Annotated in this window: 48 protein-coding genes, 1 tRNA gene and 2 pseudogenes (2 of these 51 running past the window's edge); 14 read left to right on the top strand and 37 right to left on the bottom strand. The window is 71.1% G+C overall.

What is annotated here, in order from left to right:
* A protein-coding gene (locus ACFW22_RS16280; protein WP_386404074.1) for a dioxygenase crosses the window boundary here: on the bottom strand, positions 1-627 show its 5' portion. It extends 180 nt beyond the left edge of the window; 627 of the gene's 807 nt are visible here — the first part of the coding sequence; its start codon is at positions 625-627; its stop codon lies beyond the left edge, outside the window.
* A 95-nt stretch (positions 628-722) separates the two neighbouring features.
* Here ACFW22_RS16280 and ACFW22_RS16275 point away from each other — a divergent pair, with 95 nt between their 5' ends.
* Positions 723-1220 carry a MarR family winged helix-turn-helix transcriptional regulator gene (locus tag ACFW22_RS16275; protein WP_386404072.1) on the top strand — a complete coding sequence of 166 codons (498 nt, stop codon included), beginning with the start codon at positions 723-725 and terminating at the stop codon, positions 1218-1220.
* Between the two features lie 37 nt (positions 1221-1257).
* Here the strand turns inward: ACFW22_RS16275 and ACFW22_RS16270 are convergent, their stop codons facing one another.
* Both ACFW22_RS16270 and ACFW22_RS16265 read right to left on the bottom strand, forming a co-directional pair.
* Positions 1258-2787, bottom strand: a complete 1530-nt coding sequence (locus ACFW22_RS16270) for an MFS transporter (protein WP_386404069.1) — start codon at positions 2785-2787, stop codon at positions 1258-1260.
* Positions 2788-2884: 97 nt separating this feature from the next.
* Positions 2885-3550, bottom strand: coding sequence for a TetR/AcrR family transcriptional regulator (locus ACFW22_RS16265; protein WP_386404066.1), 666 nt, complete (start codon positions 3548-3550; stop codon positions 2885-2887).
* Positions 3551-3831: 281 nt separating this feature from the next.
* Here ACFW22_RS16265 and ACFW22_RS16260 point away from each other — a divergent pair, with 281 nt between their 5' ends.
* Positions 3832-5103, top strand: a complete 1272-nt coding sequence (locus tag ACFW22_RS16260) for a M6 family metalloprotease domain-containing protein (RefSeq protein ID WP_386404063.1) — start codon at positions 3832-3834, stop codon at positions 5101-5103.
* A gap of 120 nt (positions 5104-5223) precedes the next feature.
* Here the strand turns inward: ACFW22_RS16260 and ACFW22_RS16255 are convergent, their stop codons facing one another.
* The 7 genes from ACFW22_RS16255 to ACFW22_RS16225 all read right to left on the bottom strand — a co-directional run bounded on the left by ACFW22_RS16255 (position 5224) and on the right by ACFW22_RS16225 (position 16009).
* Complete coding sequence (locus ACFW22_RS16255) at positions 5224-6852, bottom strand: class I adenylate-forming enzyme family protein (protein WP_386404094.1); 1629 nt, start codon at positions 6850-6852, stop codon at positions 5224-5226.
* Positions 6853-7027: 175 nt separating this feature from the next.
* Positions 7028-7681 carry a hypothetical protein gene (locus tag ACFW22_RS16250; protein ID WP_386404060.1) on the bottom strand — a complete coding sequence of 218 codons (654 nt, stop codon included), beginning with the start codon at positions 7679-7681 and terminating at the stop codon, positions 7028-7030.
* A gap of 11 nt (positions 7682-7692) precedes the next feature.
* Entirely contained in the window at positions 7693-8712 is a 1020-nt protein-coding gene (locus ACFW22_RS16245) for a hypothetical protein (protein WP_386404057.1), read from the bottom strand.
* Position 8713: 1 nt separating this feature from the next.
* Positions 8714-10978 (bottom strand): hypothetical protein, encoded by a 2265-nt coding sequence (locus ACFW22_RS16240; protein ID WP_386404054.1) that lies wholly within the window; start codon positions 10976-10978, stop codon positions 8714-8716.
* A 12-nt stretch (positions 10979-10990) separates the two neighbouring features.
* Positions 10991-11437, bottom strand: a complete 447-nt coding sequence (locus tag ACFW22_RS16235) for a hypothetical protein (RefSeq protein WP_386404051.1) — start codon at positions 11435-11437, stop codon at positions 10991-10993.
* Positions 11438-11661: 224 nt separating this feature from the next.
* Positions 11662-15111 carry an ATP-binding domain-containing protein gene (locus ACFW22_RS16230; protein WP_386404048.1) on the bottom strand — a complete coding sequence of 1150 codons (3450 nt, stop codon included), beginning with the start codon at positions 15109-15111 and terminating at the stop codon, positions 11662-11664.
* Between the two features lie 571 nt (positions 15112-15682).
* A complete protein-coding gene (locus ACFW22_RS16225; protein WP_386404046.1) occupies positions 15683-16009 on the bottom strand; it encodes a hypothetical protein in 327 nt (108 codons plus the stop codon).
* A 775-nt stretch (positions 16010-16784) separates the two neighbouring features.
* On the opposite strand from ACFW22_RS16225, the gene ACFW22_RS16220 reads away from it, so the two are divergent.
* A tRNA-Arg gene (locus ACFW22_RS16220) sits at positions 16785-16860 on the top strand.
* A 64-nt stretch (positions 16861-16924) separates the two neighbouring features.
* On the opposite strand, the pseudogene ACFW22_RS16215 reads toward ACFW22_RS16220, so the two are convergent.
* The 6 genes and pseudogenes from ACFW22_RS16215 to ACFW22_RS16190 all read right to left on the bottom strand — a co-directional run.
* A pseudogene (locus ACFW22_RS16215) lies at positions 16925-17653 on the bottom strand (tyrosine-type recombinase/integrase); the annotation flags it as partial.
* A 170-nt stretch (positions 17654-17823) separates the two neighbouring features.
* Complete coding sequence (locus ACFW22_RS16210) at positions 17824-18957, bottom strand: FG-GAP-like repeat-containing protein (RefSeq protein ID WP_386404043.1); 1134 nt, start codon at positions 18955-18957, stop codon at positions 17824-17826.
* Positions 18958-19088: 131 nt separating this feature from the next.
* Positions 19089-20432 carry an FG-GAP-like repeat-containing protein gene (locus tag ACFW22_RS16205; protein ID WP_386404040.1) on the bottom strand — a complete coding sequence of 448 codons (1344 nt, stop codon included), beginning with the start codon at positions 20430-20432 and terminating at the stop codon, positions 19089-19091.
* A 217-nt stretch (positions 20433-20649) separates the two neighbouring features.
* A complete protein-coding gene (locus tag ACFW22_RS16200) occupies positions 20650-20967 on the bottom strand; it encodes a hypothetical protein (RefSeq protein ID WP_386404037.1) in 318 nt (105 codons plus the stop codon).
* A gap of 10 nt (positions 20968-20977) precedes the next feature.
* Positions 20978-21160 (bottom strand): hypothetical protein, encoded by a 183-nt coding sequence (locus ACFW22_RS16195; RefSeq protein ID WP_386404034.1) that lies wholly within the window; start codon positions 21158-21160, stop codon positions 20978-20980.
* 1125 nt (positions 21161-22285) lie between these two features.
* Entirely contained in the window at positions 22286-23302 is a 1017-nt protein-coding gene (locus tag ACFW22_RS16190) for a LuxR C-terminal-related transcriptional regulator (protein ID WP_386404032.1), read from the bottom strand.
* Positions 23303-23587: 285 nt separating this feature from the next.
* Between ACFW22_RS16190 and ACFW22_RS16185 the strand changes: the two genes are divergently transcribed.
* The gene (locus ACFW22_RS16185) at positions 23588-24436 is read left to right on the top strand and encodes a helix-turn-helix domain-containing protein (RefSeq protein WP_386404029.1); all 849 of its coding nucleotides are present in this window, start codon (positions 23588-23590) and stop codon (positions 24434-24436) included.
* Here ACFW22_RS16185 and ACFW22_RS16180 read toward each other — a convergent pair.
* On the bottom strand, positions 24419-24607 hold the full coding sequence (locus ACFW22_RS16180; RefSeq protein WP_386404026.1) for a hypothetical protein: 189 nt from the start codon (positions 24605-24607) through the stop codon (positions 24419-24421). The genes ACFW22_RS16185 and ACFW22_RS16180 overlap by 18 nt on opposite strands.
* A gap of 145 nt (positions 24608-24752) precedes the next feature.
* Positions 24753-25682, bottom strand: coding sequence for a helix-turn-helix transcriptional regulator (locus ACFW22_RS16175; protein WP_386404023.1), 930 nt, complete (start codon positions 25680-25682; stop codon positions 24753-24755).
* Positions 25683-25791: 109 nt separating this feature from the next.
* Here ACFW22_RS16175 and ACFW22_RS16170 point away from each other — a divergent pair, with 109 nt between their 5' ends.
* Positions 25792-26340: an NIPSNAP family protein gene (locus tag ACFW22_RS16170; RefSeq protein WP_386404020.1), complete on the top strand. Its 549-nt coding sequence runs from the start codon at positions 25792-25794 to the stop codon at positions 26338-26340.
* 89 nt (positions 26341-26429) lie between these two features.
* Here the strand turns inward: ACFW22_RS16170 and ACFW22_RS16165 are convergent, their stop codons facing one another.
* Positions 26430-28301: an MFS transporter gene (locus ACFW22_RS16165; protein WP_386404017.1), complete on the bottom strand. Its 1872-nt coding sequence runs from the start codon at positions 28299-28301 to the stop codon at positions 26430-26432.
* 138 nt (positions 28302-28439) lie between these two features.
* The gene (locus ACFW22_RS16160; RefSeq protein WP_386404014.1) at positions 28440-31007 is read right to left on the bottom strand and encodes a serine hydrolase; all 2568 of its coding nucleotides are present in this window, start codon (positions 31005-31007) and stop codon (positions 28440-28442) included.
* A 162-nt stretch (positions 31008-31169) separates the two neighbouring features.
* Between ACFW22_RS16160 and ACFW22_RS16155 the strand changes: the two genes are divergently transcribed.
* From ACFW22_RS16155 to ACFW22_RS16145, 3 genes are all read left to right on the top strand, one after another.
* Positions 31170-31865: a GPP34 family phosphoprotein gene (locus ACFW22_RS16155; protein WP_386404011.1), complete on the top strand. Its 696-nt coding sequence runs from the start codon at positions 31170-31172 to the stop codon at positions 31863-31865.
* A gap of 220 nt (positions 31866-32085) precedes the next feature.
* On the top strand, positions 32086-32946 hold the full coding sequence (locus ACFW22_RS16150; protein ID WP_386404008.1) for a helix-turn-helix domain-containing protein: 861 nt from the start codon (positions 32086-32088) through the stop codon (positions 32944-32946).
* Positions 32947-33125: 179 nt separating this feature from the next.
* The gene (locus ACFW22_RS16145; protein ID WP_386404005.1) at positions 33126-33326 is read left to right on the top strand and encodes a DUF397 domain-containing protein; all 201 of its coding nucleotides are present in this window, start codon (positions 33126-33128) and stop codon (positions 33324-33326) included.
* A gap of 232 nt (positions 33327-33558) precedes the next feature.
* Here ACFW22_RS16145 and ACFW22_RS16140 read toward each other — a convergent pair whose 3' ends face one another.
* Entirely contained in the window at positions 33559-33759 is a 201-nt protein-coding gene (locus ACFW22_RS16140) for a hypothetical protein (RefSeq protein WP_386404002.1), read from the bottom strand.
* Complete coding sequence (locus ACFW22_RS16135) at positions 33756-34148, bottom strand: hypothetical protein (RefSeq protein ID WP_386403999.1); 393 nt, start codon at positions 34146-34148, stop codon at positions 33756-33758. Before ACFW22_RS16135 ends, ACFW22_RS16140 begins: the two co-directional genes overlap by 4 nt.
* 137 nt (positions 34149-34285) lie before the next feature.
* Between ACFW22_RS16135 and ACFW22_RS16130 the strand changes: the two genes are divergently transcribed.
* On the top strand, positions 34286-34615 hold the full coding sequence (locus ACFW22_RS16130; RefSeq protein WP_386403996.1) for a GntR family transcriptional regulator: 330 nt from the start codon (positions 34286-34288) through the stop codon (positions 34613-34615).
* A gap of 75 nt (positions 34616-34690) precedes the next feature.
* Here the strand turns inward: ACFW22_RS16130 and ACFW22_RS16125 are convergent, their stop codons facing one another.
* From ACFW22_RS16125 to ACFW22_RS16115, 3 genes are all read right to left on the bottom strand, one after another.
* A complete protein-coding gene (locus ACFW22_RS16125; RefSeq protein ID WP_386403993.1) occupies positions 34691-35524 on the bottom strand; it encodes a protein kinase in 834 nt (277 codons plus the stop codon).
* Between the two features lie 79 nt (positions 35525-35603).
* On the bottom strand, positions 35604-36047 hold the full coding sequence (locus ACFW22_RS16120) for a hypothetical protein (protein ID WP_386403990.1): 444 nt from the start codon (positions 36045-36047) through the stop codon (positions 35604-35606).
* A gap of 289 nt (positions 36048-36336) precedes the next feature.
* Complete coding sequence (locus ACFW22_RS16115; protein ID WP_386403987.1) at positions 36337-36618, bottom strand: hypothetical protein; 282 nt, start codon at positions 36616-36618, stop codon at positions 36337-36339.
* Positions 36619-36940: 322 nt separating this feature from the next.
* Between ACFW22_RS16115 and ACFW22_RS16110 the strand changes: the two genes are divergently transcribed.
* Positions 36941-38047 (top strand): helix-turn-helix domain-containing protein, encoded by a 1107-nt coding sequence (locus ACFW22_RS16110; protein ID WP_386403984.1) that lies wholly within the window; start codon positions 36941-36943, stop codon positions 38045-38047.
* Between the two features lie 160 nt (positions 38048-38207).
* Here ACFW22_RS16110 and ACFW22_RS16105 read toward each other — a convergent pair.
* Together ACFW22_RS16105 and ACFW22_RS16100 are read right to left on the bottom strand one after the other, a co-directional pair.
* Positions 38208-38345 (bottom strand): annotated as a pseudogene (locus ACFW22_RS16105) (IS1380 family transposase); the annotation flags it as partial.
* Positions 38346-38896: 551 nt separating this feature from the next.
* Positions 38897-39802 (bottom strand): NADP-dependent oxidoreductase, encoded by a 906-nt coding sequence (locus ACFW22_RS16100; RefSeq protein WP_386403981.1) that lies wholly within the window; start codon positions 39800-39802, stop codon positions 38897-38899.
* A gap of 196 nt (positions 39803-39998) precedes the next feature.
* On the opposite strand from ACFW22_RS16100, the gene ACFW22_RS16095 reads away from it, so the two are divergent.
* A complete protein-coding gene (locus tag ACFW22_RS16095) occupies positions 39999-40889 on the top strand; it encodes a helix-turn-helix transcriptional regulator (protein ID WP_386403978.1) in 891 nt (296 codons plus the stop codon).
* A gap of 186 nt (positions 40890-41075) precedes the next feature.
* Here ACFW22_RS16095 and ACFW22_RS16090 read toward each other — a convergent pair whose 3' ends face one another.
* On the bottom strand, positions 41076-41912 hold the full coding sequence (locus ACFW22_RS16090; protein ID WP_386403975.1) for a hypothetical protein: 837 nt from the start codon (positions 41910-41912) through the stop codon (positions 41076-41078).
* A gap of 82 nt (positions 41913-41994) precedes the next feature.
* Between ACFW22_RS16090 and ACFW22_RS16085 the strand changes: the two genes are divergently transcribed.
* Positions 41995-42777 carry an SDR family oxidoreductase gene (locus ACFW22_RS16085; RefSeq protein WP_386403972.1) on the top strand — a complete coding sequence of 261 codons (783 nt, stop codon included), beginning with the start codon at positions 41995-41997 and terminating at the stop codon, positions 42775-42777.
* 29 nt (positions 42778-42806) lie between these two features.
* Here ACFW22_RS16085 and ACFW22_RS16080 read toward each other — a convergent pair whose 3' ends face one another.
* The 3 genes from ACFW22_RS16080 to ACFW22_RS16070 form a co-directional block, all read right to left on the bottom strand.
* The gene (locus ACFW22_RS16080; protein WP_386403969.1) at positions 42807-43925 is read right to left on the bottom strand and encodes an ADP-ribosylglycohydrolase family protein; all 1119 of its coding nucleotides are present in this window, start codon (positions 43923-43925) and stop codon (positions 42807-42809) included.
* Positions 43926-44252: 327 nt separating this feature from the next.
* The gene (locus ACFW22_RS16075) at positions 44253-46835 is read right to left on the bottom strand and encodes a bifunctional FO biosynthesis protein CofGH (RefSeq protein WP_386403966.1); all 2583 of its coding nucleotides are present in this window, start codon (positions 46833-46835) and stop codon (positions 44253-44255) included.
* Positions 46836-46924: 89 nt separating this feature from the next.
* Positions 46925-47758 (bottom strand): LLM class F420-dependent oxidoreductase, encoded by an 834-nt coding sequence (locus tag ACFW22_RS16070; RefSeq protein ID WP_386403963.1) that lies wholly within the window; start codon positions 47756-47758, stop codon positions 46925-46927.
* A 170-nt stretch (positions 47759-47928) separates the two neighbouring features.
* Between ACFW22_RS16070 and ACFW22_RS16065 the strand changes: the two genes are divergently transcribed.
* Positions 47929-48396 (top strand): carboxymuconolactone decarboxylase family protein, encoded by a 468-nt coding sequence (locus ACFW22_RS16065; protein WP_386403960.1) that lies wholly within the window; start codon positions 47929-47931, stop codon positions 48394-48396.
* A gap of 59 nt (positions 48397-48455) precedes the next feature.
* Complete coding sequence (locus ACFW22_RS16060) at positions 48456-48674, top strand: hypothetical protein (RefSeq protein WP_386403957.1); 219 nt, start codon at positions 48456-48458, stop codon at positions 48672-48674.
* Between the two features lie 81 nt (positions 48675-48755).
* Here the strand turns inward: ACFW22_RS16060 and ACFW22_RS16055 are convergent, their stop codons facing one another.
* The 6 genes from ACFW22_RS16055 to ACFW22_RS16030 form a co-directional block, all read right to left on the bottom strand.
* Entirely contained in the window at positions 48756-50321 is a 1566-nt protein-coding gene (locus tag ACFW22_RS16055; RefSeq protein ID WP_386403954.1) for an APC family permease, read from the bottom strand.
* A 305-nt stretch (positions 50322-50626) separates the two neighbouring features.
* A complete protein-coding gene (locus ACFW22_RS16050) occupies positions 50627-52081 on the bottom strand; it encodes an aldehyde dehydrogenase family protein (RefSeq protein WP_386403951.1) in 1455 nt (484 codons plus the stop codon).
* Positions 52078-53805 (bottom strand): amidohydrolase family protein, encoded by a 1728-nt coding sequence (locus ACFW22_RS16045; protein WP_386403948.1) that lies wholly within the window; start codon positions 53803-53805, stop codon positions 52078-52080. The genes ACFW22_RS16050 and ACFW22_RS16045 overlap by 4 nt, the downstream gene beginning before the upstream one ends.
* A gap of 230 nt (positions 53806-54035) precedes the next feature.
* The gene (locus ACFW22_RS16040; protein ID WP_386403945.1) at positions 54036-55160 is read right to left on the bottom strand and encodes an LLM class flavin-dependent oxidoreductase; all 1125 of its coding nucleotides are present in this window, start codon (positions 55158-55160) and stop codon (positions 54036-54038) included.
* Between the two features lie 111 nt (positions 55161-55271).
* Entirely contained in the window at positions 55272-56033 is a 762-nt protein-coding gene (locus ACFW22_RS16035) for an SDR family NAD(P)-dependent oxidoreductase (RefSeq protein ID WP_386403942.1), read from the bottom strand.
* Between the two features lie 14 nt (positions 56034-56047).
* Positions 56048-56341 carry the 3' end of an LLM class F420-dependent oxidoreductase gene (locus ACFW22_RS16030; RefSeq protein WP_386403939.1) on the bottom strand. The gene runs 627 nt beyond the window's last position, so 294 of the gene's 921 nt are visible here — the last part of the coding sequence; its start codon lies off the right edge, out of view; its stop codon occupies positions 56048-56050.

Here is a 56341-nt window from a genome sequence, read left to right as displayed (position 1 = left end):
GGCGTCGACGTCGCGGGCGGCGAGCGCCTCGCTCCCCCAGGCGTCGAACTCCGCGGACCAGCCGGGGACGCCGGGGCCGGTGTGCCGGAGGGCCGCGAGGTTGTGGGTGAAGAAGCCGCTGCCGACGATCAGGACGCCCTCGTCGCGCAGCGGGGCGAGCGTGCGCCCGATGTCCATGAGGCGGCGGGGGTCGAGGGTGGGGAGGGAGATCTGGAGCACGGGGACGTCGGCGGCGGGGTACATCTCGACGAGCGGCACGTAGGCGCCGTGGTCGAGCCCCCGGTCCGGGACGTCCTGCACGGGGGTGCCGGGTGCGCGGAGCAGTTTGCGGACGGCCTCGGCGAGCCGCGGGGCGCCGGGGGCCGCGTACCGGACGCGGTAGTAGTGCTCGGGGAAGCCCCAGAAGTCGTGGACGAGCGGGAGGGTCTCGGTGGCCCCGAGCGCGAGCGGGGCCTCCTCCCAGTGGGCCGAGACCATGAGGATGGCGGTGGGGCGGGGCAGGTCCGCGGACCAGGCGGCGAGCTGACCGGGCCAGATCGGGTCGTCGGCGAGCGGCGGGGCGCCGTGGGAGAGGTAGAGCGCGGGCATGCGTGCCCGCGTGGCGTCCTTTTCCGGCGTGGCGTTCATGGTGACCGCCCTCCCCATACTTGAAGCTTCAAGCTAACGGGTCCACCGTAGCGCGACATAGTTCAACTTTCAAGCACGAGTCGTACGATGGGGCCATGGGAGACACCACCGAACCCCGCTGGCTCACCGACGAGGAGCAGCACGTCTGGCGCGCGTACCTGCACGCCACCACGCTCCTGGAGGACCACCTCGACCGCCAGCTGCAGCGCGACGCCGGGATGCCGCACGTCTACTACGGGCTGCTCGTCCAGCTCTCCCAGGCGCCGCGCCGCCGGCTCCGGATGACGGAACTGGCCAGGAGCGCCAAGATCACCCGCTCCCGCCTCTCCCATGCGATCGCCCGGCTGGAGAAGAACGGCTGGGTGCGGCGCGAGGAGTGCCCCTCCGACAAGCGCGGCCAGTTCGCCCGGCTGACCGACGAAGGGGTGGAAGTCCTCCGGCAGAACGCCCCCGGTCACGTGGCGGCCGTGCGCCAAGCCCTCTTCGACCGGCTCTCCCGCGAACAGGTGGAGCAGCTCGGCGAGATCATGCGCCTGATGGCCGCGGGACTCGAACCCGCGGACGCGGACGCGGACCTGCCCTGGCTCCGCTGAACGCGCGGAACCAGGGCAGGTCGTCCGTGGACCCGGGTCAGTGGGCGACGACCGGCACCCTCACCTCGTCCTCCGCGCCCGCACCGGACCCGGCCACCGGGCCGCCCCCGGGCCGGCCGGTGTTGACGAGCACGAAGGCGATCGTGGCCGAGAGGGCCAGGATGCCGACCGCCCACCAGATGGCCGCGGCATAACCCTCGACCATGCCCTGGAGCTGGAGCAGTTGCTGCGCCGCCGGGGTGGTCGCACCGGCGGCGTGGTCGGTCAGGTACGCGGTGGTGGCCGAGGCGGCGATCGTGTTCAGCAGGGCCGTGCCGATGGCACCGCCGACCTGCTGCGAGGTGTTGACCATCGCGGAGGCCACACCGGCGTCGCGCGGGTCCACGCCGAGCGTCGCCAGCGACATGGCCGGCATGAACGCGGTGCCCATGCCCAGGCCGAGCAGCAGCTGTGCCGGCAGGATCAGACCGGCGTACGAGGTGCCGATCTCCAGCTGGGTGAGGAGCAGCATGCCGATGCCGGCCGTCAGGAAGCCGGGGGCCATCAGGAACCGGGGCGGCACACGGGTCATCAGCCGGGTGCCGATCTGGGTGGAGCCCACGATCATGCCCGCGATCATCGGCAGGAAGGCGAAGCCCGTCTTGAGCGGCGAGTACCCCTTCACGACCTGGAGGTAGTACGTCAGGAAGAGGAACAGGCCGAACATCGCGATGACGGCGAGACCGAGCGACAGGTAGACGCCGCCACGGTTGCGGTCGGTCAGGACCCGCAGCGGCAGCAGCGGGGACTTCACCCGCGCCTCGGTGAACACGAAGGCGATGAGCAGGACCACGGAGCCGACGAAGAGGCCGACGGTGCCGGCGTCGGTCCAGCCGTCCGACTCGGCACGGGTGAAGCCGTAGACGAGCGCGACCAGGCCCAGGGTCGACAGGACCACGCCGGGGATGTCGAGCGCGGAGCGGTTGCGGCCCCCCGCCGGCTCGCGGACGACGAGGTACGCGCCGACGGCGGCGACCACGGCGAACGGGATGTTGACGAAGAAGGTCCAGCGCCAGTTCAGGTACTGGGTCAGGAAACCGCCGAGGATCAGGCCCACGGCGCCGCCGCCGCCGGCGATCGCGCCGTAGATGCCGAAGGCCTTCGCACGCTCCTTGGCGTCGGTGAAGGTCACGGCGAGCAGCGAGAGCGCGGCGGGCGCGAGGAGCGCGCCGAAGGCGCCCTGGAGCGCGCGGGCGCCGAGCATCGTCGCCTCGCCGGTGGCGGCCCCGCCGAGGGCGGAGGCGGCGGCGAAGCCGATCAGGCCGGTGACGAAGGTCCGCTTGCGGCCCCACAGGTCGGCGATGCGACCGCCGAAGAGGAGCAGGCCGCCGAAGGCGAGGGCGTAGGCGGTGATGACCCACTGCCGGTTGCCGTCCGAGATCCCGAGGTCCTGCTGGGCGGAGGGCAGGGCGATGTTCACGATCGTCGCGTCGAGCACGACCATCAACTGGGCGAGGGCGATGAAGACCAGCGCTTTCCAGCGGCCGGGATCCGGCACGGTCAGGGTGTTGTCGGGAACTTTCGGCATGGGTGGAGCCACCTCTTGGCGCGTACGGGCGGAAGGCTGTGCGGGGAAGTGCGGGTGGTGCACATCGGGTCGGGGGCCGGACGCCCCCGGGCGGTGTTCAGGAGGAGGAGCAGGAGTCTCGCCTCAGGTCCTCCAGGGTCGCGGCCGCTCCCGGCAGTTCGGAGCGGGCGGGTGCTTCCAGGCCGTCGAGGAACAGCTGGAGGTGACGGCGGACGAACGGGGCGAAGGTCCCGCAGCCCGATCCGGGCAGCGGCCGGGTCAGCTGGGAGACCGCGACCATCAGGTCGCCGGCTCCGACGTCGGCACGGAGCCGGCCGGCCCGCTGCGCGCGCCCGACGAGGCCCTGGACGGCCTCCTCCAGGCGCTCGCGTTCGGCGATCAGGTCGGGGTGGTCCTTGTCGAAGGCCCCGTCGAGCATCGGACACAGGGCTCCGACGCGCTCGTCGGCGGCCCCGAAGGCGAAGCGGCGGAGGGCGGCGAAGGGGTCGTCCTCCTCCTCGACGACCCGCTCGGCGAGTTCGACGAGACGGGCCATGAGCGAGAGGACGACCTCGTGGACGAGGCCGTCCCGCTCGGGGAAGTTCCGGTAGAGGGTGGCGTTCCCGACGCCGGCCCGGCGCGCGATCTCGTCGTACGGCACCTGGGAGCCGAACTCGACGAACATCTCGCGGGCCGCCGTCACGATCCGCTCGCGGTTGCGCAGGGCGTCGGCCCGCGGTCGGGGTACGCGGCGGGCGGGCGCGGTGTCTGCGGTGCTGGTCACGCCACGGCCTCCTCAACACTCACTCGGACGGGTCATCCGGGGAAGGAATCCCCACTTCGTTGAACACAGGCGTAAACGGGGACCGAGTCCCCGGTTATTTCCCGCCCTTCTTGTGAGCCGCATCACAAGGCCCGGGGTCCGCCGGATGCCCACGATCGGGCCACCCGGCGCGCGCACCCGCCCCCCTCGTCACAGGCTGATCGCACGGCGCGGACCGCCGCACGGCGCGGACCCGCCGCAGAGGTCGCGCCGCCGACCTTCCCCCACCGGAGAGGCGACGCATGCAGCACCCCCGCCGACGGATACGCAGACCCGTCGCCCTGGCGGCGACCACGGCGCTCTCCCTCGCCCTGCTCGCCTCCGCGAGCACCACCCTCCCCGGGCCGGCCCCCGCCTCGGCGGGCCCGGTGGCCGCCGCGCCGAGCAGCGCCCAGCTGGGGCCGTGCCGCATCGCCACCACGATGGGGGTGCAGATGTCGGAGGGCCTGCCCACGGCCCCCGGATACGTGCGCTCCACGGGCCTCGTCCGGGCCCTCAACCTGATGGTCGACTTCCCGGACGCCCCCGGCGAGGGCACCGCGATGGGCCGCTTCCGCGAGTTCTTCCCGCAGACCGCCGACTGGTTCCGCGTCAGCTCGTACGGACGCCTGCACTACCAGGCCGAGGCCCCGGTGCCCGATTGGCTGCGGATGCCCCAGGCGTTCTCCGCGTACGGCATCGAGCGCGGATCCCCGTACGAGCCGGGCTACCGCGCCCTCGTCGAGGACATCGTGAAGACCGCCGACCCGCGCGTCGACTTCAGCGCCTACGACCTGGTCAACGTCCTGGTCACGCCCAACGCGGGGCCCTCCGCCCTCGACACCGTCCTGTCGGTGACCTTCTCCGGCAACGACGACGCCCCCTACGCCGACGGCGTGCCGCTCGCCAACACGTCCTTCGTCTACAGCCGCCAGGACGACGGCTCCGGCAGCTTCGCCGAAACCGGCTACCGCGTCCTGCCGCACGAGAACGGCCACGTCTTCGGCCTGCCCGACCTCTACACCGCGGACGGCGGCGGCACGGTCGGCCACTGGGACATCATGTCCGAGGACTGGGGCGCCAACAACGACCTTCTCGGCTGGCACAAGTGGAAGCTGGGCTGGCTCGACAACGACCAGGTCAGCTGCGCCTCCGACCCCGGCACGGGCGACTACAGCCTGACCCCGCTCGCGGTCCCCGGCGGCCCCAAGCTCGCCTTCGTCCCGCTCTCCGAGACCTCCGGATACGCGGTGGAGGTCCGCAGCAAGGACGGAAACGACGAGGCCGTCTGCGAGCAGGGCGTCCTCGTCTACCGGGTGGACTCCGACGTGGACACCGGCCACGGCCCGGTGACCGTCGCCGACAGCGAGCGGGCCAGCGGCGGCTGCACCCGCCGGGCCAATGTGCACGCGGAGCTGTCGGACGCCCCCTACGGTCCCGGCGAGACCTTCACCGACCGCACCAACGGCATCCGGATCACGGTGGTCGACGAGGACCCGTCGGGGACCTACCGGGTCCGCATCACCCGACGCTGAGGCCGGCGCGGGGCCGGCACGTCCCCGGAGGCCCGGACCCGCGGGTCCGGCCAGGAGCGTCGCGGCCCGGCGGTCCGCACCGGATCGACGGTCCGCACCGGCCCGGCGGTCCCGACCGGATCAGCCGCCGAACAGCTTCCTGAGCTCCCGCTTGAGGAGCTTTCCCGTCGGGTTCCGGGGCAGCTCCGCCTCCCGCAGCAGGATCCGGACCGGCACCTTGAAGGCGGCGAGCCGCGCACCCGCGTGGGCCCGCAGCTCCTCGCCCCCGACCGCCGCCCCGGGCCGCAGCCGCACGACGGCCACGACCTCCTCCCCGAGCAACGGATGCGGAACGCCCAGCACGGCGGCGTCCAGGACGGCCGGGTGCCGGTGCAGCACGCCCTCGACCTCGACGCAGTACACGTTCTCCCCGCCACGGATCACCATGTCCGTGAGCCGGTCGACGATGCTGACCCGCCCGGCCCCGTCGACCCGGGCGAGGTCACCGGTCCGGAACCAGCCGTCCTCGGTGAAGGCGGCACGGGTCGCCCCCGGGTCCCCCCAGTACCCGCGGACCAACGACTGCCCGCGCAAGCACAGCTCCCCCACGCCCTCCGCGTCGGGCCGCTCGATCCGCACCTCGGTCACCGGCGAGGGCCGCCCGACGCTCTCGGGGTGCGCCCGGTACTCGGCCCCCACGTTCGACAGCACCCCGCCGCACGTCTCGGTCAGCCCGTAGCCGTTCCGCGGCTCGATCCGCTCCCCGTAGCCGTCGACCAGCCCCCCGACGATCCCCGGCGGGGCGGCGGCGCCACCGGTGCTGAGGAGCGTGAGGCTCTGCAGCGGATCACCGGTGCTCCGGGCCAGGTCGAGGAGGTGGAGCGCCGTGGTCGGCACCCCGGCGAAGTGGGTGACCGACTCCTCGCGGATCAGTTCGAGGGCCCGCCCCGCATCCCACTTGCGCATCATCACCAGGGTCCCGCCGGCCGCCATGACGGCGTAGAAGGACGTGAAGGCGGCGACGTGGAAGAACGGGAAGGTGGTCAGCGAGACCGGCGCCGGCCCCGTCCCGGGCACCTCCCCGCGCGCCAGGGCCGCCGCAGCGGCGAAGTACCGCGGGTTCATGGCGGCGCCGACCTGCGCACGGTGGGTGGCGACGGCCCCCTTGGGACGCCCGGTGGTGCCGGAGGTGTACATGATGGTGGCGTCCTGCTCGGGCAGGACGTCGACGGCGGGCGGCCCCGGCAGCGGATCGGTGTCCGGCACGTACGCGACGAACCCGGCGGTCCCCTCCACCCGGGCGGCCCCGTCCCCGAAGACGATCCCGGGCACGGCGTTCCGCACGGCCCACTCCCGGACCCGACCGTGCCGCTCCCCGTCGACCAACAGCACCCCGGGCGCGCAGTCGTCGAGCGCGTACGCGAGCTCCTCCTCGGTCCACCAGGCGTTGAGCGGCACCGCGACGAGCCCGGCGAGCTGCGCGGCCCAGAACGCGACCTGCCACTCGGGCAGGTTGCGCATGGCCACGACCGCCCGGTCCCCGGGCCGCAAGCCGTACTCCCCGACGAGCCGGCGCGCGAGCCCGCAGGAAGCGTCGAAGAACTCCCGATAGCTCATCCGCACGCCCTCGGACACGAGGAACGGCCGGTCCCCGTAGGCCCAGGTCACCTCGACGAACTCCCGCAGGGTCTGCGGCCCGCCGACGAAGACGCCGTCCTCGACGGCGAAGGGCGCCCCGACGGCCGTCAGCCGCTCGACCCCACCAACCATCTCCACACCCTCCCCTTGGAGCTCCGCCCGGCCACCCTAGGCCAGCGGTCCGCGTCCGTCGTGGTGACGACGACCACCCGGCCCGGCGGGTGGTTCCGCCCACTCCGACCGGGACGCCCCCGAAGGCCGCAGCCGGGCGGGGAAACCCGGAGGACGGTGCGGGAGCGGACCCCGCTCAGCCCAGTTGGTCCGCGAGCGCTCGGGCGAGGTCGCCGAGCCGCCGCTCGCCGTCCGGGGAACCGTCCCCCTCCGCCCCGAGGCCGACCAGGAGGAAGGCGTCTCCCTCGCCGTCGAGCTTCAACCGCACGGCGGCGACGTTGCCGCTGTCGCTGACGACCACTTCCCCGGTCCCGGCGGCACCGGCCTCCTCCACGTAGTCGGTCAGCCCGTCGAGCGACGATCCGGACAGCCGCTGGATCACCGGAGCCAACGGAACGATCGCCTGCGGCTTGCTGGTGGCGATCGTGTGCACCCGCACGTCGTCCCCGCCGATGTGGAACGTGCAACTCACCAGGGCCCCCGGGTTCTCGGCCAGTGCCTCCCCGGGCTCGACCCGCTTGCCGCCGCCGGCCGTGGCGACGGGATCGCCGTCGTCCTGCACCGGGCCGGCCCCGACCGCCCCGCTCAGCCCGGCGGCCTTCGCCGCCGCGGTCAGGTCGTAGGGCAGCGGACAGGTGTCGGCCCCGTCCTCGGGCATCCCGTCGGCGGTCCGGGTCAAACCGCTCAGGCTGAGCTGCGGCGCGCCCCCTCCGGGGCCGCTCTGGCAACCGGTCACCAGGACCGCCACCAGGGCAGGTGCGATCAGCAGTCGGCGTCGTCCGTGTGTCACGTGTGAGGTCCTCAGGAGGTCGGGGTGGTGCAGCCGAGCCGCTCGCCGGCGACTCCGACGAAGTCGTCGAACAGGTCCTGTACTCGGGGAGTGCCGGGCGCGTCGACGGCATCCAGATAGCTCTGGCCGAACTCCATCGAGAAGTAGGTCGGAACGCCCGCACAGTCGACGACCACGTGCTGGGGATCGAAGCCGGACGATCGCCGGCCGGCCGTCCGGGGCTGCTCCTCGAACCCCGGCGAGGAGCGGATGCCGGCGATGACGCGCGGCTCCTGCGTCACGGCGTAGGTCGCGTACCCGGCCACGTCGCAGGCCCAGGTGGGACGGACGTCCTGCTGCACCGTCTCCTCCGCCCCGCCCCGTCCGTCCGGGCCGGGGAACGCGAGCCCCTTGAGACCGCACACCGCCGCCGCGTCCACCGGCCGCGGCTCCGGGGCCTCCGGGAGGGCTGCGGGAGCGGTGAGGAGCCCCTGGGAGAGGCAGCCGGCCCGCTCTCCGGCCTTGTTGGCCACGTCGGTCAGGAGTCGGGCGAGCTCCAGCGGGTCGGACCCCTCGGGCGCGTATCCCTCGACGATCGCGGGCCCGTTCGCCATCGCGCAGGCGTCCGGCAGCAGGACCCAACCGTGGTCATCGGCGACCGCTCCGGTGGCGCCGCCGGAGAAGAACGACGCGGTGGCCGGGTTGGGCCAGCGCCCGTCGTCGGTGAAGGGGAAGTCACCGCGCTCGCGGCTCCCCGAGACCCGCACGTGCCCGGTGTCCGAGCCGGGGAGGAACGACGAGCTCTCGACGGTGCAGGTGAAGGCGAGCCGGTCGGCGGGCCGCACGTCCAGACCGGCGCGGTCGGAGACGCGGCCGGACGAGGGGAAGACGGCTGCGGCCGCATCGACGGACACCAGCCCCCCGCACACCTCGTCGGGTCCGAAGAGGTTGGTGTTCAGCCAGAGGTGGGCACCCACCGCCAGGACACCGACCGCCAGGACGGGGGCGAGCGCCTTCCGCCCGAGAGAGGTCCTTCCGTTGCCTGCCGCCATCTCACTTCCTCGTTCGCAGGGCCGAGTAGGCGTCCTCACGCCCGGTGATGAAACTCTGCTGCGCCTCGCCCTTGGCGTGCTCGTGCGCCTCGCTGCCCTGAATGCCGCGCGTGCCGCCCCACGCGTCCATCAGCGCGTTCGTGCCGCCGACGCCGGCGGAGGTGGCGGTGCTGTCCTTGGACCTGGCCACGTCCTCCGCCGCCGACGCCACGTCCTTGGAGTACTCGTAGGTGGCCGCGTCGACCATGCGCTGGATCGGGTCACCCACCACCGGGATCTGGGTGAACAGACCGCCGACCCCGTGGTAGGCGTAGCGCATCTCGTCGTTCAGCTTGCCGATCTTGGTGTCGCGGTCGTCGAGGATCATGTCGGATCCGATGGCGGTCATCGCCCCGTACACCTCGCCGACGTCACGGGCCTTGTTGTCCCAGTCGCCGACGACGTTGTTCTGCTGGCCGTCCTCGGCGGGCCGCGCCGTGGCCAGGTACTCGGCCGAGTAGCGCTTCTCGTTCTCGTACAGCAGGTCGTAGACGAGGACGGGCTCGCCTCCCGACGTCGTCCCGTACGCCGCGTCGGACACGCCCCGCATCACGCGCAGCAAGCTGTGCTTGCTGTTGGTGATGCTGGAGTCCTCGCCGTTCGCGTTGATGCCGGAGCCGCCCTCCGGACTGGTCTTCTCGGTCCCGCTGAGGATCGCATGGGTGTCCACGGTGTAGTCGGCGAGAGCACGCCCCAGCGGCACCTTCAGGTTCTGTTCGATGGAGTCGCCCTTGCCGCCCTCGTCCAGGATCGTGATGGTCTCCTGCATCACCCTGGCCTGGGCCTCCGAGTGCTGGTCGAAGGCCGCCCCGGGGGAATTGGGTTCCCGCCCCGTGGTGGCCGCCTCCAGGGCGGCCCCGAGGCCGATCCGGCTCGTGTAGTCGTCGTAGGTGGTGACTCCGTACCCGGTGATGACGTTCTTCGGCCACTCCCGGGAGTCGTCGCCGCTGCCGAGAAGGTACTTCAGGTGGTCGTTGTCGACGTGGTCACCGGCCGGACCGTTGCCCTGCGGGTCGAGGAACGCGGTGGCCGCATCCGGGTTCTTGCCCATCACGCCGAGGAGGCCGTCGACGGGGTCGCTCTCGATCCCCTTCTCCTCCCAGCCCCCACCCCACTTGGTGAAGATGCCCTCGTGCTCCTTCTCCGCAGCGATCAGGTCGTCGCCGAGCTGGTAGAGGAACTGGTCGTCGTAGTCGACGTCCGCGTGTTGCATCATGCTGACGAACGACTGGTACCCGTAGAGGGGTTGGGTGTGGGAACCGAAGTTCTTGGTGCCGGACCCGTCGAGGCTTTCGGTCCACTCCTTGTAGAACCTGCCGTCGGGCCCGTTCAGCCACTCGTTGAACTTCTTCGAGCCCGGAGGCATCTCGGAAGCCTTCCCCGGCACCTGGGTCGCTCCGGCGACCGTGTTGGCCAACCCCCGCTCCAGGTCCTGGTGTTCCTTGTCGTTCAGCTTGTTGGAGAGCTTGATGGTCCCGTCCGTCCCCAGTCCGGCGAGGAAGGTCTGGCTGAACGCCTTGTTGCCGGCGTTATCGCGGAAGGAACGGTTCAACTCGGCGTAGTCGGCCGCGGACACCTTCTCGCCGTTGTTGATGCGGGTGGCGATGTCCTGGGCCTTTTGCGCCTCGTAGAGCTCGATGTCACCGACTGCAGCGCCGTTGAAGCCGTACTGCTGGTTGGGCAGCCCCGGGATGACGCCCTCGTTGCCGCCGGCCGCTTGGGTCAGAGCCAGCTTCGCGCCCTGGTCGGCGTCGTCCACGGCCCCCACTGCGTCACCGATCCGCCTCGTCCATTCGTCGGCGGCCCCGTGCCGCTTGCGCTGGAAGTCCTGAAAGTCCGGATCGTTGCGGGAGGTTCGGTACGCGGAAGAGTCCCAGGTCGCCTTGCCGTGACCATCAATGATCATCTCGTCCGCTTGGGCCTGGGAGACGAGGTCCTTGACCGCCTTGACCAGAGTGACGAACTGGGTGTGCGCGTCCCGGAGGAGCGAGGCGATCGCCTTGGCCTCCACCTGCGCCGCCGCATACTGCTTGCGGGTTCCGGCGAACTGGCCGGAAGCGGAATTGGCGCTCAACCCGAGCCAGACCCCGTCGTCGGCCACGGACTGCACCGAGTCCTTGTAGTCGGTCTCCAGCGCATGGAAGCTCGTCGCCATCTCGTCCCACTTGCCGGCGGCCGTGGTCAGCGGTGTGAGATCGATCGTGACGACGTCCTGGTACGTCAGCATCAGTTCCCCCGGTTACTTGGCGTACGGTCCCTGCGCGCCACCGATCGGCGGCTGCTGGAGGAGCCACTGGTGCTGCAGGCCGGTTTCGAATCCCGTGAATCCCGTCCGCGTGCCCTGCAGTGCGGACTTGTCCGCGTCCAGCCGGGCCTGGAGCGACTTGACCTGCCTGGCCCACTGCTCGTGCGCGCTCTTGAGACCGGCACTCGTCGCCCAGGCCGTGAAAGCCGTCTGCGCCGCACCGGTGGACTCGTCCGCGACGATTCCCGCCTTCTGCGTGTCCGGCTGGAGGCGCGTCTCCAGGGCCTTCACCGCGGCGGCCTTACCCGGATCGTTCGTCCGGAGGTTCGGTTGCCCCGGACCGCCCCCGGGGGAAGCCGGGGTGGAGTTCAAGCGCATCGCAGGGTCCTGACGGGCTGCTGCCCCCTCGCGGACCTGGGCCCATTCCTCGTCGAACGACACGGTTTCCCCCTTCGCCTCCGCTCGTTTCCCCGAACACCCTACTCACGGCTGCTCGAACGCAGGGACGAGGGCGCCGGCCGGTGGATGCGGAGGGGCCTCCGGGGACCCCGCCGCTCCTCCCCCAGCCACAGCGACGACACCGGAGGACCGCCCCGTCCGGTTCCCTTCGGGCGTACGGGCGGGGCGTGTTGCGGGGGCCGGGGCGCCCGGTTCCCCGGCGGGGGCTACGCCCCGGCGGATCCCACCGCCGCCTCCGCGTTCTCGCCGCCCCAGCCGGCCGGGTCCCGCCAGATCACATGGACGTGGAAGACGTCGCGGATCATGTCGGCGGACCACTCCTCGACGGGCGGTTCGGGAAGCACCAGGTAGAGGCCGTCGGCCCGGTCGGGCAACGTGTGGTTGATCTCCAGGAGTCGGGTCGCCCCCTCCCGGAGCCCCGCGTAGGTGGAGCGGCCGGCGCCCAGGACCTCGTAGAGGAAGAGCCCCCGTGCGGTGGCGCAACTGACGTCCACGACGGGCGAGTCGGTCGGCTGGAGATCGCCCCAGAGAAGGGACGCCTTCAGCGCGTGGCGGACCGCCTCGTGCTTCTTGCACGTCCGGTCGGCCCCGGCAGCCGCCTCCAGCGTGCGCAGCAGGTCGTCCCGTCCGGTCGCCGGCCGGACCGAGATCTCGTCCACAGTGGTCATCTGGGCGTCTTCCTTCTGTTCGAGTGTCTGGGGGGCGGCGGGAGCCGTGGTGGGGGAGTCCGGCTCCTCGGTGGTGGGGGCGAATCGCTCCCGGAGCCGTCGCCGTGCCTCGGCGAGCGGACCCGCCCAAGCGGAAGCCGTCAGTTCTTCCGCGAGCCGACCGGCGTCGAAGGTGCCCTCCTTGAGGGCGCGGTGGGTGGTCGTCGCGAGGTCGCGCAGGACCCCCAGCCGTTCCCGGTCGGGTTCGCCGAAGAGGCGGAGCACGTCGACCCAGTCGGCCTGGTCCCGCCGGAGGACCCGGTGGGCCATGCCCTGGAGCTCGGAGAGGCGACCACGGGCGTCGGGCACCTCCTCCTCGCCGCCGACCAGTTCGGCGAGGACGTCCAGTGCCGTGAGGTAGCGTCCCGCCATCCGTTCCGAGATCGGCGACCGGCCGCGCTGGTCGGCGGTGAGCACCGTCTGGCCGGTCTCGTTGCCGAACACCCAGCAGTCCAGTTCTTCGCCGCGGCGCGGGGGGACCGAGCCGTGCCGGACGGTGAGGACGAGCGGTCGGTCGATCACCGGGGACAGCGGCCTGACCTTGTAGCGGCCCCCCGGGGTCCGGTCCATGACCTCGACCCTGATGTCGGTGCCGACCCGGGGCGGCCTTCCGGCCCCGCCGCCCTCCGGTCGGACGTCCGCTGCCGTGGGTCCCGCGTCGTCCGCGGAGGCGGTGAGCGCCTCCGGCAGGGGGGTGGTGTGCAGGACGGTGAGGCTCTGGGTGCTACGGGTGAGGGCCACGTACAACTGCCGCAGTCCCGCGGGGCCGCGGTCGGCGATGGTGGCGGGTTCGACGACCAGGACGTGGTCGTACTCCATGCCCTTGGCCTGGTTGGCGGCCAGCACGGACACGGTCTCGCGGTCCTGCGCGGCGATGTCGTCGCCCTCGTCGATGCGGCGGCCGATCGCGTCCAGCCAGTCCGAGTCGTCGGGGACGATGACGGCCACGGAGCGGGGGGTACTGCCGTCGCTGGTGCGGACGAGCCGGGCCACCTGGTCGACCGTGTCGTCGAGCAGCTTCCACGGCTCGGTCGCCACGGTCCGCACGGCGTCCGCCCCGACCTCGCGGATGGCCTGCGGGTACGGCAGGTCCGGGGCGATCACTCGGGCGAGCGGAGCGACGAACTCCATGATCTCGGAAGGGACGCGGTAGCTCGTGGTGAGCCGGGCCACGCTCCAGTCGCCGTGGTCGGAGAGGAGCGCGCCGAGCAGGTCCCAGCTGGTCGGGAGGTGGGCGCCCGTCGCCTGCGCGAGGTCGCCCAGGACGGTCATCGAGCCGCCCGCGGCGCAGCGCCGCCGCAGGGAGCGGGCCTGCATGGGCGTGAGGTCCTGGGCCTCGTCGACGACGATGTGGCCGTACCGGGGTGGGGTGTCGCCGCTGATCAGCACCTGGAGCTCCTCCAGGCAGACGCGGTCGTCGAGGGTCCACGGATCGGCGTCGGCGCTGGCGGCGCGGGCCCGCAGCAGGGCCGCCTGCTCGTCCCCGTCGAGGAGGTCGGCGGCGCAGTCCCGCAGCAGGTCGGCCGAGTCGTAGAGGCTGCGCAGGGCTTCGCGGGGGCCGGGGGACGGCCAGACCCGTTCGAGGAGGCGCTCGACCCGGCGGTTGCGCTCCAGGTCCCGGCGGATGGTGCCGACCTGCCCGCGGCGCGGTGCGATGTCGGCGAGCTCCTGGAGGAGCCGGTCGACGAAGAGGCCGCGGAAGCGGTCGCGCCGCTCCCGGAAGGGTCCGTCGCCGGCATGGGCGCGGTCGAGGAGGGCGAGCACCTCGGACTTCGGCACCCGGAGGGTCGTGCTGCCGGCGGTGACGACGATCGCGGGCTCGTCGCCCTCGAAGGAGGGCTCGACGGTGAGGGCGTCGAGGGCCTCGGGGCGGTAGTCGCTCTCGACGCGGCGGCGCAGCACGGCCGCCATGCGCTCGTCCGACTTCACCAGGCGCGCCTGCGGCGCGTCGGTGCCGAGGATCTCGCCCTCCCACAGGCGGTCCAGCTGGACGGCGTTGACGTCCCGGGTGCCGAGGGTGGGCAGGACCTGCCCGACGTAGTCGAGGAACCTCTGATGGGGGCCGATGACCAGGATGTCCTGGGCCTTGAAGTGCTCGTTGTTGACGAGCCAGGTCACCCGGTGGAGACCGACCGCCGACTTGCCGGTGCCGGGGCCGCCCTGCACGACGAGGATGTCCGAGGGGGAACCGGTGACCAGCTCCATCTGGTCGCGGCGGATGGTCTCGACGATGTCCCGCATCCGGCCGCGGCGGGACCGCTGGAGCTCCCGCAGCAGGAAGTCATCCGGTTGGAGCGGCTTGCGCCGCTGCCACCGCACGACGTCGCCGGGGGTGGGCACCGGCGTGCGCTCCGGGGCGGGGGGAGCCTCCGTTTCCCCTTCTCCCGGCGCGCCGTCGTCGACGGGCCGCCGGGGCCGCGGTACGGCGGCGGGCTCGGGTCCGACCGGGGACGCGAGAGCGGGAGCGGGCTCCGTCTGGGCCGTCGGGGACATCCGGGGCATCGGGGACACCGGGGATATCTCGTCGAAGTAGCCCTCGACGATCCGCTGTACGCAACGGAGTTGGCGGCGCAGGACCACCCCGTCCGGGCCCTCGGGCCGGGCCTCGATCCATTTCTTCGCCAGGGGGCTGGTCCACAGCAGGACGACCGGATCGTTCGCGTCGTCCTTGACCCCACGACGTCCGATGTACCAGGGCCGGGGCTCTCCGCCCGGTTCCTCCGGGGCGTCGACGCGGGCGAAGACCAGCGCTTCGTCGCCGAGTCCGCCGTAGGCCTCCGCACGGGCCTCCGCCTCGATCCGGTTGGCGATCCCGTCCTTGCCGCTCGCCGAGGCGGTGGCGGCCGACGTGCCGCTCAGTTCGGCGAGCTTCGCGGTGTAGCAGTCGTACGCGTGGTCCACCGCCCGCTGTTCGCCGGCGAGGACCTCGTCCCGAGTGGTGGTGCTCATCTGCGTCCTCCCTGCGGTGCCGGGGAACACCGCCACGAGCGCATGCCCGTACCCCGCTCAAACAACTATCAGAGAGCGGATGGTGACGAACAGTCAGGATGCTGCCCCCGGACCAAATGATCGAATTCGATCCATCGAGCACACATACGACGACCACCGGGTCGGACTTCGTGCACCGGAGGGTCGGGGGTGAAGCCGGGACGCCGGGTGTCCCCGAGGGACGGAAGGCACCCCTGCGGACGGCGGAGCCGCCGAGCCGGGACCATCGAGCCGGGACCATCGAGATGGGGTCACCGAGACGGAGTCACCGAGGTCGGGTCATCAAGGTCGGGTCATCAAGGTGGGGCAGCGACACGGCCTCGGGTTGGCGCACGGGCACCGATCCCCGAGCGCTCGTGCCGCCGGTCCGGCTGCCGAAGGGCTCGGACGGTCCCGGGGCGGGCCGACCTGCACGACCCACCGTGCCGGGGAAGGGGGGCTGCCGCCCGACGGCCCTCCTGTCTTCCACGGCACCGTCACCGCAGCAGCGGTCCGCCTCCGGCCCAAGCCGTGAACCACCGGGGCCGCCCCCTCAGAACCCCGGGGCGGGGATGGAGCTCGGCCACCACGGGGGCACGCCGCCGGGGCACGGAGGAGTGGCGGCACCCTCCCAGAAGACCGAGGTGACGCACCAGACAACGCCGAGGAGCGTCACCGCGAGGGCAGAGGCACGGAGGAGGGGACGGTTCCCGAGGAGGGCGCCCACCGCGACCCAGACCAGCAGCAGGACCGTCCAGAGGCACGGGATGAACAGCCACAGCAGGAAACCGCTGTTGGCCGCGTTGCTCACTCCCACGTCGCAGGCGGTCCACGACCTGCCCAGGAGCACGGCAGTGGATACCGCCAGAAGCAGCGCCACCACCGCCCCGAGACGCCCGTGCAGCCGTCGACCCCCCACAGCTCCCCCGTTCGCGGTCCGCTGCGGGACGCACCGGACCCGCACCGCCCATCGCTGCCGCATCCCCCCGTCCCCCGTCGCTGACCGACGGGGAACGGACACTCCTGGATCCTAGTGATCACGTGATCTGTCGAGCAGTGCCCAACCCGCCCGCAGCAGCCCCGAAGGAAGCCCCTCCGGCCCTCTCGGAACGCGCTGCGCCTCACCCCGGGGCAAAGGCACGGCACACGTGCTCGCCCTCGCAGGGCCGGCCTTCCTCGTACCGGGTTCGCCAGGGACTTCCCGTGCGCCATGGGACAACCCCTCTTGAAGCGGTTCCCGTCGTCTGTTCCACGTCGCGGTCGTCGGTCGCCCCGTACGGCTCCAGCAGGGCGCGCAGATATCCGGCACTGCTACCCGGGCACCGACTTCATCCGCTCCGAGCTGCCGGACGCCCTCGCCCGCGCACTGCCCGCAGCTGGATCCCAGAGACTCCGTCGCCCCCTCCCCCGCCTGAAATTCCCAGGTCAGAAGGCATGACATGAGCTGACGGCGGCGCTTGGCCGCAATGGGGGCGACCTCGGTAACCCCTATCCGCTAGGCTGTCAGCGGTCAGTCCGCCTTCGAGGCACCTGCCCGGGAAAGGTTCCTCCGGAACCCACCCCCAGCAGCCCCGGAGAAAGCCTGACCAGGGCGTCTGCCTCATCCCGCCCGGCATCCCCCACGGGGGGTTCCGGCACGGTTTTCGGCAAGCCCCGCCTTCGTAGCTCAGGGGATAGAGCACCGCTCTCCTAAAGCGGGTGTCGCAGGTTCGAATCCTGCCGGGGGCACCAGGCGAAACGGCCCGGACCGATCACGGTCCGGGCCGTTTGACTGCACCATCTGGCGGCAACCGCGTCACGCACCCGGCCGCTGGCGCCTCCGCATCCGATCCATGTGACTGATCGCCTCCCGCTTCGTGTCGTGGGCAACGTGTGTGTAGACCTCGATCGTGATGCTGATCTGACTATGGCCGAGGATCTCCATGATGATCCGGGGAGCGACACCGGCAGCGGTGAGCAGGGTGGCGCACCCGTGCCGGGTATCGTGCAGCCGGACCACACGGAGTCCGGCGTCGGCCGCAACGCGGGTGAACGCTCGGTAGACGTTCCGCAGCTCCACCGTCCGACCGTTCCTGGTGGCGAAGACGGGACCGTCCTCGGACCACGGAACTCCGGTCGCAGCGAACATCTCGCGCTGCTTGAGCCGGTGCCACCGGAGCGGGGCAATGCGCAGTGCGGGCAGCGGAACGACTCGCCGACGTCGGTTCTTCGGATCGTCCTGGTAGAGCTTCCCGCGACGGCGCTGCGTCTGCTGCCGGACGTGCAGCACGCGATTTTCAAGGTCGAGATCCCACCACCTCAGCCCGACCAGCTCTCCCCGGCGGAGCCCCATCGCGATGGCCAGGACGAAGGCTGCATGGAGCGACTCGCCTCGCGCGGCCTCCAGGAACCTCAGCGTCTCCGCCAGCGTCCACGGGCGGATCTCCCGCTGTTTGGCCCTCGGCGGCTCGACCAGCGATGCGACGTTCCGCGTGATCAACTCGTCCCTCACCGCTCCCGAAAGCGCGGTTCGCAGTACGCGATGTACGGCATCTCTGATGGGCGGTCGAAGTGCGGACGACCCGACGGACTGAACCTCTGGGCGGGAGTCGTCTACCGGGATGGTTCGTGTGCGGCCATCGGCGCCTGGAACGTCGAGAAGCCGCAAGGCCTGTGCGACCGGGCGGCTTCTCGCGTGTTGGCGCGCGTGCCTGCTCAGATGAGGTGGCTCATGCCGCCCCACCCCTGGCCGACCTTGACGCCTGCCTTGAGGCTGTTGCTCTGGCTCTTGTAGAGGTACAGGTCGCCGGTGCTCGCGACGGTGGCAACCACGTCGGCGCGGCCGTCGCTGTCGATGTCGGCGAGGGTGATCTTGTCGATGCCGGACCAGTTCTGGCCGATCTGGATCGCGGGGGCGACGCCCGTGCTGGTGCCGACGTAGAGCTTCAGGTCAGCGGTGGAGTCGGCCTGCGCCACCAGGTCGGCGCGGCCGTCACCGTTGAAGTCACCCGCCGCGAGCTTCGACATGCCGGACCAGCCGGAGCCGATCTGCTTGGTGTACGTCACGCCCGTGCCCGTGCCCGAGTAGAGCCGCAGGGTCGCGTCGTCCTTGCGGACCGCTGCGATGTCGGCCTTGCCGTCACCCGTGAAGTCACCCGCCACGAAGTCCGATATCGCGTTCCAGCCCGTACCGATCACGGTGTGGGACTTGAAGCCGCCGTTGCCGTTGCCGAGGTAGAGGTGCAGCTCGCCGGTCGAGGCCTCGCGGGCCACCAGGTCGCCGTCACCGTCGTTGTTGAAGTCGGCGGCCTTGACCTTGTCCATGCCACCCCAGCCGGGGCCGACCTCGTGCGAGGCGAACTGGCCTTCGCCGTTGCCGACGTACATGCGCAGCTTGTTGTCGCTCGCACTCACGCCCAGCAGGTCGTCGTTGAGGTCACCGGTGAAGTCGCGGTCGCGCTGGACGGCCGGCTGCGTCGGGTACGGGTCCTGGTTGTCGGAGCCGAGGCCGGCGGCCGGGCCGCAGTTGGGCCAGGCGCCCTCTCCCCGGTCAGCGAGGACCTTCTCGCCGATGAGGATCTGCTCCATCTTGGAGGCCTGGTGGGGGTACGCGGCGTACACGCCGCCGCCGTAGGCGTCCCAGGTGGACTTCAGGAACTGCAGTCCACCGTAGTAACCGTTCCCGGTATTGATGGACCAGTTGCCGCTGCTCTCGCACTGGGCGACCTTGTCCCAGGTGGCGACGGACGCGGCGGAGGCGGGGGCCGCGGCGGCGAGGGGGATCAGGGTGCCGAGGGCGGAGGCGGCGAGGAGCGTCAGGGCAGAACGGCGCAGGGTGTGCGAGGACATGGCTGGTGACCTTCATCTCGGACGGCACGGAAGCGGGGAAGGAGCGGGAGGGGCAAGGAAGCGGTGGGGGAGGCGGGGGGGCCGGGCCCGTTCCGGAAAGGACGGGCTCCGGGCCCCCTGCCTGATGCCGCCTAGATGAGGTGGCTCATGCCGCCCCAGCCATGGCCGACCTTGACGCCTGCCTTGAGGCTGTTGCTCTGGCTCTTGTAGAGGTACAGGTCGCCGGTGCTCGCGACGGTGGCAACCACGTCGGCGCGGCCGTCGCTGTCGATGTCGGCGAGGGTGATCTTGTCGATGCCGGACCAGTTCTGGCCGATCTGGATCGCGGGGGCGACGCCCGTGCTGGTGCCGACGTAGAGCTTCAGGTCAGCGGTGGAGTCGGCCTGCGCCACCAGGTCGGCGCGGCCGTCACCGTTGAAGTCACCCGCCGCGAGCTTCGACATGCCGGACCAGCCGGAGCCGATCTGCTTGGTGTACGTCACGCCCGTGCCCGTGCCCGAGTAGAGCCGCAGGGTCGCGTCGTCCTTGCGGACCGCTGCGATGTCGGCCTTGCCGTCACCCGTGAAGTCACCCGCCACGAAGTCCGATATCGCGTTCCAGCCCGTACCGATCACGGTGTGGGACTTGAAGCCGCCGTTGCCGTTGCCGAGGTAGAGGTGCAGCTCGCCGGTCGAGGCCTCGCGGGCCACCAGGTCGCCGTCACCGTCGTTGTTGAAGTCGGCGGCCTTGACCTTGTCCATGCCACCCCAGCCGGGGCCGACCTCGTGCGAGGCGAACTGGCCTTCGCCGTTGCCGACGTACATGCGCAGCTTGTTGTCGCTCGCACTCACGCCCAGCAGGTCGTCGTTGAGGTCACCGGTGAAGTCGCGGTCGCCCTTGCTGTACGAGGACGGGGTCGCGCCGAGTGGCGAGACATAGGCGCTGATGGTCAGGCCGCTCAGTGAGTCGCCCACCTGCTTCCCCGAGGCACTCACCGCGACGTCGGCGACCTTGTCGTTCCAGTTGCCGTGGGTGGTCATGATGGATCCGTCCGCGTAGACGGCGGTGACCATGCCGACGTGCTGGGCCCAGCCGCCCGAGTACCCGAAGACCACGGCGTCTCCGACCTGGGGCTGGTACGAGGACGAGGTGTGCAGGGTGCCGTTCGTCTGGCCGTAGGAGTAGAACGAAGCGGCCCGCGCGTCCGTCCCGTTGACGTTGAAGTTCGAGTTCTTCCAGACCCACTTCACGAAGTCCGCGCACCAGGGCTCCGCCTCGTCACCGGTGGCAGTGTTGCAGCTCGTCAGGAAGCCTCTGCCGCCCAGGCTGTTGATCGAGCAGGCGTTGTCGCCGACCTGGGCCCGGGCCAGGGCGGCGGCCTCCGCGGTGGTGTCGGCGAAGGCGGGGGCGGTGGCCAGGTTCAGGGTGCAGGCCATGGCGGCGAGGGTGACACCGGAGGCGAAGAGGGTACGGCGGGCACGGAAAGACATGGACATGACAGTTCCTTTGGAAGTGGCGTACGGAAGGAGTGCGCAGGGCGCGCAAGGCCTGATCCGTCGACAGCTGCCCTGCAGGCACAGCAGTCGCCGGATCCCGGCGGTGCCAGGACGGAAGTCCGCAGTGGTTGCCGCGGTTTCGTCCGCGAGTGACGGGGTGGCAGTCACCGCTCGCGTCGCTACGGTCAGCGGGCGGCGCGGTCGGATGGCGCTGCGGTCACCGGGTGGAGCGGGTGGTGGGCTCCGCGAGCGGCTTTGGGGGCAGGTAGCGCCGGTTGAGCAGGGGCGAGCTCTGCTGGCTGCGCGCGAGGAGGGTGTGGGCACGACTGAGGGCGCTGGGCGCACTCGGGGAACCGGGGCTCAGGAGGTAGAGCAGGAAGTCGAGACGGCCGGATTCGGGGCGCGCGCTGACGTGCTGGAGTCCGACCGAGGGCAGAGCGTGGGCCCACATGGCGTCCACGGCCTCGGCCGCTTCGCTCGCCTCGGGGGCCTCGCCAGCCTGCCTGCACATCAGGCTGGCATAGACGATTTCCATCGCCGGCTCATCAGCCCCAGCCAAGGCTGTTGGAGGAGGGCTGCACACCCCAGCCGAGGCTGTCGGAGGTCTCGGCGGTGGCCAGTACCGGCGTCTTCTCGGCGGCGGCCGAGGCGGCGCAGGGGATGAGGATGATCGCGGAGAGGGAGACAGTGGCGACCGCGGCGGCCTGGGCGATACGAGTGCGAATCACGACGAAAGTCCTTAGCTGCTGAGGGGATGGCTGTCCTGCGCCGTTCGGGCGTCCCGCGGGTGACGCTCCGTCCGGTCACCGCCCGGGGCGTTTCCCTGGCGGCAATGACCAGCTTCGTCGCTCGCCGACGGCACCGGAAGGCCTTCGGGGTGTCGCCTACCGGCCTGTCGGGATCCGGACTTTAAGTCATGGACATGACAATCTCTTGGTCGCTCGCACCCCCTGGAGAAAGGACGCACTCGACCCTGCAGTGAAAGCGAAGGGTTCCTGTTCGCCCTCACACGAGCACCCCGAGATCACGCGTCGTCGCGACCGCCTGGCCCCCTTGGCCATCAGAACGTAGCGGGCTGCTCAGCAACTCTCGCGCCGCGGCGCCGGCAGCCTCCGCTACCCCTCGGACAGATCGCCCAGGAGTTCGCGCCCCCTCTCAACAGCGCGGCAGGCGCGACGGCCGACAGGACGCCGCTGGCACCGACCAATACCGCGAGTAGCTTGTGACGGGGCTTCCGGGCCACGGACCAAGGCACCCCAGCCCTTGTTCCGGCGTACGGGGGCCACGTGTCCGCCCGCACCCATGCCGATCGCGGTGAGCCGTGCGGCCGTGGCTGTGCACGACCGGAGTACTTGCCCAAGCAGCCTTTCCGGCTGAGAAGAGCACAGTCCGAGGGCCCGGACAGTCACCGTCGGCGATGGTGAGGGTCCAGCCGGCGGCGGCTTCGGCTCCGGATCTCTCCCCTGCCATGCAGCCGCCGCGGATTGCGGCGCGAAGCCGGCCGTGACGACCAGGCGGGCTCTGCTCTCGGGCAAGAGCACGAGGTACCCGATGGGGCGGTTGGCCGGCGACTCGGGCACTCCGAACAGCGGCCCGAGCCGCGGCACCGTCAAGCCATCCGCCCGTAAGCCGCTACCGGCATCCCGGTCCGCCATCGGCAGGCTCCATGGCCGACGACACGGCCTGCCCGCGAGGAAGGGCCATGGCCTGGGGCAGCTGGCCTGCGCAAGCGCCGACTGCATCACCTGCCCATGAGCAGCAGGCGCGGGACAGCCCCTGACCGTCCCGCTGCTCCCGGCCCGGGCCTGCCGGCCTGGCCGATGCCACTGCTCTTGCGCGGCGGTCCCCCGTGATCAGAGCCAGCCTTTCTGGGCGGCTTTGATTCCGGCTTCGAAGCGGCTTCCGGCGCCCAGGCGTTCCATGATGGAGGACATGTGGCGACCGATGGTGCGCGAGGAAATTCCCAGGCGCTGCCCCACGGCGTCATCGGTGAACCCGGCGCCAAGCAGGCGCAGGATCTCTCGTTCGGTGGGGGTGAGGCTGGTTCGGGGGTCCTCGGGGCGGGTGGCGCCGAGGGGAACGGCCGTGTTCCAGGACAGCTCGAAAAAGTCGAGCAGCGCGGCGAGGATGCCTGGTTCGGTGACGTGCAGGGCTCCCTTGCGGGTGTCGGTCGGGTCGATGGGGACCAGAGCCTGGGCGCGGTCCACGACGACCATGCGCTGGGGAATCGTGGGGGCGGTACGGACCTCGCTGCCCTGACCGAGCAGCCATTGGGCGTAGGCCGTGATGTGGGGCTGGTTGCGAGTGGCGTCCTGGTAGAGGGTTCGCATCGTGATGCCGCGGCCCAGGGCCTCGGTGTCCGCGGAGCGGCTGGCTGCAAGGTCCTCGGGGCGTTGGCTGCCTGGCTGGCTGCTGAGGACCTCGGAGATCGCAGAACGGCCCATGTGTTCAAGGCGACTGTGGATGGCGTCCAAACCGTGCAGGCGTTCGCCATGGTTCGTACGGAGCTCGGCGCGTTCGGCGACCATACGCGAGACAGCTGCACGTGAGGCGGCGAGCCGGGCCTGGCGTGAGGCGAGTTCGGCTTCCTGGCCGGCAAGCAGGTCGGCCAGGCCGATCTCCGGACTGACGGCGCGCATCTGACCTGGTCGCTCGGCGGATACCCGTACCAGGGTGAGCCGGCTCAACTCATCCAGGTGATCATGTACCTGAACGGGCGTCAGAGCGCAATGCGCAGCGATCTCCTCCAGGCTGGAGCCGGGATGATCCAGCATGGCCTGGTACACCGCCACGGCCGCAGCAGTCAGCCCCAATACCTCCAACATCGGATCCCCCCGGATCATCGGCCGCACCCCGCACTCGTCGAACACACAGCAAGGTCGGCAGTTCAGCGATCGGTCTAGCCCTGCCTCCTGGACCTCAGGACTTGTTCCACAGCCGAAGGCAGGCCCTCCAGGCGCAACCCGTCCACAGCAAGAGCGGTCACCACGCCACGGCCGGGAAACCACACGGCAGAGGACAGGTAAATCTCCCGATGCCGTTGGTCAGACGAAGACAGTCTCGCTCTGCGTGATCACCGTTTCCAGGGTGCAGGAGTGCAGATAATTGGGCCACCCCGGCTGCTGCCCGGGCGCATCCCGAGTGGAAGGTTTCGGATGAACCTGTCGGCCAGTGACCGAGGCCGCCTCAAGAAGATCCTTCAGGCGCGCCGAGCCGCGATCGACCCGGTGACCATGGGGTTCCCCAAGCGCATGCCCGGTCCTGGCAGGCGGGCTGCCGGTCTGAGTCAGGAGCAGATGGACGTGCTGCTCACGCGCACCCCGGGCACGTACAACCGGTTCGAGAACGGTCAACTCTTCAACCCCGGCGTCGATCTCCTCACGGCAGTCGCGAGGACGCTGCGGCTGGACGAACAGGAATGGGCGTTCCTGTGGCTGATCACCCGCAAGGAGAACCCGCCACACGCTTTGCACGGCAGTTCGGCGATGTCCGTAACCGTGGGGTCGTGGCAGCGGGTCGTCGACCAGATCAGCGGCGCGCTGGCGTACGTCAGCGATGCCGAGTTCAACGTCATCGTGCACAACGAGGACTTCCGACGCCTTTTCCCGCGCGGGCAGGCCCCGGGAAACATCATGCGCTGGATGCTCCTGTCCTTCGAGGCCCGCACCGACGTCCTGATGCACTGGGAGACCCACTGGGCGCCGGCCATCATGCCCCACCTGAAGCGCAGCGTGGAGCTACGCCCGGAGAATCCGGCCCTCGGTCGTCTCGCGTACGACGTCCTCAACGACCCCGTGGCCGGCCCGCTCTACCGAGACCATGCGGCGGTCCCCATCCCCCACTTCGACGGCTCCGAACTCCCCATCTGCCACGCCGTTCACGGACCGGGCCGGCTCACGACCTACCTCGCCGAACCCGTCACGGCCCCCGGCGCCCGCGTCAACCTCAGCCTCTACACACCCGAAGACCCTCTTCTCCCGAAGCCACTACCAAGTGACAAATAGGGCGCCCCCGGTCCCGGCCAACGTCAGGTAGGCGACCGTCGGCCGCATCGGTACTTCGATCTTGTCGGCCAGCAGCCAGGCCACCACGGCGCGGCCGTCGAACTGCGGGTGCACCTCCGTGCCAGCCACCGGGGCGGGGAAGTCGTCGTAGCGGCGGCGCCCATTCACCACTGCGGCCCGGCCCACCCCGGCCATCCGTTCCTGCCGGGGGCACCAGGGGCAAAGGCCACCCGGGAACGTTCCCGGGTGGCCTTTGACGTCCTTTCCGGCATCACCGCGGGCAGTCCCCCGCGGTCGGGAGGGCCTTCCGCCCGGGTCACGCGTCGTAGCGGGTGGCGAGGATCCGTGCCGTCTCGGCGATGCGGCTGCGCAGTTCGGCCGGGGCCAGGACCTCGACGTCGGCACCCAAGCGCAGGAAGTCCCGGTGGGCGTGGTCGATCGATTCGATGGGTACGCGGGCCTCCGTCCATCCGTCACCCGTGGGTGTCACGCCCAGGTGGCGGGCGCCCTCCGGGGTGAGTCGCACCAGGGCGTCCGCAGTGTGCAGTCGTGCTCGGAAGTCGGCCAGGTAGACGTTCCAGTACTCGGCGAGGTCGAACCCGTCGGGGGTGACGAACTCTTCTTCCAGCGGCCGGATTCCGAGGATCTGGTCGATCCGGTAGGTGCGGACCCCCGACGGTCCACCCGCGACCAGGTACCAGCGGCCGGCCTTGAGGACGAGCCCGTACGGCTCCACCCGTCGCTCGATCTCCTCCGGCGCCCGCCAGCGCCGGTAGCGCAGTACCACCGCCCGCCGCGCCCACACCGCGGTGGCGACCGCGGCCAGGTGAGGCGCTCGATCGACGTCGCCGTACCATCCGGGGGCGTCGAGCAGGAAGCGCTCCTGGATCCGCTCGGCGTGCTCGCGCAGCTCCGCCGGAAGGGCGGCCCGCAGCTTGAGCCGGGCGGTGGCGAGCGCCTCGCCGAGGCCGAGTTCGGCGGCGGCGCCGGGGAGTGCGACGAGGAACGCGGCCCGCGCCTCGTCCACGGTCAGTCCGGTGAGCCGGGTCCGGTAGCCGTCGACCAGACGGTAGCCGCCGGCGTGGCCGGCGGCGCCGTACAGCGGGATGCCGGCGGCGCCGAGCGCTTCGACGTCGCGGTAGACCGTCCGGACGGAGACCTCCAGTTCGTCCGCCAACTGTCGGGCCGTCATCCGACCCCGGTTCTGGAGCAGCAGCAGCAGGGTGACCAGCCGGCTCGCACGCATGCCGCCCAGTATCCACTGACAGTGGGTGTCAGCAGAGCGGACCTAACCTGCCGCCCATGGACGAGAACGGGACCACGGACCTCATCACACGCACCAAGCGGGCCGGCGCATGAGCATCGTCGAACTCCGGCAGTACACCCTGCATCCCGGCACCAGGGAGACCCTGATCGAGCTGTTCGAGCGCGAGTTCGTGACCGGTCAGCAGGCGGTCGGCATCACCGTGGGCGGCCGGTTCCGCGATCTGGAGGACCCGGACCGCTTCGTCTGGCTGCGCGCGTTCCCCGACATGGCACACCGCAGGAGCGCGCTGGAGTCGTTCTACACCGGCCCGGTCTGGCGGGAGCACCGTGACACCGCCAACGCCACCATGGTCGACAGCGACGACGTCCTGCTGCTGCGGGGCCCGGGCTTCACGCCGGAGCCGGGGACGAGTGAGGTGCTCGCGACGGTCTGCCATCCCACCGACGCGGCCGACTTCGACGCGTACGCCGCCCGGCACCTGGGCCCGGGCCACGCACTGCACCGGACCGAGCACGCCGAGAACGACTTTCCCCGCCTGCCCGTTCGCACCGGGGAGGACGTCCGGGTCTGGTTCGGGCGGGCCGAACCGGCGCCCTGGCCGACCCGGCGGCTGCGGCTGGAGCCCGTGAAGTCCTAGTCCCGCCGTTCGCCGTTCCCGCAGGGGCGGAGCGGCTGGGCCCCGGTGGCGGGCGCGGGGTTCCGGTGGCGGGGGTGGCCCCCGGTGCCTCAGCGGAGCTCTTCCGGGCAGGGCGTGCCCCGGGAGAACTCGTAGGGGGCCGCCAGCCGGTAGACGCCGGCGCGGGGGGCGACCAGTTCGGTCCACTCATCGCCCTCGGCGTCGGCTTCCGCGCTGAAGAGGCAGCCCTCCTCGTTGGCGAAGACCTTGGGGAGCTCGGTCTCCGACTCCTCGCGGGCCAGTCGGGAGGCCTCGGTCTCCTGGGGCGGGGCGATCTTGCCGCCGTTCTCGTCGACGAGGGCGAGCCAGGGCGAGTACGGGACCCGGATCAGGACCCGGCCGGGGCTGTCGACGCGGATGACGACCTCGTTCTCCTCGGCGCTCTGCACCTGGGCGGGCGGGTCGGCCAGCGGGGTCGGGTCCTCGACCTCGTACAGCCGCCAGTTCGCGTCCGACCAGACCTGCTTCAGGTAGGGCAGGCCCTCGTCCACCAGTTCCGCCTCCAGCTCGGCGCCGGAGTCGGGGGTGCCGGTGGGCAGGACGACGTAGTGCACGGCCCAGCGGTGGAGCCATTCCTCGTAGTTCTGCGCGTTCAGGGTGTCGTCGTAGAAGAGCGGGTTGCGTTCCATGTCGGCCTGGCGGTTCCAGCCGCGCGCCAGGTTGATGTACGGGCTGAGCGCGGAGGACTCGCGGTGGCTGGAGGCCGGCACGACCTCGACGCGTGCCTTGCCCGCGCCCCGCACCTGGAGCTGGTTGACGAGCGGCGCCAGCTCGCGGGCCCAGGAGGCGTCCGGGGCGGTGCGGATGACGTCGTCGACGCCCTTGAAGCCGATCCAGAAGTTGAGCCCGACGAAGGCGACCAGCAGTGCGTACCAGCGGCGCGAGCGCGGCGCCGTGTACGGCAGGGCCGCGAGCAGCACGACGCCCGCGAACAGCATCGGCAGCCGGGAGATGTTCGAGCCGATCTGGGAGTCGATCAGCCAGGTCAGGAAGGTGCCCACCGTGTAGACCACGGCGGCGGTCCGGACCGTCCGCCAGTCCCTGGGGACGAGGCAGAAGACGAGCACCCCGAAGGTCAGGGGCAGTGCGGTCGAGCCGAACGCCATCGGCTGGGTGCCGGAGAACGGGAAGAGCCAGGCCGAGAGCCCGACCACGGCCACCGGAGCGAGCCCGAGGGCGTACGCGCCGGGGCGCCGCTTGTTGAGGAAGAGCGCCCCCGCCATGATGCCGAGGAAGAGTCCCGCGACCGGGCTGCACGCCGTCGCCAGGCCGGCCAGCGGGGCGGCGACGGCCGCTTTGGCCCAGCGCCGGCGACGGGCGCAACGACAGTCGGTCCGGTCGAGCCAGTGTTCGCACCGGAGGTGCGGCCAGCAGAAGACGGCGGCGACCGCCCCCAGGGCGAACGTCATGCCGAGGCCGAAGGTCACCCGCCCCGAGAGCGCATTGCAGAGGAACGCGAAGACGGCGGCGATCGAGCAGAGCAGCGGATTGCGCACCGCCCGCACCCGGACCAGGATCAACGCGGTCAGCGCCGCCGACAGCGTCCCCGCGAGCATCATCGTCTTGCGGACGCCGAGCAGCGACATCAGGTACGGCGAGACCACGCTGTACGAGACCGGGTGCATCCCGCCGTACCAGGCCAGGTTGTACGCGGAGTCCGGGTGCCGTCCGACGAACTCGGCCCAGGCGTCCTGCGCGGCCAGGTCCCCGCCGCTGTTCGCGAACAGGAAGTACCACAGGAGGTGGGCGACCGCGGCCAGTCCGGTGGCGGCCAGCACGGTGTAACGGCGCTTCCGCCGCGGTGCGGAGCCGGGAGGGACCGGGGCCCGGGGTGGTGCGGGACGCTGCGCCGGAAGCACTATTCGCAAAGGGGAAGGACGCTTCGACCCGTGGTCGGCGCGTGTCGGCTCGGCGGTGGTCACTGCGGCCCTTTCCTGTGCTGCCCGTTCTCCCGTGCTCGTGCGGCCCGTGTGGTTCCGGCACCGCCCGTCTCGTCCCCCCCGAAACGCTAACAGTCGGACACCCGGTGTCCCCGGGTGCCCGACCGCGCGCGTGGCCCCTCAGCCCAGGCGGGTCAGCTTCTTGTCGAAGCCCGGCTCCGCCAGGTCCGACTGGAGCGCGACCGGAGCACTGACCTTGCCCGCGCCCGTGCCGATCGACACCTGGCCGATGACGTCACCCGCCTTGCCGGTGTGCGGGACGGCCTTGCCGCCGTCGGTGAGGTCCAGCTGGACCAGGAGGCCGGGCCAGCCGACCGCCCTGAGCTCCTTGGTGGCCACGACGGGGGTCCGGCCGCCGAGGCCGTCGTCGACGTAGCCGAGGACCTGGCCCTTCTCGACCACGGCCGCCGAGGTGACGTCCTGCTGTGCCTTCTGGATCAGCTTCAGGCTGTTGTCGATGGCGAGCTGGAGCTTCTCGCCGAGGTACTTGGCGTCCTGCGCGCCCATGACGACGCCGAGGATGCGACGGTTCTGGCCGTCGATGACCGTGTTGGCCGCCCAGAGCAGGTTGCCGCCGGCCGGGGTGGAGGAGCCGGTCTTGATGCCGCTCACACCCGGTTCGAGCAGGATGTTGTTGTTGTTCTCGATCCGGCCCGGGATGCCGTCCACCGTCACGTTCGGCATGTTCACGATCTCGCGGAAGACCTCGAACTGCATGACCGCCTCCGCCAGCTTCAGCTGGTCCTGCGGCGTCGACATGGTGGTGTCGAGCAGGCCGGACGGGTCCGTGTAGGTGGACTGGGTCATGCCCAGCTCCTCGGCGGCGGCGTTCATCTTCTCGATGAAGGCGGCCTCCGAGCCGGCGTCCCAGCGGGCGAGCAGCCGGGCCACGTTGTTCGCGGAGGGGATCATGAGGAGCTGCAGGAGCTCCTTCTGCGAGTACGTCTGCCCCTTCTTGACCGGGGCCCTCGACTCGTGCTCCGCCTTCCCCTGGTCCTCCGCCTTCTGGTCGATCTCGATCTCCGGGCCCGGCTCGTTCCCCTTGAGCGGGTGGTCGCGGAGGATCACGTACGCCGTCATCGTCTTCGTGACGGAGGCGATCGGGGCCGGCCTCTGCGGGCCGTACGTCCCGATGGACCCGACGCCCTCGACCTCGACGGCCCCCTGCCCCTCGGTGGGCCACGGCATGTCCAGCTTTCCGCCCTCGAACGTGAACGTCGGCTCGGCCGACATCGTCAGGGCGGGGGCCGGAAGCGGGCGGACCATCTGCACGATCGCAAAGGCGATCAGCAGGAGCAGCACCAGCGGGGTCCAGATCCGCAGCCGGCGCACGGTCGTCCGCAGTGCGTTCGGCGGCGGGGGCGGGGTGTTCGTCAGTTCCGCGAGCAGGTCGAGCGGCGGCAGCGGAGGCAGCGGCTGCTGCCGGGTCCGCTCCGGTTCCACGGACGCGGTGGCGGACGGCGCGGCGGCGGACGGCGCGGGGGCGGGCGAGGGCACGGCCGCGGACGGCTTGGCGGCCTCCGTGGCGGGCTTCGCCTTCCCGGCCTCCTCTGCCGTCTTCCCGGCCGCCTTCTCGGCCTCCCGTGCCGCCCGTGCGGCCTTCTCCGCCTTCTGCTCGGCCGGAATGTCGGCGCGCAGCGGCCGGAAGACGCTGGTGCGCTCGCTGTCGGAGTCGCCCTTCGGAGCGGAGCCGGCCTGCGCGGCAGGGTCGGCCTTCGCGGCGACGTCGGCCTTCGCGGCGGAGCCGGCGGTGAGATCGGCCGGGAGCCTCAGGGCGGTCGTCGGCTGGTCCACGACCGGCGGACGGACCGCCTTGAACATGGTCGTCGGCTGGTCGACCGGACCGTCGTCGTCCGCGGCAGCCGGAGCGCCCTGGGGCTTCGCGGCAGCACCGGTAACGGCACCGTCCGGGCGGGCGCCCGCGCCGGCGGGGCCGTCGGAGGAGGGGGCGTCGGAGGAGGGGGCGTCGGAGGAGGGGGCGTCGGGGGCGGACGGCTCGACCGGGGCAGCCGGCTCGACCGGGGCAGCCGGCGCCTCGGCCTTGGCAGCCGCGGGGCGCTTCCGTGCGGCGAACCAGGAATCGACCGGCGCGCTGTCCTCGACGGGTTCCTTGCCGTCGGCGTCGTCCGCGTCCGCGCCCGCGCCGCTGTGGGGCACCTCGTCCGTCGCGTCGCCGGAACCGTCGCGGTCTCCGTCCGCAGGGGCGTCCTCGGACTCGTCGCCCCCGGGGCCGTCCGCCGCGCCTTCGGGCCTCGGCTCCGAGCCGCCCTCCGGCCCGTCCGCAGGCTCCTCGGCCTCCGGCTCCCCGGTCTTCGACGTCCCGCCCTTCGACGCCCCGGCCTCGGGCTCCTCGGCCTCCGGCTTCCCCGTCGAAGCGACCCATGCCGCCACGGCCGTCTTCAGGCGCTCGCCCTCGGGCTCGGCCCCGGACTCCGGCGCAGACGGTTCCGCCGGCGTGGACGGTTCCTTCTGCTCCTTCTGCACGTCGTCCTCGGGCGTGCGCGGAGCCAGGTTCTTGAACACGGCCGTCGGCTGGTCGACCCGGACCGACGGGGACTCTGACCCTTGGAGCACGGAGAGCCGGGGATCACGGTCCCCGCCGCCCGGGGTCGCCGTCTCCTGAGACGACCCCTGCTGCTCCGCCTTGTCGGGGGACTCGCCCGCCACCGTGCCTCCTCCATGCGTCATGCGTACGTCCGAACCGTCTACCAGTGTCCTGTGTGAACCCCTTGGCCCCCGTGCTAGACGAGAACGACATACCTACTGGTTCCCGGATGAACCACCCGGGCACTCTCGACAGATGAATGTGAGAGGGGTCACCCTGTCATTCATCCACGCGGGGAGGCATGGATGGGCAGGAGCCGCAGAACTATTCCGGAAGAGCTTCTACTGCTCGCTCTGGACCCGACCACGGGTACCACAGCGCAGCCGCAGTCGCTCGACCTCGGTCTGGCCGGAGCACAGCTAGTGGAGCTGGCTCTGGCAGGCCGGATAGCCCCTGACGGGGATCGTATCGCCGTGGTGATGCCACGGCCGACTGGAGATCCGACTTTGGACTCCGCGTTGGAACTGCTGCGCAGGCGCGGCAGCCCGGTGCGGGCCGTCCACTGGATCGGCGGACCCCGACTGGGGCTCCGTCAGACGTATCTCTCGCATCTGGAGCGATGCGGCATGGTGCATGCCGTGGAGAGCCAGATGTGCGGGGTGTTGCCGACGACTCGCTACCAAGCGACGGACACGGCGATCAGTCGGGAGATCCGTGCCCGACTGGACAGTGCGATCCGCACCGGCGTACCGCCGGACCCGCGGACCGCGGCGCTTGCCGCGCTGGCCCATGCGGTCGGTCTCGGGAAGCACCTCTACCCCGGCAACGAAGGACGGTCGTCGCGGTCCCGGCTGCGCGACCTGATCCGGCACGACCCCATGGGCGGACTCGTGGCGCACGCCGTGATGGACGTCCAGAACGGTGCGGCGCAGCCGCGTCGGAGCGCCGCGGGCGTCCCGGCGCAGCCCCGCGGCGGCATGGCCCGCGCGGCCGCACACTGATCGACCGGTCGAGCGCGCGACCAGGCGCGGCCGGCACCGAGAACCACCCTGCACCAGAAGAACCACCCCGAAAGCCGCACGGTCGTGCGGGGCGGCCTGGACGGCCGCCCCGCACACGTGCGTTGTCCTGTTTTCCCAGCGCACACCCGGCCTTTGGTGGCAGTCTGCCAAGCAGTAGGTACGCACAGCTACGCAGCAGACAGCCGGAGGTGCAGTTTCCGTGGCGTCCAACGTCAATCCCACCGTCAGGCGACGCCGATTGGGCCAGGAGCTGCGCAAGCTCCGCGAGGCGAAGAACATGACGGCCGAGCAGGTCGCCGAGCGCCTCCTCGTCTCCCAGTCCAAGATCAGTCGACTGGAGAACGGCCGGCGCTCCATCAGCCAGCGTGACGTCCGCGACCTGTGCGGGGTGTACGAGGTCGAGGACGAGCGCATGGTCGACTCCCTCATGCAGATGGCCAAGGACTCCCGCCAGCAGGGCTGGTGGCACGCCTTCGGCGACATCCCGTACAGCGTCTACATCGGTCTGGAGACGGACGCGGAGAGCCTGCGAATGTACGAACCGCAGATCATCCCCGGGCTGCTCCAGACGCACCGGTACGCGGAGGCCGTGATCGCGGGCGCGCTGCCGGAGTCGACGCCGGCGGAGATCGAGAAGCGGGTCACGGTCCGCACCCGGCGCCAGGAGCGGATCCGGGACGAGGAACGTCCGCTGCGGCTGTGGGCGGTCATCGACGAGGGTGCGCTGCACCGGATCGTCGGCAGCAGGCAGCTGATGGTGGAGCAGTTGGAGCACCTGATCGAGCAGTCGCAGCTGCCGCACGTGACCGTGCAGGTGCTGCCCTTCGAGATGGGCGCGCACCCCGGGATCAGCGGGCAGTACTCGATCCTGGAGTTTCCGGACACCTCGGACTCCAGCGTCGTCTACATCGAGGGCGTGACGAGCGACCTGTACCTGGAAAAATCCCCGGACGTCAGCAAGTACTCCGTCATGTACGAGCACTTGAGGGCCCAGGCGCTGAACGTCGAGCAGACGCGCGAGTTCATTTCGAAAATGGCCAAGAAGCACGCCCAGGGATGACCCGGAGAGGACGGGGAAGGCACCTTACAGCCCGCGACCGCTCCCACGGAAGCAGGGTTGGAATATGCCACTCGGTCGTGTGAACGCCGGTCCCGCCAGACGGGGCCGGCGAGTAGCGTCGATCACGCCATCAAGAACGTTGGCGAAAAAGGCTACTTGGTAGAACCGGAGTGAGCAGCATGGCAATCATTCAGGGCGGTACGGACACCTGGACGAAGTCCTCGTACTCGGGCGGGAACGGAGCCTGCGTCGAAGTGAAGTCCCCCGTGATGACCGCGGTCGCGGTGCGGGACTCCAAGGCCCCCGAGGGCCCGTCCCTCTCCTTCGGTCCCGGTTCGTGGAACGCCTTCGTCGGCCAGGTGAGCAACGGGTCCCTCTGACCCCGATGCACAGACACAGCAACCCGCAGCACGTATGAGCCCTCTCGACCGGTCCGCCGTCCTGGCCGAGGGGGCTCGGCCCTTTTCGTGCAGAAGGGGTCACCCCCATGCCGCCCCGACGCACCAGAACTGCGACGTCCGCGCACCTGCGCACGCCCTGAAGCCCTGAAGCACAGAGCGGAAGCCCCGTCCGGCCCTGACCGGACGGGGCTTCCGCGTCCGCGGGAAGGGACTACACGGGCTGCTCCAGCTCTCCGGGCAGAGGACCTGGGGCGAGTTCCGCCGCATGGTCCGGGCAGGCGTAGAGGGTCGTGCCGGGACCGCTGGCACTCTGGATCCAGCGGACCGCCACGGGCGCGTGCGTGGTGGTGCGGCACGCGACGCACAGTGCCACGTGCCCGGCGGAGTCGGCGGTCAGTCCGTCGCGGGTCATGCGCTCACCCCCGCAGCGGTCCGGCCGGCGAGCACGTCGAACTGGTCCCCCTCGTAGCCGTACGGATGATCCACGCCGAGCGTGGCGAGCACGGCGGCCGTGCGGCGCTCGTGGATGACCCCGGGGTCCACCGCGCGACCGCCGGGAGCATAGGGACGGATCAGGGCCGTGTCCTCGCCGCGGAGCGGGGCGCGGCGGGCGCGGACGTGCTCCGGGGTGGGGGTCGGCCACGGCCTCATGTGGGGGCCGGTGAGGGTGGGCAGGGTCTCGGGTGCGCGGTGGGCTGCGGAGTGGCGCCCGGGCCGGCGGGGCGGACGCGCTTCGAGCGCGCACCACAGTAAGAGCAGTGACCCGAGTCCGATGGATACGAGGGCGATAAGATCGCGCATGGTCGTTTCAGCTCCCTAAAGCTGTCTCGGCAAGCCCCGGCGGACCGGTCCTAAGCGGTCTGTCGGGGCGTTTTCCTTGCTGAGCATAGATGCTTACGTCAGCTCTCGTCAGCACTTGTAAAGGCACGTAAAGCAACATGGCGGAATGTGCCCGCATGAGACCGGGCCGATACCGTTTCCCCATGACTTTCGGCCCTGATGACCAGGTGGAGCGCGACGCTCCCGAGCCCCCGTATCAACAACTCGTCGGTATCCTGCGGGCGCGGCTTGCCCGGGGAGACTGGAAGCCCCGTCGTCCGATTCCGTCTGAGTCCGCCCTGTGTGATGCGTACGGGTTGTCCCGTCCCACGGTGCGCCGCGCAGTCGCCGAACTGGTCTCTGCCGGACTTGTCTTCACCGTGCCGCAGCGAGGGACATACGTAGCCGAGCCGACACGCGAGGGCGACGGCCAAGGGGCGAGTAGCTGATATCAGCAACGCCACGCCGCTACATGGGGGAGCTGAGCGCGGACGGGACGGTACAGGGGAACCCGCCATATAGCGCTACGTGGCAAGCATCAGGGCCGCACAAACCTCATGGGCCGTGGGACGGTCGGACGGCCGGTAACTCAGCATGGCGTCCACCAGCCCGCCCAGTTCCCCCGCGATCATGACCGGGCGGTGCGGCTTGTCCACGATTGCTTGCCGCTGGTCCTCGCGTGAGGCTTCATCGGCGTAGGCAACATGACGCCACCCCGTTGCGCTGATCATGAGCGAGGCCCCGAGCGCGTACACATCAGACGCATGGGTCGGCTCGGCGGTGCCGTGCGCAAGAACGCTGCGGGCAATCTCCGGGGCTTCGTAGTGGACGAGGCAACCTTTGTACGGGAAGTCCCATCGGGCAGGGACAGGTCCACCACGCGCCAACCCGAGATCAATCAACGTCGCCCCGGCCCTTCCCATGATCAGGTGCGCCGGCTGCACGTCCCCGTGCACCCACCCGGACCGGTGCAAGTCCGCAAGAGCGGTGGCACTGGCAAGGGCATCGCGTCGGCCCGGAGCGGTCCGATTGCCGGGTGTGCGGTGCACTGCCCATCGCTCGTACAGGCTCGGCCCCGAATGCCACGGCTGCACGCTCCACGTGCCTTCGGCCCATTCGCCGTCGTAGATGGGTCCGGCCCCGAGGGCGCGCAGAACGTGCGCTTCACGGCTCGGAGCGAGGGCGGTATGGGCGTGCGTGTGGCTCGGATACCCGATCTTCACCGCATACGGTCCGCCCTCGGTCTCGACGTACCAAACCGTCGACCCCCGCCGGTTGACCACGGGACGGGTGTTCGTCGGCGTGATCACGTCGAGAACTCCGCGCGGAAGTCCCTTGGGTGGTGTGCTTGTTGCCATTCTCGACTCTCCCAATGGTGCGGAGCCGACCACCAAACGGCGACCGGCCCCGCACGCTCTCCCGGCCGGACCGTAGCGGCTAGACAGCCCGGTAGTCGCGTCCACAGTCAGAGTCGCACTGCGCCGCGTTCTCGCCGTTCACGGTCCAGAGCGAGTCCATGACCATGAACCCGTTGCCCTTGATCGCGTGGGCAGTGGCCTGCACCTCTTCCAGAACCCTGCCCCCGCCACCGGGGCGCGGGTTGTGCTCCAGGAAACGGCCCGCGTACGTCTCGCAGAACTCGCGGTAGTCGACGGTGTGGAGGATGAAGCTGTGCAGCGCGCAGTCCACGTCATCCGAGGGAACCATCTTGACCGTGGCCGTACCGACCGTGGCGAGGAACGCCAACGCTTGGTCGGTCGCGCGCTCCGCTTTCCCCTGCTCGTAGCCAAAGTGCGTCACGGTGAACTCGGCGACGCTGTTGAACAGCTCCGCGTCCACGAGGGACCGGCCGGTGCGGAGATCGGAAGATACAGCGGTCATGCTTTCGCTCCTCTTGTTTGTGTCGCGCATGGAACCTGCCCGGGCAACGGGCAGGGTCTTGCCCGCCCCTCGGCTCGGGACCTCCCTTCGGATGAGGCCGCGCCAGAGGGCGGAGTCTGGGGACGTGACGTCAAACCCGCGTCAGGGGATAAGGGATGGGCAGGAAACCTCAGGCAGTCCACTCAGCGCATGTCCAGGCCAGTTCGCGCAGCCCCACCGGGCATCCGTGAGCGCCAGGAAGAGCACGAGTCAGCAGCACCGTCGAGCACGGCCGCTGCCACTGCGCCTCTCACACCGGGTCCAAACGGCCCACGACTGCCACGTCAGCGAACTGCCGGGCGAAGCGGGCGTGCTCCGGATTGAGGCCGGTGTGCCCCATGCACGCGTCGTCGACGGGGCTCACGGTCGCGCTCGGCGCGGACGTCCACGCGCACCCCTCGTGCAGGCAACGGGCCGACACGACGGGCTCGGACTCGGGGTCGCGCCGGATGCGGTGCAGCACGTACCCGTAGACCCGGGTCACGGGGTCACCGTCGGCACGGGAGAGGTGAGCACGCGGATGCTCGCGCATTCCTCCTCGTTCGGCCGGCGCAGCATGGTGGGGGACGCTGTCCACCCGGCACCCCCGCCTGGCGGCACCAAGTGGACCACGGCACCATCCCAAGCGGTCACCCGCCCGAGCCGGAGCGTGATGCCGCTGGTGTCCACCGCGTAACGCTGTACAACGGGGGTCCACTCTTCTCCGGGCATGTCTCACTGTCCCCTCACATCGCCGTGACGGCACAGATTGTTCCGGCGCGGCTACGGAGCGGTTAGGGGCATGTTCAGGGTCAAGTTGGCTTGGGAGAGCCGTCGTTCGTACACAGTGGCAGACCTAGGGGCAAGATAGCCCTATGAGCGTTGGGGCCTTGATTCGAGACCTGCGTATCGCCCAAGGATGGTCACAAGGACGACTTGCGAAGGAGATCAACGAGTCGTTCCGAACGAACATTGATCGGGAGTACGTGAGCCGCTGGGAGCGTTCGAAGGTAGAGCCGGGGAACTTCTACCTTCGATGCTTGTCCGCTGTCCTTGACGTGCCGCTAGCTGTCCTTGAGAGCGAAATGAAACGTCGTACGTTCCTGTCTGACGTAGCCGCAACCGCTATAGCACCGGTGGTGGCGTCGGACCTGCTGTCCGCCGGTTTCGGCGCTCGACTACATGGCGGGCCGACTGTCGAAGACTGGGAGGGGAAGCTAACGACTTACGGCACCGAGTACATGAGCATGGGGGCAGCGGACATTCAGCGCCGTATCTCTGGCGAACTGGTCATCGTCCAACAGCAACTCGAACACCCGCAGCTCTGGTCTGTCGGCGCCCGGCTGATGACGTTGTACGCAAAGACATTTCCTGGAGCTGACGGGAGACGTGCAGTCAACTGGTACAGGCTTGCCGCGGAGGCTGCCGATCGATCCGGAGACGATCAGGCCCGCATCTGGGTTCGGGGCCGTGCTGCGATTGCGCTGGGGTATGAGGGGGCAGCACTCGGAGTGGCAGACCTTTTCGCAGACCAGGCCATGGCGATCAGTGACCGGCCCTCACTCGGACTGCTGAACGCGCTGATGGGTAAGGCACATGCCGCGGCGCTGCGAGGGGACCACACTACGGCCCGAGAGCTTTTGGACAGGGCACTGCGGGTGTTCGACTCAACGGGGTCGCACGAGCAGACCTCCGACTACGCCGTGCCGTGGTGGCGCATGAACGTCTTTACCTCCCTACTCGCTGCGCGACTCGGCGATGAGTCAACTGCCGTAGAGGCGCAGGAAGCAGCCCGCCGAGAGCTGCCCGAGTCACTGCCCCGGTTCGCAACGCACCTTGAAATGCATCACGGACTCATGCTCGCCAAGTCCGGGGACCGAGGCGGCGGCGTCAAGCACGCCCGCGCGGCTCTTGACACCCTGCCCCGTGAAAAGCACTCGCTTACTCTTCGACTGCTTATGGCCGAAGTCGAAGCGTCCTAGCCTCGAAGTTTCGTGACGGTCAGTCGACGGAGTCGGGGGACCGTTTTCGTGCCGTGGGCTGAAGCTGTGCAGGCTGAGGGCTCGGGTGCCGCCTCTGGACGGCGCCGGATTCCACTACTCCGGGCCGGTGGTGCTGTCGAAGGGGTGGGGAGTCCGCTGGTCAGCCTGGGGCGGGCAGTTGGGTAAGCCGGTCGAGGGCTGCGGTGATGTGACCGGGCCGGTGTCGTGCCAGACGGAGGGTGCGCCGACGGCCGATGGCCACGAGCTGTCCGGACGCGGTGAACAGACGGAGCCCTAGGTGTATTGCCCCGGGAGGTTGTGGACGGGTGAGGGAGGTCTCGGCTGAGGCGTCTTGAACGGGTGGAGGCGGGGCACACGGACCTTCTCCAGCACCGGCTCGAACTGCGGCGAGTCCCCGCGCTGCCCTGCGGTCACCACGATCGACATGGGTTTCTGCCCCTGCTCGACGGCCAGGTGCAGCTTGGTGGTGAACCCGCCTCGTGAGCGTCCCAGCCCGCGATCGACCGGCTCAGTGAAGACGCCGTCCGGCGGTTCCTTCTACAGGCCGCCCTGCCTTCGTCCCCTTCGGCAACAACGTCTCCAGCAAAGCCCACTGCTCATCCGTGGGATCTCCCCGCCTCATGAACCGTGATCACCTATCGGTCAAGATCCACTTTCGATACACAAACTAGATCCTGGGACATGACTCCAGCTTCAGCAGTCCAGATCGTGACCTCCGTCACAGCGCATGCGGCGCGGGTCCCAGCCTGTGGTCGCCTGTTGAGAAGGCGAGGGTCTTGTCTGTACCTCGGGGTGGACCCGACGGGTGTGCAGTCGGCTGCCGGTGTCTCACAAGCTGAGGACCAGCTTCCCGCGCACCCGCCCCTCAGCGCTGATGCGGTGTGCTTCGGCCGCCTTCTCCAGGGAGAGGACGGAATGGATCTCGACATGCACGGCGCCGGAGTCGATGAGGGTGCCGATGCGGCGCAGTGCCTCGCCGTCTGGGGTGACGATCATGCGGTGGGCCGTGATGCCGGGCAGGCGGTGTGTCTCGTCGACGGGTTCGGGGAGCGTGATGAGGGTGCCGCCCGGTCGAAGGAGATGCCATGACTGGTGCTGCACCGGGCCTCCGATGGTGTCCAGGACGATGTCGAAGGGTTCCGAGGCGGTCAGGTCCGCCGTCGCGCGGTCGGCCGGCTCGTCGACGCCGAGTCGGCGCAGAAAGTCCTGGTTATGGGCGGAGGCGGTCGCGGTGACGTGTGCCCCGAGGTGCCGGGCGAACTGGACGGCGAAGTGCCCGACACCCCCGGCGCCTGCGTGGACCAGGACACGTGTCCCGGCCTTCACTCCGGCCACTTCCATGGCCTGCCACGCGGTCAAGGCGGCCAGGGGCACGGCGGCGGCCTCCACGTAGGACAGCCGGGCCGGCTTGGGCGCGACGGCGGAGGCGGGCAGAACCGCGAGCTCCTGGTAGGCGCCGCCGTACGGCAGCGGCAGCATCCCGTACACGGCCTCGCCGACCGCCGGGCCGCCCGGCACCGTGGCCCGCACCACTCCCGCCACGTCCCAGCCCATCCCCAGCGGGAACGGCCGGTCGCTGCGGACCGCTCCCTCGCGGTGCTTCCAGTCGACCGGGTTGACGCCGGCGGCCTTGACCTCCACCAGGATCTCGCCGTCCGCCGGAGTTGGTGCCGGCCGTTCTGCGCACTCCAAAACGCTTTCGTCGCCGTACCGGGAGAAGACCACTGCACGCATCGGGGACGCTCCTGCTCTGTTCCGTGTCCGTTCGTATTCGTCGCGGCTGTCATACCGGCGACGGGGTCCACCGTGCAGGCCCGGAGGGAGACGCAGCCAGTACCCCCCGAGTACCAGGCCAGGAGACACGGCACGGGCGCTGGGGGGTACTGGCAGGGACAGGCTTCCGGGCGTCGGGCGACTGATACTGGCGGACATGAACCCAGCCAACGAGCTCGGCAGCTTCCTGATGTCACGGCGCGCACGGGTGACTCCGGCGGCGGCCGGAATCCCCGTGGCCGGGCGGCGCCGGGTCGCGGGGCTGCGCCGCGAAGAGGTCGCCGAGCTCGCGGGCGTCAGCGTCGTCTACTACACGCGCCTGGAACAGGGCCGCGCCCACCACCCGTCCGACGCCGTACTGGATGCCCTGGCACGGGTGCTGCGGCTCGACACCGCCGAGCGCGCGCACGTGAACGACCTGGCGCACCGGCCCCGCATCCGAAGCGCCGTCGATCCGGCCCCGGCCGATCCCGCGGACCCCGCACACGACGGGCGCGTACGGGACGGGCTGCGGCGTCTGCTGACCGCAGTGGGTGCCGTCCCGGCATACGTCCTCGGTCCTGCGATGGACGTCCTCGACGCCAACGACCTGGCCCGCGCCCTCATCGGCGCCCCGGCTGTCGGCGGGCGACTCAGCCTCGCCCGGCACATCTTCCTCGACACCGCCGCACGGGAGCTGTACCCGCGGTGGGAGGACGTGGCCCGTCAAACGGTCGGCTTCCTGCGGTTCTCCGCCGGGCGCCGTCCCGGTGACGTGCGTCTGGCCCGCATCGTCGCCGAACTGTCCGGCCGCAGCATGGAGTTCCGTTCCTTGTGGGCAGCGCAGGAAGTGGGCAAGGAGCCGTACGGCACGAAGAGCTTCCGGCACCCCGTGGTCGGCAGATTCGACCTCGCGTACGAGACCCTCGCGCTGCCCGGCGGTGAGGACCGGTCCCTGGTCGTCTTCACCGCCCCCGACGCCCGCGCGGACACCGCGCTGCGCCTGCTCGGCAGCTGGGCGGCATCGGCCGCTCCAGCAGGCGGGCCCGCAGCGCCCCACTTGCCGTGAGTGCGTTCACCAAAGCCGCACGGACCTGCCTTGATCGCTTTCGTGGACAACACCGGGCAGCCGCTCTGACCGCGGTCCGGGACTACCGTTTAAACTCAGCGACGAGCATGCGGGCGGGGGCCTTGTGCACGCGGCGCCACCAACCGCGAAGGCCTCCCCCGGGCGCCCCGCACCGCTTCCGGGCGTTCAGCGCAGTTCGTCGACGTAGCGGTCCGTGCCCGGCACGGTCGGGATGAACGGGGCGACCAGCTCGACCCGTCCGCCGTCGTTCCCGCCCAGGGCCTCCAGGTCGGCGAAGTGTTCCGTCCAGCAGGTGCGGGGGTCCTCCTCCAGGAACCAGAGCAGGGTGAGTCGGGTGTCGACGCCCTCGACCTGCTTGACGTACGTCATGCGGTCGCCGGGCAGCGGGGTCGGCCGGAAGGCCGTCACCATCGCCGCCGGTGAGCCGGCGAGCCGCCGGGGCAGTTCGCCGCGGCACAGCCGGTCGAGCAGCGCGTCCCGCTCCCGGGGCCCGTCGGCGTCGACGACCTGGAGGACCAGGCCGGCGTAGGGGTGGTCGAGGGCGTGGAAGTCGCGGGGGCCCGCCGCGCCGTCGCGGTAGACGGTCGCCGCGTGGTCCTGGAAGGCGGTGAAGACGTGGGTCCGCTCCTGGTGGACGCGGGCGTCGCGGTTGAGCCGTTTGTTGATGCCGACCGTCCACTTCATGTGGTCGTCGTAGCGGCCCTCGGTGATCCAGTACGTGGAGAGGTAGCAGCCGGTGGTGACCGGTCGGGCGACGGCGGACTTCTCGGGGACCCGGAGCAGTTGGAGCTCCCTGGTGGCGACCCAGCGCCGGCCGGCGTACATCCAGGGCATGGCCATGGCGCCGGCGTAATAGTGATCGTCTTCATACCAGCGGTTATAGCTGTGCTCATGGCCCGGGTGCGGTTCGACCATGGTGATCAGCGCGTGGCCGGGACGCACTCCGTACGGTCCGACGGCCGCCAGTTCCGCGTAGGTGTCGCTGCGGGTCTCCTCGCTCACTCTCGTGCCCCTTCCCATGTCGGTGCCGGCCCCCTACTCTGACGGGCCGTCAGATGAATGGCCAGGGGCGAGAGGGGTCGGGATGCTGCTCCGGGAGAAGACGGTCGTCGTGTCGGGGGTCGGCGCCGGTCTCGGCCACCGGGTCGCGGAAGCGGTGGTGCGCGAGGGGGGACGCGCGGTCCTCGGTGCCCGCACCGGGGCCAACCTCGCCAAGTCCGCCGCGGAGATCGACCCGGAGGGGCACCGCGTCGCCCACCGGGTCACCGACATCACCGACGAGGAGCAGTGCACCGCGCTCGCCGCGCTCGCCGTCGAGCGCTTCGGCGGGATCGACGCGGTCGTCCACGTCGCCGCCCTGGACTCCCACTTCGGAGGGCTGGAGGACGCGGACTTCACGACCTGGCAGGGGGTCCTGGACGTGAACCTGCTGGGCACGCTGCGGATGACCCGGGCCTGTCTGCCGGCGCTGAAGGAGCGCGGGGGTTCGGTGGTGCTGATCGGGACGCAGTCGGCGGTGGCGGCGCCCACCCAGGTGCGGCAGGCGGCCTATGCGGCCTCGAAGGGGGCGCTGACCTCGGCGATGTACTCGCTCGCGCACGAGCTGGGTCCGCACCGGATCAGGGTCAACACCGTGCTGCCGGGCTGGATGTGGGGTCCGCCGGTGCAGGCGTACGTCCGGTTCGCCGCGGACGCCGAGGGGGCGCCGGAGGCCGAGGTGCTGGCCCGGCTCACCGAGCGGATGGCCCTGCCGGAGCTCGCGACGGACGGGGACGTGGCGGAGGCGGTGCTCTTCCTGGCCTCCGATCGGGCGCGGGCCATCACGGGGCAGTCACTGCTGGTCAACGCCGGGGAGCTGATGCGCTGAGCCGGCACGGGGACGGGCCCCCTCGACCGTCAGGCCCGCGGGTAGCGCGCGAGCCAGCCCGGGGAGGACTCGGCGGGGGTGTGCAGGGCGGTGCCCTGGGTCATCTCCATCGAGAAGTCGTCCGCGAGCTCCAGGACCGTCGCGCGTCCCTCCAGTTCGGCCAGCCAGGCCGGCGGGAGGGCCGTCTCGCCGTGCAGGGCGCCCAGCAGCGCGCCCGTGAGCGCCCCCGTCACCTCCGAGGGTCCGTCGTGGTTCACCGCGAGCCGCAGCCCGTGCCGGACGTCCTCGCCGACCAGGGCGCAGTAGACGGCCGCCGCCAGCTGCCCCTCGGCCCGGTCCTCGCCGGCGCCGAGCGCGGTCACCCGGTCGGCGTCCGGCACTCCTTCGCGGACGGCCGCGAGGGCCCGGTCCAGCGCCTCCGTGACCGGCTCGTGGCCGGGACGGGCCGCGAGTTGTTCCCGGGCCCGGGCCACCGCGGCCTCGATGGAGCCGCCGCGGGCGAGGCCGTGCACGGTGACCGCGAGGGCGCCCGCCGCGAGCCCGACCGCCCGGGCGCCGTGCGTGTGGGCGGCGCACTCGACGGCGAGCTGGCAGACGAGTTGGGGCTCCCAGCCGACGAGCAGCCCGAAGGGCGCCGAGCGGGCGAGGGCGCCGGAGTCGTGGGCGTCCGGGTTCTTGGGCTTGTCGAGGGTGCCGAGCTGGTCGTCGGCGAGACCGGTGAGGCAGGCGCGGGGAGGGTTGCGGCGGGCGTAGAGCCATTCCTCGCGGGCGAGCCAGCCGTTGTCCTTGCGGCGCTCGTCGGGGCCCCAGTCGTGCTGGGTGGCGACCCACCGCCGGTGGGCGCGGTGCACGTCCGTGGGCGGGTGCCAGACGCCGGTGTCCCGGCGGACCTGGGCGCGGATCAGGCCGTCGACGGTGAAGAGGGCCATCTGGGTGGCGGCGGTGACGGCGCCCCGGCGGCCGAAGGCGGGCACCGGCTCGGTCAGTCCGTCAGGTCCGTGGGCCCCGCGGAGCTCCGTGAGGGTGTGGGCGGTGGCGCCCGCACCGAGCGCGTCGCCGAGGGCGCCGCCGAGCAGACACCCCCGTACGCGGGCCCGGAAGTCCTGCTGTTCGGCGCGGCCCCACACGGCTGCGGCTGTCGTGGCCACGACGTGCCCTCCCCCCGTAGACCGGTCTGCGCAGCACTGTAATCGACCGAGTACGTCCGTTTGATGGCCGGAACGTTATGTGAGCGGACGCCCTGGAGGCCGCTTTTGACCGTGTTCCGCCAGCCCCCGGGAGGGCGCGCGGGACACCGGGGCGGGACCCGGGCGGAGGGAGCGCGGGCCGGGCGGAGGCAGCGGCCCGGGCAGGGGAGCGGACCGTGCGGAAGCGGCGGACGGCGGCCCTACCCCGGGGCCGGAACACGGGTACCGGAACACGGGTACCGGAACACGGTCCCGGGGCCCGCCTCCCTCGCCGGGCCCCGGGCGCCCCTACTCCTGCACCAGCGGCAGCAGGGCCGGCAGGTGGCCGTCCGAGGCCCTCGCCGTGCGCTGCCGCTCCTCGGGGACCTCCCCGTAGGAGGTGGTGCGGGGCTTCGCCGGGCGGCCCGCCGCCGCCGCGATCGCCTCCAGGTCGCGGATCGAGCGGTAGGAGCCGTAACTCGACCCGGCCATCCGGGAGATGGTCTCCTCCATCAGGGTGCCGCCGAGGTCGTTGGCGCCGGAGCGGAGCATCTCCGCCGCGCCCTCCGTGCCCAGCTTCACCCAACTGGTCTGGATGTTCGGGATATGCGGGTGGAGGAGGAGCCGGGCCATGGCGATGACCGCGCGGTTGTCGCGGGTGGTCGGCCCGGGGCGGGCGATGCCGGCGAGGTAGACGGGCGCGTTGGTGTGGATGAAGGGGAGCGTCACGAACTCGGTGAAGCCGCCGGTCTCCTGCTGGATGCGGGAGAGGGTGCGGAAGTGGCCGAGCCAGTGCCGCGGCTGGTCCACGTGCCCGTACATCATGGTCGAGCTGGAGCGGATGCCCAGTTCGTGGGCCGTGGTGACGACCTCGATCCAGGTCGCCGCGGGTAGCTTCCCCTTCGTCAGGACCCAGCGGACCTCGTCGTCGAGGATCTCCGCCGCCGTGCCCGGGATCGAGTCGAGGCCCGCCTCCTTCGCGGCGGTCAGCCACTCGCGGATCGAGAGGCCGGTGCGGGTGGCGCCGTTGACGACCTCCATCGGGGAGAAGGCGTGCACGTGGATGTCGGGAACCCGCTCCTTCACCGCGCGCGCGATGTCGAAGTAGGCGGTGCCGGGCAGGTCGGGGTGGATGCCGCCCTGCATGCAGACCTCGACGGCGCCGACCTCCCAGGCCTGCTGGGCCCGGTCGGCGACCTGGTCGAGGGAGAGGGTGTAGGCGTCGGCGTCGGTGCGGCGCTGGGCGAAGGCGCAGAAGCGGCAGCCGGTGTAGCAGACGTTGGTGAAGTTGATGTTCCGCGTGACGACGTAGGTGACCTCGTCGCCGACCGCGGCCCGACGGACGTCGTCCGCGATCCGGGTCAGGGCGTCGAGCGCGGGGCCGTCGGCGTGCAGCAGGGCGAGGGCCTGGGAGTCGGTGAGCCGGGTCGGGTCGTCGGCGGCGACCGCGAGGGCCTCCCGGACGTCGGCGTCGACCCGCTCGGGCACCATCCCGGGGGCGGCGGCCTCCCGGAGCGCCTCCCAGTCCCCGTACACCTCGTCGAAGTCCTCCCGCCGGTCGTGGGTGCGGCCGGTGGTGTCGATGGTGTGGTGCAGGTCGGTGCGGCCGGCGGCGACGAAGGCCTCGTCGGGCTCCTGCCAGGGCAGGCCGCGCACGGGCGCGTCGGGGTCGGCGAGGCCGGTGGCGGGGTCGGCGAGGGCGCGGACGTGCGGGAGGAGCCGGGGGTCGAGCCAGGGTTCGCCCCGGGTCACGAACTCGGGGTAGACGCAGAGCCGTTCGCGCAACTCGAAGCCGGCGGCGGCGGAACGGGCGGCCAACTCCTCGATCTGCGGCCAGGGCCGTTCCGGGTTGACGTGGTCGATGGTGAGCGGGGAGACCCCGCCCCAGTCGTCGATGCCGGCGGCGATCAGCCGCTCGTAGGCGGAGTCGACCAGGTTCGGCGGGGCCTGGATGCAGGCGGCGGGACCCATGATCAGTCGGGCGACGGCGACGGTGGCGACCAGGTCGTCGATCTCGGCGTCGGGCGCCGCGCGCATCGCGGTGTCCGGCTTGGCCCGGAAGTTCTGGATGATCAGCTCTTGGATCGCGTGGTAGGTCCGCGCGGTCCGGCGCAGCGCGAAGAGGGACTCGGCGCGTTCCTCCAGGGTCTCCCCGATGCCGAGCAGCAGCCCCGAGGTGAAGGGGACGGAGGAGCGGCCGGCGTCCTCCAGCACCCGCAGCCGCACCGCCGGCTCCTTGTCGGGGGACCCGTGGTGCGGGCCGCCGGGCTCCGACCAGAGCCGGGTCGCGGTCGTCTCCAGCATCATGCCCATGGACGGCGCGACGGGCTTGAGGCGCTGGAAGTCGGTCCAGGACAGCACCCCGGGGTTGAGGTGGGGCAGCAGCCCGGTCTCCTCCAGGATGCGGATCGCCATGGCCCGCACGTACGCGATGGTGTCGTCGTACCCGTGCGCGTCGAGCCACTCCCGGGCCTCGGGCCAGCGGTCCTCGGGCTTGTCGCCCAGGGTGATCAGCGCCTCCTTGCAGCCCAGTGCGGCACCGCGCCGAGCGACGTCGAGGACCTCGTCCGGCGACATGAACATCCCGTGCCCGTCCCGGCGCAGCTTGCCGGGGACGGTGACGAAGGTGCAGTAGTGGCACTTGTCCCGGCAGAGCCGGGTGAGCGGTATGAACACGCTCTTCGAGTACGTGATGACCCCGGGCCGTCCGGCCGCCTCCAGCCCGGCGTCCCGGACCCGTCCGGCGGACGCCACCAGGTCCGCCAGGTCCTCTCCGCGCGCCCGCAGCAGCACGGCGGCCTCCGCGACGTCGAGCGCGACCCCGTCCCTGGCCCGCTTCAGCGCGCGGCGCATGGCGTTCTCGGTGGGGCGTCCTGCCTGGTGATCCGTCATGGACCGAGCATACGAGCGGCGCTCCGGGCGGTGGTCCGGGTCCTCCGGGGGAGGGTCGTCGGCGCCGCCGCGGAGAGGCCGCGGAGCCGTCACGGCAGGTACCGCGCGTAGGCGTCCAGCACCCCGAGCACCTCCGCCTCCCCGCCCGGCGGCAGCTGGAGCACGACCTCCTCGCACCCCAGTTCCTCGTAGTGGGCGAGCTTGCCGGGGCTCGGGAGGACCGCGTACGGGACGACCACGAGGCCGTCCGGGGCGCGGCCGGCCTTCTCCCAGGCCTCCCGCAGGACCGGGAGGGACTCCGTCAGCCCCCGGCCGCCGATCGGCATCCAGCCGTCGGCCTGCGCGGCGATCTGTCCGAAGAGCTTCGGGCCCGCCGCGCCGCCCAGCAGGACCCGCGGGGAGCCGCCGGCCGGTTTGGGCCAGGCCTCCGAGGCGCGCACGGACACCCCGGACTCCCCCGCGTACGCCGTCGGCTCCGGCGCCCACAGGGCCCGCATCAGGTCCAGCCGGTCGCGGCCGAGCTCCCGGCGGGTGGACCAGTCGACGCCGTGGTCGGCGGCCTCCTCCCGGTTCCAGCCGAAGCCGATGCCCAGGGTGAAGCGGCTGCCGGAGAGGTGGTCGAGGGTGGCGACCTGCTTGGCGAGCACGATCGGGTCGTGCTGGGCGATCAGGGTGATGCCGGTGCCGAGGCCCAACCGCTCGGTGACGGCCGCAGCCTGCCCCAGGGCCACGAAGGGATCGAGGGTCCTGCCGTACTCGCGGGGCAGCTCCCCGCCCGCCGGATAGGGCGTCTCGCGGCTCACCGGGACGTGGGTGTGCTCGGGGAGGTAGAGCCCGGCGAAGCCGCGCTGCTCCAGTTCGCGGGCGAGCCGCACCGGGCTGATGGTCTCGTCGGTCAGGAAGATCGTGGTCGAGATCCGCATGACCGCACGGTAGGGCGTGTGGTGCGGATTTCCGAGGGGTGCGACGGGACCGGTGCCGCGGTCGTGTCGCCCGAAGAGATTTCTCCGGTCGTGTCACATCCGCGGCGCGGGGTCCGTCAGTGCAGTGGAAGCAACCGACGAAGGACCACCGAAACCGAGGAGCGCCCTCCATGACGCACCAGCCCGAGGCCCGCATGACCAACCCCGCCTACGTCCTGACCGACGCCGGCCCGGCGATCCAGAACCTGCTCAAGGCCACCCGTCAGGGCGGGGTCGACGAGTCGATCCTGGAGCTGGTGCACCTGCGCGCCAGCCAGATCAACGGATGCGGCTTCTGCGTCGACTACGGCGTCAAGAGCGCCCGGAAGAACGGCGTCGACGACGAGAAGCTGTTCATGGTCGCCGCCTGGCGGGAGACCCCGTACTTCTCCGACGAGGAGCGCGCGGCCCTCGCCCTCGCCGAGTCGGCGACCCGGCTCGCCGACGTCTCGGACGCGGTGCCGGACGAGGTGTGGGACGCGGCGGCCGACCACTTCGACGAGAAGCAGCTCGCCGCGATCGTCCTGATGGTCGGCCTCACCAACCTGTTCAACCGGCTCAACGTCGCCGTCCGGCAGCCCGCCGGCGCGGGCTGGTGAAGGGGTGGGTCGCTGCGGCCCGGCGTAACCGGATCCGGGCCGTCCGCGTTGGAGCGGGCATGAAGAGGATCCTCACCGCAGCCGCCCTGACCGTTCTCGCCGCCGCGGGCGCCGCGGGCGCCACCGCCGGGACCGCGGCCGCCGACACCGGCGGCATGAACCTCCCCTCGGTCGTGCCGCTCAGCGGCGTCCTGACGCCCAAGGCGAAGCCGGCCGGCACGCCCGACCTGCCGCCCGCCAACGCGGCCGTGGAGCGCCTGCTCCCCGGGCACCACTGAGCCGTACGCACCACGTACGAAGGCGGCGAGTCCCCCCACGGGCCCGCCGCCTTCGCGTTCTGGGAACGCCCCGGAGGGGCGTCAGTCGGCGACCACCAGCGAGGGGGTCTCCTTGGTCAGGACATCGCCGCGGAAGAAGGCCGGGCTCCTGCGCTGCATGACGAGCATGACCAGCACGCCGAGGAGCAGCAGTCCGACGCCGATCACGAAGACCGAGCCGACGCCGAGGACGGCCGAGCCGGAGCCGTAGGCCGGGTCCCACATGTCGTACATGGTCTTGCCGAAGACGGCGGTGAGCATGAGGCCGCCGAGCAGCGGCATGAGGCCCTTGAAGGCGAAGTCACGGCCGGAGCGGAAGAGCTCCCGGCGGAAGTACCAGACGCAGGCGAAGGCCGTCAGGGCGTAGTAGAAGCAGATCATCAGGCCGAGGGCGTAGATGGTGTCGACCAGGACGTGCTCGCTGACCAGGGTCATCACGGTGTAGAAGGCGCCGGTGGCGATGCCGGCGACGACCGTGGCCTTGCCCGGGGTCTTGAAGACCGGGTGGACCTTGGTGAAGGACGACGGCAGGGCCTCGTACGTGGACATCGCGAGCACCGTGCGGGCGACCGGGATGAACGTGGTCTGGAGGCTCGCGGCCGCCGAGGCGAGGACCGCGACGAAGAGCAGGATGCCGAGCGCGGGGCCCATGACGGGTCCGGCGAGGGCGGCGAAGACGTTGTCGGAGGTCTCCGGGTTGGCGAGGCCGAGGCCCTGGTCGCCGGAGCCGACGGCCATCTGGGCGGCGACGCCGGTGGCCAGGTAGGAGCCGACGAGGACCAGCATCGCGATGAGGGCGGCACGGCCGGGCGTCTTGGTGCTGCCGGTGGTCTCCTCGTTGGTCGCCATGCAGGCGTCCCAGCCCCAGTACATGAAGATCGAGAGCGAGAGTCCGGCCGTGAAGGCGGCGAAGGACTGCACCGCGAAGGGGTTCATCCAGGACCAGGAGAAGTCGACCGAGGTCTCGAAGGAGCCGGCCTTCGACAGCGCCATCGCCACGAAGAGGCCGAGGACGACGAGCTGGAGGCCGACGAGGGCGTACTGCAGGCCCTTGGTGGCGGTCATGCCGCGGTAGCTGATCACGGTGGCGACGGCGATGAGCGCGAGGCAGGTCAGGATGTGGACGGCCTTGTTGTCGTCCAGGGCTGCGATGGAGTCGCTGCCGCTGATCTCGCCCGCGAGGAGCCAGAAGTAGGAGGTCGCGACGCCGGCCAGGTTGGAGAGCACGATGATCGTCGCGATGACGAGGCCCCAGCCGCACATCCAGCCGATCTTCGGGCCGAAGGCCTTCACGGTCCAGGTGAAGGAGGTGCCGCAGTCGGGCATGGCCTTGTTGAGCTCGCGGTACGCGAAGGCGACGAGGAGCATCGGCAGGAAGCCGGCGAGGAAGACGGCGGGCATCTGCAGGCCGACCTCGCCGGCGGTGGAGCCGAGCGTCGAGGTCAGGCAGTAGACGGGGGCGACGGTCGAGACGCCGATGACGGCACTGCCGAGGAGGCCCACGGAGTTGCCGCCGAGGCCCTTGGTGCGCACACCGGAGGTGCCGCCCGGAGCGTCGACGCCCCTTACCGTGTCTCCGGCCTGGGGCCGTACGTCCACCTGAGTCATGAAGAGGACGTTAAGTGCTGCGGTTTCCATATCCGGAAGATCAGAGTCCGCTCACTTGAACGATCTTCACCTTGCATTACGCGGGTCAGGTCGGATGTTCACCATTGATTGAAAGATCGACCATCACTCCAGGCCGACCAACCGGTAGGTCCGGTGAGAGGTGTCCGATATGCGGGAACCGCAGCCGCGCCCCAAATGTCCGTTTCGAAATTTTCCCGTGGGATTTTTCGAGCCGTCGTCAGGAGCCCCGGACGGGCCCGCCCGCAGAAGGCGCACGGCACTCGCCCGGGCTCCCGCCGGAGGGCTCACCCCGGCCAGACCACCGCCTGCAGCTCGCTGTAGGCGTGCAGGGCGTACGAGCCCACGTCCCGCCCGACACCGCTCTTCTTGAAGCCGCCGAACGGCGCCTCCATGTTCCGCCCGATCGTGTTCACGCCCACCCCGCCGGCCCGCAACCGGGCCGCGACGCGGAAAGCGCGGGCCACGTCCCCGGACCACACGTAGTCGATCAGCCCGTAGTCGCTGTCGTTGGCGAGCGCGATGCCCTCTTCCTCCTCGTCGAAGGGCACGACCACGACGACCGGGCCGAAGATCTCCTCCCGCACCACCCGCATCTCGTTGGTGCAGTCGGCGAGCAGGGTCGGGGCGACGTAGAAGCCCTTCGCGAAGTCCGGGCGCCCGCCGCCCGCGACGACCCGGGCCCCCTCCTTCCGCCCCAGCTCCACGTACGCCTCCACCCGGTCGCGGTGGGCCGCCGAGATCACCGGGCCGACCACCGTGCCCCGCTCCGCCGGATGCCCCACCTTCATGAAGGACAGGTAGCCGGCCAGCTTCTCCAGCAGCCGCTCGTAGATCCCGCGCTGCGCGAGCACCCGGGTCGGGGCGGTGCAGATCTGGCCGCTGTAGAAGGCGAAGGTCGTCCCGATGCCGCCCACCGCCGCGTCCAGGTCGGCGTCGTCGAAGACGAGGGCGGCGCCCTTCCCGCCCAGCTCCATCAGCTGCCGCTTCAACGACCGGCCGCAGACCTCGCCGATCGCCTGCCCGACCGCCGTGGAGCCGGTGAAGGAGACCATGTCGACGTCCGGGGAGTCGACGGCCGCCTCCCCGACCTCCCGGGCGGAGCCGGTGACGACGTTCACCACGCCCGCCGGAACCCCGGCCTCCGCCAGGGCCCGGGTCATCGCGTACACGGAGAGCGGGTCCTGCGGGGCCGGCTTCACCAGGACCGTGTTGCCCATCGCGAGCGCCGGGGCGATCTTGCCCGCCGGATTGGCCCAGGGGTTGTTGTAGGAGGTGATGCAGGTGACGACACCGACCGGGCGCCGCACCGCCACCGCACCGAACACCCCGGCCTTCCCCATCGGCCCGGCTTCGTTGATCTGCGGGGGCAGCGCCCGCTCGACCGGCTCCAGGGCGCCCCGCGCGTACCGCCGGAAGCGGGCGGCGCCGACCGCGACCTGCATCCCGCGGGCGGTGCCGGTCGTCGCACCGGTCTCGGACCGCGCCAGCAGCACGTGGGCCTCGGCGTCCCGGGCCATCAGGTCGGCGGCCCGGTCCAGGATCGCGGCCCGCTCCGCCGGCGTGGTGCGGGACCAGCTCGCGAAGGCCTCGCGGGCGACGGCGGCCGCCTGGTGCACCTGGGCCCGGGAGGCCTCCGGGGCCAGGCCGACGACCTCCTCCGACGCCGGGTCGATCACCTCGTAGTGGCCTCCGTCCGGCTCGACCCACGCGCCGCCGATGAAGAGCTTCTCGGTCCTCACCGGGTGCTCACCGTCCTGGTGTCGCGGCCGGAGCGCAGCACCCGGCCCGGTACGGCGCCGGTCACCCGGTCGTCGCGCACCGTCTCCACCCCGTTGACCCGCACCGAGACGATCCCGACGGCGCGCGAGTCGAGCCGGGGGCTGTTCCCCGGCAGGTCGTGGACGAGGGTCGCCGGACCGGCGTCGATCCGCTCCGGGTCGAAGAGGACCAGGTCGGCGTGGAAGCCCTCGGCGATCCGGCCGCGCCCGCGGAGCCCGAAGAGCCGGGCCGGGTCGTCGCTCAGCATCCGCACCGCGCGTTCCAAGGGGACGAGCTTCCGGCCGCGCAGACAGTCCCCGAGGAAACGGGTCGTGTAGGGGGCCCCGCACATCCGGTCCAGGTGGGCGCCCGCGTCCGAGCCGCCGAGCAGGACGTCCTCGTGCTCCCAGGTCTCCCGGCGCAGCGCCCAGGAGGCCGGATCGTTGTCGGTGGGCATCGGCCACAGGACGGTCCGCAGGTCGTCGTTGGCGCAGATCTCGACGAGGGCCTGGAAGGGGTCCTGGCCGCGCTCGGCGGCGATGTCGCGGACGACCCGGCCGGTGAGCCCCTCGTTCTCCCTGCTGTACGTGTCGCCGATGACGTACCGGCCGAAGTGCGCGAGCCGCCGGAAGACCCCGGCCTCCTTGGAGTCGGCGCGGCGCAGCATCTCGGCCCGCACGGCCGGGTCGCGCAGCTTCCGGATCCGCTCGGGCACGGGCAGGGCCAGGACCTCCCCCCAGCCGGGGATGAGGTTGAGCGCGCAGAAGGTGCCGAGGGACATGTTCATGGGGGTGAGGATCGGCATGGTGAGGGCGACGATCCGGCCGCCGGACTTGCGGGCCCGTTCGGAGGCGGTGAGCTGGCGCGGGACGCGCTCGGGGACGGCCGCGTCGATGGTGAGGACGTTCCAGTTCAGGGGGCGCCCGGCGGCGGCGGTCATCTCGACGAAGAGCTCGATCTCCTCGTCGGAGAACTGGTCGAGGCAGCCCGCGAGGATGGCCTCCAGTTGGGTGCCCTCGTGCTCGCCGACGGCCTTCGACAGTGCGATCAGTTCGGCGGGGGTGGCGTGCCGGGAGGCGACGGGGGCCCCGTCGCCGTCGGAGTGGGTGGCGGACTGGGTGGTGGAGAGGCCCCAGGCCCCCGCCTCCATGGCCTCCTTGAGCAGGGCGACCATCCGTGCCAGTTGCTCGGGGGTGGGCCGTCCGCCGATGGCGTCCGGGCCCATCACGTACCGGCGGAGCGCGCAGTGGCCGACCATGAAGCCGGCGTTGACGGCGATCCGCCCGTCGAGGGCGTCGAGGTACTCGGCGAAGGAGGACCAGCTCCAGTCGACGCCCTCTTCGAGGGCCTGGAGGGCCATGCCCTCGACCTTCGCCATCATCCGACGGGTGTAGTCGGCGTCCTCGGGCCGGTCGGGGTGGAGGGGGGCGAGGGTGAAGCCGCAGTTGCCGCCGGCGACGGTGGTGACGCCGTGGTTCATGGACGGGGTGGCGTACGGGTCCCAGAACAGTTGGGCGTCGTAGTGGGTGTGCGGGTCGACGAAGCCGGGGGCGAGGACGAGGCCGGTGGCGTCCTCGGTGGTGCGGGCCTCCTCGCCGGCGGTGGCGAGGACGATCCGCCCCTCGCGCATCCCCACGTCGGCGGTGCGGGCGGGGGCGCCGGTGCCGTCCACGACGGTGGCGCCCTTGATCAGGTGGTCGAGCATGACGGTCCTCTCTGCGCGGGGACGCGGGTGTGCCCCGGACCGGGGCCGCCGCGGAACGGCCGCCGGCCGGGGCCGGTACGGGGCGGTGATCCGGGAAGACGCCGCCCCGCGTCTGTGTCGGTGCCCCCGCCGGTGGCGGGCCCTTCCGTCCCGGGCTTCCGTCCGTCCCGGGCTTCCGTCGGCCCCGGGCACGGCTTCGGCTTCCGCCCGTCCCGGGCGGGGGCGTCCCGTCAGGAGCCTGCGGACCGGCGCATGCGGGTGGTGCGGTGGACCGGGTCCGTGTCGATCTCCGGGATCACGTGCTCGCCGATCAACTTGATCGAGTTCATCGTGTCCTCGTAGGAGATGCCGATGGGCAGCCCGAAGGAGAGCTGGTCCGCGCCGGCCCGCTCCCACCGCTTGCACTGGGCGAGGACCTCGGAGGGGTCGCCGCAGATCATCAGCTCCTCCTGGATGAGCAGTTCGATGATCTCGGCGGAGTACTCCGGCAGCAGTTCGGGCCATTCGGGGATGCCCTCGGGCCGCGGGAAGGTGTCGTGGTAGCGGAAGAGGAGCGACTGCAGGTAGTTGAGCCCGCCTCCCACGGCGATCTCGACCGCCTTCTCGTGGGTCTCCGCGCAGATGGCCGTCGAGGTGACCATGACGTTGTCGTTGACGAAGTCGCCGACCGGCCTGGCCTCCTTGATCGCGTTCTTGTAGGACTCGACGACCCACTCCATGTCGGAGACCTTCTGGACGCTGAAGCCGAGGACGCCGAGGCCCATCCGGCCGGCCATGGCGTACGAGCCGGGTGAACCGGCCGCGTACCACATGGCGGGGTGGGACCCGCCGTACGGCTTGGGGAGGACCTTGCGGGGCGGCAGCGACCAGTGCTTGCCCTGGAAGCCGACGTACTCGTCCTGGAGCCACATCTTGGGGAACTCGGCGATGGTCTCTTCCCAGATCTCCTTGGTGTGGTTCATGTCGGTGATGCCCGGCATGAACCCGAGGATCTCGTGGGAGCCCGCGCCGCGCCCGGAGCCGAACTCGAAGCGCCCGCCGGAGAGGTGGTCGAGCATGGCGACCTTCTCGGCGACCTTCACCGGGTGGTTGACGGGGGCGAGGGGGTTGAAGATGCCGGAGCCGAGGTGGATCCGCTCGGTGGCGTGGGCGAGGTAGCCGAGGTAGACGTCGTTCGCGGAGAGGTGCGAGTACTCCTCCAGGAAGTGGTGCTCGGAGGCCCAGGCGTACTTGAACCCGGACGCGTCCGCCTGGATGACGTACTCGGTCTCCTCCATGAGGGCCTTGTGCTCGGCTTCGGGATCGGTCTCGGCGCGCTTGCCGACGTATCCCTGTACGAAGATCCCGAATTCCAAGGGGGTTCACCGTCCTCATTGTTTCTGACGAACCGTCAGATCTTTGATGTGCCCGACTTTCGCACCGCACGGGGGGTGCGTCAATACCTGACGAGGCGTCAGAGACTTCCCTCAGGAGGGGCTCACGCCGGCCAGCCAGCCGCCGTCGATCACGAACGGCTGCCCCGTGATGTACGCCGAGTCCCCGGCGGTCAGGAAGAGCACCAGGGCCGCCACCTCCTCCGGCCGCCCGGCCCGACCGAGCGGGACCGACCTCCGGTACAGCTCGGCCGTGGCCGCCGGGTCCACGCCCTCCGGGTTGCTCATCGCGGTGTCGATCGCCCCGGGGCAGACCGCGTTCACCCGGATGTTGCGCGCGGCCAGCTCCAGGGCCGCGACCCGGGTGAGGCCGAGGACCGCGTGCTTGCTCGCCGCATAGGCGCCGACGCCCGCCATGCCCGTGACGCCGGTGCACGAGGCGGTGTTGACGATCGTCCCGCCGCCGGCCTCCGCGATCTTGGGGGCGATCGCGCGGATGCCCAGGAAGCAGCCGGTCTGGTTGACCGAGACGACCGCCAGGAACTCGTCCAGCGGCGTCGCGAGCAGTGCATTGAAGCGGAGGACGCCCGCATTGTTGACCAGCCCGTCGACCTTCCCGAACCGCTCCGTGACCGCGACCCCGGCCGCCGCCCAGTCGTCCTCGCTCGTCACGTCCAGGTGGACGTACGCGGCCCGGTCCTCCCCCAGCTCCTTCGCGAGCGCCTCCCCGGGGCCGTCCAGCACGTCCCCGAGGAGCACCTTCGCCCCCTCGGCGACGAACAGCCTGGCCTCCTGCTCCCCCTGCCCGCGCGCCGCGCCGGTGATCAGGACGACCCGCCCGTCGAGCTTTCCCATGCCTGCCACGTCCCTCAGTTCAGATGGGGGGCGACCTCCGCGCCGAAGGCCGCCATCTGGTCGACGAGCTCGTCCCGGCTCCGGGACCGGAAGCGGACCTGGATCTGGTGCACGCCCATCTCCCCGTAGGCCCGCAGGGAGGCGGCGAGCTCCTCCGGGCGGCCGCTCAGGGTGCGCCGGCCGACCTCCCAACCGGGTGCGCCGACGTAGAGCGGCTCGGTGATCGCACCGACCGCGACCGGCTCCGTGATCCCCGCCCCGGCCCGGAGCCGGAGCAGCCGCTGGATCAGCGGGGCGAGCTCCTCCCG

The organism is Streptomyces sp. NPDC058872 (genome assembly GCF_042743065.1).
Taxonomy (GTDB): Bacteria; Actinomycetota; Actinomycetes; order Streptomycetales; family Streptomycetaceae; genus Streptomyces.
The sequence above is the reverse complement of the archived record's forward strand: the minus strand, read 5'-3'. Positions and strand labels throughout refer to the sequence as shown.

Coding starts and splice junctions, on each gene's coding strand:
- ACFW22_RS16260 (WP_386404063.1), top strand. CDS start 3,832: ATGCAGCACCCCCGCCGACGGATACGCAGACCCGTCGCCCTGGCGGCG.
- ACFW22_RS16055 (WP_386403954.1), bottom strand. CDS start 50,321: ATGACTCAGGTGGACGTACGGCCCCAGGCCGGAGACACGGTAAGGGGC.
- ACFW22_RS16145 (WP_386404005.1), top strand. CDS start 33,126: ATGGCAATCATTCAGGGCGGTACGGACACCTGGACGAAGTCCTCGTAC.
- ACFW22_RS16270 (WP_386404069.1), bottom strand. CDS start 2,787: ATGCCGAAAGTTCCCGACAACACCCTGACCGTGCCGGATCCCGGCCGC.
- ACFW22_RS16125 (WP_386403993.1), bottom strand. CDS start 35,524: ATGGCAACAAGCACACCACCCAAGGGACTTCCGCGCGGAGTTCTCGAC.
- ACFW22_RS16155 (WP_386404011.1), top strand. CDS start 31,170: ATGGGCAGGAGCCGCAGAACTATTCCGGAAGAGCTTCTACTGCTCGCT.
- ACFW22_RS16100 (WP_386403981.1), bottom strand. CDS start 39,802: ATGCGTGCAGTGGTCTTCTCCCGGTACGGCGACGAAAGCGTTTTGGAG.
- ACFW22_RS16200 (WP_386404037.1), bottom strand. CDS start 20,967: ATGGAAATCGTCTATGCCAGCCTGATGTGCAGGCAGGCTGGCGAGGCC.
- ACFW22_RS16245 (WP_386404057.1), bottom strand. CDS start 8,712: ATGGCGGCAGGCAACGGAAGGACCTCTCTCGGGCGGAAGGCGCTCGCC.
- ACFW22_RS16140 (WP_386404002.1), bottom strand. CDS start 33,759: ATGACCCGCGACGGACTGACCGCCGACTCCGCCGGGCACGTGGCACTG.
- ACFW22_RS16130 (WP_386403996.1), top strand. CDS start 34,286: ATGGCGGAATGTGCCCGCATGAGACCGGGCCGATACCGTTTCCCCATG.
- ACFW22_RS16075 (WP_386403966.1), bottom strand. CDS start 46,835: ATGACGGATCACCAGGCAGGACGCCCCACCGAGAACGCCATGCGCCGC.
- ACFW22_RS16210 (WP_386404043.1), bottom strand. CDS start 18,957: ATGTCCTCGCACACCCTGCGCCGTTCTGCCCTGACGCTCCTCGCCGCC.
- ACFW22_RS16275 (WP_386404072.1), top strand. CDS start 723: ATGGGAGACACCACCGAACCCCGCTGGCTCACCGACGAGGAGCAGCAC.
- ACFW22_RS16060 (WP_386403957.1), top strand. CDS start 48,456: ATGAAGAGGATCCTCACCGCAGCCGCCCTGACCGTTCTCGCCGCCGCG.
- ACFW22_RS16230 (WP_386404048.1), bottom strand. CDS start 15,111: ATGAGCACCACCACTCGGGACGAGGTCCTCGCCGGCGAACAGCGGGCG.
- ACFW22_RS16185 (WP_386404029.1), top strand. CDS start 23,588: ATGAACCTGTCGGCCAGTGACCGAGGCCGCCTCAAGAAGATCCTTCAG.
- ACFW22_RS16135 (WP_386403999.1), bottom strand. CDS start 34,148: ATGCGCGATCTTATCGCCCTCGTATCCATCGGACTCGGGTCACTGCTC.
- ACFW22_RS16255 (WP_386404094.1), bottom strand. CDS start 6,852: ATGGTTGGTGGGGTCGAGCGGCTGACGGCCGTCGGGGCGCCCTTCGCC.
- ACFW22_RS16120 (WP_386403990.1), bottom strand. CDS start 36,047: ATGACCGCTGTATCTTCCGATCTCCGCACCGGCCGGTCCCTCGTGGAC.
- ACFW22_RS16205 (WP_386404040.1), bottom strand. CDS start 20,432: ATGTCCATGTCTTTCCGTGCCCGCCGTACCCTCTTCGCCTCCGGTGTC.
- ACFW22_RS16035 (WP_386403942.1), bottom strand. CDS start 56,033: ATGGGAAAGCTCGACGGGCGGGTCGTCCTGATCACCGGCGCGGCGCGC.
- ACFW22_RS16085 (WP_386403972.1), top strand. CDS start 41,995: ATGCTGCTCCGGGAGAAGACGGTCGTCGTGTCGGGGGTCGGCGCCGGT.
- ACFW22_RS16070 (WP_386403963.1), bottom strand. CDS start 47,758: ATGCGGATCTCGACCACGATCTTCCTGACCGACGAGACCATCAGCCCG.
- ACFW22_RS16175 (WP_386404023.1), bottom strand. CDS start 25,682: ATGCGTGCGAGCCGGCTGGTCACCCTGCTGCTGCTGCTCCAGAACCGG.
- ACFW22_RS16095 (WP_386403978.1), top strand. CDS start 39,999: ATGAACCCAGCCAACGAGCTCGGCAGCTTCCTGATGTCACGGCGCGCA.
- ACFW22_RS16160 (WP_386404014.1), bottom strand. CDS start 31,007: ATGACGCATGGAGGAGGCACGGTGGCGGGCGAGTCCCCCGACAAGGCG.
- ACFW22_RS16115 (WP_386403987.1), bottom strand. CDS start 36,618: ATGCGCGAGCATCCGCGTGCTCACCTCTCCCGTGCCGACGGTGACCCC.
- ACFW22_RS16045 (WP_386403948.1), bottom strand. CDS start 53,805: ATGCTCGACCACCTGATCAAGGGCGCCACCGTCGTGGACGGCACCGGC.
- ACFW22_RS16170 (WP_386404020.1), top strand. CDS start 25,792: ATGAGCATCGTCGAACTCCGGCAGTACACCCTGCATCCCGGCACCAGG.
- ACFW22_RS16240 (WP_386404054.1), bottom strand. CDS start 10,978: ATGCTGACGTACCAGGACGTCGTCACGATCGATCTCACACCGCTGACC.
- ACFW22_RS16065 (WP_386403960.1), top strand. CDS start 47,929: ATGACGCACCAGCCCGAGGCCCGCATGACCAACCCCGCCTACGTCCTG.
- ACFW22_RS16110 (WP_386403984.1), top strand. CDS start 36,941: ATGAGCGTTGGGGCCTTGATTCGAGACCTGCGTATCGCCCAAGGATGG.